44 protein-coding genes (1 of these 44 running past the window's edge) are annotated in these 57671 nt (G+C 44.0%); 14 read left to right on the top strand and 30 right to left on the bottom strand.

The window, feature by feature from the left end; all coding sequences use genetic code 11:
- A protein-coding gene (locus K7A41_RS15885) for a sensor histidine kinase (RefSeq protein ID WP_265714451.1) crosses the window boundary here: on the bottom strand, positions 1–716 show its 5' portion. Its footprint begins 160 nt before the window's first position; only the first 716 of its 876 coding nucleotides appear in the window; it begins with the start codon at positions 714–716; its stop codon lies off the left edge, out of view.
- 104 nt (positions 717–820) lie between these two features.
- Between K7A41_RS15885 and K7A41_RS15880 the strand changes: the two genes are divergently transcribed.
- Positions 821–1540 carry a YjjG family noncanonical pyrimidine nucleotidase gene (locus K7A41_RS15880; protein ID WP_232048681.1) on the top strand — a complete coding sequence of 240 codons (720 nt, stop codon included), beginning with the start codon at positions 821–823 and terminating at the stop codon, positions 1538–1540.
- A 29-nt stretch (positions 1541–1569) separates the two neighbouring features.
- Here K7A41_RS15880 and K7A41_RS15875 read toward each other — a convergent pair whose 3' ends face one another.
- From K7A41_RS15875 to K7A41_RS15865, 3 genes are all read right to left on the bottom strand, one after another.
- Positions 1570–2379, bottom strand: a complete 810-nt coding sequence (locus tag K7A41_RS15875; RefSeq protein ID WP_081817910.1) for a 3-keto-disaccharide hydrolase — start codon at positions 2377–2379, stop codon at positions 1570–1572.
- 66 nt (positions 2380–2445) lie between these two features.
- On the bottom strand, positions 2446–4896 hold the full coding sequence (locus tag K7A41_RS15870; RefSeq protein WP_265714450.1) for a TonB-dependent receptor domain-containing protein: 2451 nt from the start codon (positions 4894–4896) through the stop codon (positions 2446–2448).
- Positions 4897–4997: 101 nt separating this feature from the next.
- Positions 4998–5279, bottom strand: coding sequence for an ATP-dependent Clp protease adaptor ClpS (locus tag K7A41_RS15865; protein WP_028070608.1), 282 nt, complete (start codon positions 5277–5279; stop codon positions 4998–5000).
- A gap of 78 nt (positions 5280–5357) precedes the next feature.
- Between K7A41_RS15865 and K7A41_RS15860 the strand changes: the two genes are divergently transcribed.
- The gene (locus K7A41_RS15860) at positions 5358–6404 is read left to right on the top strand and encodes a 3-oxoacyl-ACP synthase III family protein (protein WP_265714449.1); all 1047 of its coding nucleotides are present in this window, start codon (positions 5358–5360) and stop codon (positions 6402–6404) included.
- Between the two features lie 59 nt (positions 6405–6463).
- Here the strand turns inward: K7A41_RS15860 and K7A41_RS15855 are convergent, their stop codons facing one another.
- From K7A41_RS15855 to K7A41_RS23640, 16 genes are all read right to left on the bottom strand, one after another.
- The gene (locus K7A41_RS15855; RefSeq protein WP_265714448.1) at positions 6464–8905 is read right to left on the bottom strand and encodes a glycoside hydrolase family 2 TIM barrel-domain containing protein; all 2442 of its coding nucleotides are present in this window, start codon (positions 8903–8905) and stop codon (positions 6464–6466) included.
- A 27-nt stretch (positions 8906–8932) separates the two neighbouring features.
- On the bottom strand, positions 8933–10522 hold the full coding sequence (locus tag K7A41_RS15850) for a glycoside hydrolase family 43 protein (protein WP_265714447.1): 1590 nt from the start codon (positions 10520–10522) through the stop codon (positions 8933–8935).
- Positions 10523–10565: 43 nt separating this feature from the next.
- Positions 10566–11498 (bottom strand): hypothetical protein, encoded by a 933-nt coding sequence (locus K7A41_RS15845; RefSeq protein ID WP_265714446.1) that lies wholly within the window; start codon positions 11496–11498, stop codon positions 10566–10568.
- 49 nt (positions 11499–11547) lie between these two features.
- Positions 11548–13176, bottom strand: coding sequence for a RagB/SusD family nutrient uptake outer membrane protein (locus K7A41_RS15840; protein ID WP_265714445.1), 1629 nt, complete (start codon positions 13174–13176; stop codon positions 11548–11550).
- 12 nt (positions 13177–13188) lie between these two features.
- Positions 13189–16326: a SusC/RagA family TonB-linked outer membrane protein gene (locus K7A41_RS15835; protein WP_265714444.1), complete on the bottom strand. Its 3138-nt coding sequence runs from the start codon at positions 16324–16326 to the stop codon at positions 13189–13191.
- A 27-nt stretch (positions 16327–16353) separates the two neighbouring features.
- Positions 16354–19218, bottom strand: coding sequence for a TIM-barrel domain-containing protein (locus tag K7A41_RS15830; protein WP_265714443.1), 2865 nt, complete (start codon positions 19216–19218; stop codon positions 16354–16356).
- A gap of 185 nt (positions 19219–19403) precedes the next feature.
- Positions 19404–23405, bottom strand: coding sequence for a two-component regulator propeller domain-containing protein (locus tag K7A41_RS15825; protein WP_265714442.1), 4002 nt, complete (start codon positions 23403–23405; stop codon positions 19404–19406).
- 93 nt (positions 23406–23498) lie between these two features.
- Entirely contained in the window at positions 23499–24398 is a 900-nt protein-coding gene (atpG, locus tag K7A41_RS15820) for an ATP synthase F1 subunit gamma (RefSeq protein WP_028070615.1), read from the bottom strand.
- A 91-nt stretch (positions 24399–24489) separates the two neighbouring features.
- Positions 24490–26064, bottom strand: coding sequence for a F0F1 ATP synthase subunit alpha (atpA, locus tag K7A41_RS15815; RefSeq protein ID WP_028070616.1), 1575 nt, complete (start codon positions 26062–26064; stop codon positions 24490–24492).
- 55 nt (positions 26065–26119) lie between these two features.
- Positions 26120–26662, bottom strand: coding sequence for a F0F1 ATP synthase subunit delta (locus K7A41_RS15810; protein ID WP_028070617.1), 543 nt, complete (start codon positions 26660–26662; stop codon positions 26120–26122).
- Positions 26663–26690: 28 nt separating this feature from the next.
- Positions 26691–27191 carry a F0F1 ATP synthase subunit B gene (locus K7A41_RS15805; RefSeq protein WP_265714441.1) on the bottom strand — a complete coding sequence of 167 codons (501 nt, stop codon included), beginning with the start codon at positions 27189–27191 and terminating at the stop codon, positions 26691–26693.
- Between the two features lie 110 nt (positions 27192–27301).
- Positions 27302–27490: an ATP synthase F0 subunit C gene (atpE, locus tag K7A41_RS15800; protein ID WP_028070619.1), complete on the bottom strand. Its 189-nt coding sequence runs from the start codon at positions 27488–27490 to the stop codon at positions 27302–27304.
- Between the two features lie 36 nt (positions 27491–27526).
- A complete protein-coding gene (gene atpB, locus K7A41_RS15795; protein ID WP_028070620.1) occupies positions 27527–28615 on the bottom strand; it encodes a F0F1 ATP synthase subunit A in 1089 nt (362 codons plus the stop codon).
- 93 nt (positions 28616–28708) lie between these two features.
- Entirely contained in the window at positions 28709–29107 is a 399-nt protein-coding gene (locus tag K7A41_RS15790; RefSeq protein ID WP_028070621.1) for a hypothetical protein, read from the bottom strand.
- Positions 29100–29327, bottom strand: a complete 228-nt coding sequence (locus K7A41_RS15785; protein ID WP_028070622.1) for an AtpZ/AtpI family protein — start codon at positions 29325–29327, stop codon at positions 29100–29102. The genes K7A41_RS15790 and K7A41_RS15785 overlap by 8 nt, the downstream gene beginning before the upstream one ends.
- 48 nt (positions 29328–29375) lie before the next feature.
- The gene (locus K7A41_RS23640; RefSeq protein ID WP_322784031.1) at positions 29376–31601 is read right to left on the bottom strand and encodes a helix-turn-helix domain-containing protein; all 2226 of its coding nucleotides are present in this window, start codon (positions 31599–31601) and stop codon (positions 29376–29378) included.
- 199 nt (positions 31602–31800) lie between these two features.
- Between K7A41_RS23640 and K7A41_RS15765 the strand changes: the two genes are divergently transcribed.
- From K7A41_RS15765 to purU, 3 genes are all read left to right on the top strand, one after another.
- Positions 31801–32298: a phosphoheptose isomerase gene (locus tag K7A41_RS15765; protein WP_265714440.1), complete on the top strand. Its 498-nt coding sequence runs from the start codon at positions 31801–31803 to the stop codon at positions 32296–32298.
- A 333-nt stretch (positions 32299–32631) separates the two neighbouring features.
- Positions 32632–34485: a DNA topoisomerase IV subunit B gene (locus tag K7A41_RS15760; protein WP_265714439.1), complete on the top strand. Its 1854-nt coding sequence runs from the start codon at positions 32632–32634 to the stop codon at positions 34483–34485.
- A 36-nt stretch (positions 34486–34521) separates the two neighbouring features.
- On the top strand, positions 34522–35364 hold the full coding sequence (gene purU / locus K7A41_RS15755) for a formyltetrahydrofolate deformylase (RefSeq protein WP_265714438.1): 843 nt from the start codon (positions 34522–34524) through the stop codon (positions 35362–35364).
- 87 nt (positions 35365–35451) lie between these two features.
- Here purU and K7A41_RS15750 read toward each other — a convergent pair whose 3' ends face one another.
- The 3 genes from K7A41_RS15750 to K7A41_RS15740 all read right to left on the bottom strand — a co-directional run bounded on the left by K7A41_RS15750 (position 35452) and on the right by K7A41_RS15740 (position 37966).
- Positions 35452–36357 carry a class I SAM-dependent methyltransferase gene (locus tag K7A41_RS15750; protein ID WP_265714437.1) on the bottom strand — a complete coding sequence of 302 codons (906 nt, stop codon included), beginning with the start codon at positions 36355–36357 and terminating at the stop codon, positions 35452–35454.
- A 106-nt stretch (positions 36358–36463) separates the two neighbouring features.
- Entirely contained in the window at positions 36464–37222 is a 759-nt protein-coding gene (locus K7A41_RS15745; protein ID WP_265714436.1) for an ABC transporter ATP-binding protein, read from the bottom strand.
- A 9-nt stretch (positions 37223–37231) separates the two neighbouring features.
- Entirely contained in the window at positions 37232–37966 is a 735-nt protein-coding gene (locus tag K7A41_RS15740; RefSeq protein ID WP_028070629.1) for an MlaE family ABC transporter permease, read from the bottom strand.
- Positions 37967–38208: 242 nt separating this feature from the next.
- Between K7A41_RS15740 and K7A41_RS15735 the strand changes: the two genes are divergently transcribed.
- Both K7A41_RS15735 and ispG read left to right on the top strand, forming a co-directional pair.
- On the top strand, positions 38209–39156 hold the full coding sequence (locus K7A41_RS15735; protein ID WP_028070630.1) for a LiaI-LiaF-like domain-containing protein: 948 nt from the start codon (positions 38209–38211) through the stop codon (positions 39154–39156).
- 45 nt (positions 39157–39201) lie between these two features.
- Positions 39202–41208 carry a (E)-4-hydroxy-3-methylbut-2-enyl-diphosphate synthase gene (ispG, locus tag K7A41_RS15730; protein WP_265714435.1) on the top strand — a complete coding sequence of 669 codons (2007 nt, stop codon included), beginning with the start codon at positions 39202–39204 and terminating at the stop codon, positions 41206–41208.
- A gap of 64 nt (positions 41209–41272) precedes the next feature.
- Here ispG and K7A41_RS15725 read toward each other — a convergent pair whose 3' ends face one another.
- Positions 41273–41701 carry a T9SS type A sorting domain-containing protein gene (locus K7A41_RS15725; protein ID WP_265714434.1) on the bottom strand — a complete coding sequence of 143 codons (429 nt, stop codon included), beginning with the start codon at positions 41699–41701 and terminating at the stop codon, positions 41273–41275.
- A gap of 258 nt (positions 41702–41959) precedes the next feature.
- On the opposite strand from K7A41_RS15725, the gene K7A41_RS15720 reads away from it, so the two are divergent.
- Both K7A41_RS15720 and rlmF read left to right on the top strand, forming a co-directional pair.
- Positions 41960–43906 carry a KUP/HAK/KT family potassium transporter gene (locus K7A41_RS15720; RefSeq protein WP_265714433.1) on the top strand — a complete coding sequence of 649 codons (1947 nt, stop codon included), beginning with the start codon at positions 41960–41962 and terminating at the stop codon, positions 43904–43906.
- Between the two features lie 81 nt (positions 43907–43987).
- Positions 43988–44899, top strand: coding sequence for a 23S rRNA (adenine(1618)-N(6))-methyltransferase RlmF (rlmF, locus tag K7A41_RS15715; protein ID WP_265714432.1), 912 nt, complete (start codon positions 43988–43990; stop codon positions 44897–44899).
- Between the two features lie 89 nt (positions 44900–44988).
- Here the strand turns inward: rlmF and K7A41_RS15710 are convergent, their stop codons facing one another.
- Positions 44989–46683, bottom strand: a complete 1695-nt coding sequence (locus tag K7A41_RS15710) for an amino acid permease (protein ID WP_265714431.1) — start codon at positions 46681–46683, stop codon at positions 44989–44991.
- Between the two features lie 78 nt (positions 46684–46761).
- Positions 46762–47445 carry a hypothetical protein gene (locus tag K7A41_RS15705; protein ID WP_265714430.1) on the bottom strand — a complete coding sequence of 228 codons (684 nt, stop codon included), beginning with the start codon at positions 47443–47445 and terminating at the stop codon, positions 46762–46764.
- A 103-nt stretch (positions 47446–47548) separates the two neighbouring features.
- Between K7A41_RS15705 and tyrS the strand changes: the two genes are divergently transcribed.
- On the top strand, positions 47549–48832 hold the full coding sequence (gene tyrS, locus K7A41_RS15700; protein WP_265714429.1) for a tyrosine--tRNA ligase: 1284 nt from the start codon (positions 47549–47551) through the stop codon (positions 48830–48832).
- A 92-nt stretch (positions 48833–48924) separates the two neighbouring features.
- Here the strand turns inward: tyrS and K7A41_RS15695 are convergent, their stop codons facing one another.
- Positions 48925–49434: a GNAT family N-acetyltransferase gene (locus tag K7A41_RS15695; RefSeq protein ID WP_265714428.1), complete on the bottom strand. Its 510-nt coding sequence runs from the start codon at positions 49432–49434 to the stop codon at positions 48925–48927.
- A gap of 314 nt (positions 49435–49748) precedes the next feature.
- On the opposite strand from K7A41_RS15695, the gene K7A41_RS15690 reads away from it, so the two are divergent.
- Positions 49749–52481 (top strand): FtsK/SpoIIIE family DNA translocase, encoded by a 2733-nt coding sequence (locus K7A41_RS15690; RefSeq protein ID WP_265714427.1) that lies wholly within the window; start codon positions 49749–49751, stop codon positions 52479–52481.
- Between the two features lies 1 nt (position 52482).
- Positions 52483–53136 carry a LolA family protein gene (locus K7A41_RS15685; protein ID WP_265714426.1) on the top strand — a complete coding sequence of 218 codons (654 nt, stop codon included), beginning with the start codon at positions 52483–52485 and terminating at the stop codon, positions 53134–53136.
- Positions 53137–53196: 60 nt separating this feature from the next.
- On the opposite strand, the gene K7A41_RS15680 is transcribed toward K7A41_RS15685, so the two are convergent.
- Positions 53197–54009, bottom strand: a complete 813-nt coding sequence (locus K7A41_RS15680) for a lytic transglycosylase domain-containing protein (RefSeq protein WP_265714425.1) — start codon at positions 54007–54009, stop codon at positions 53197–53199.
- A gap of 242 nt (positions 54010–54251) precedes the next feature.
- Between K7A41_RS15680 and K7A41_RS15675 the strand changes: the two genes are divergently transcribed.
- Both K7A41_RS15675 and K7A41_RS15670 read left to right on the top strand, forming a co-directional pair.
- On the top strand, positions 54252–55559 hold the full coding sequence (locus K7A41_RS15675) for a pseudouridine synthase (RefSeq protein WP_265714424.1): 1308 nt from the start codon (positions 54252–54254) through the stop codon (positions 55557–55559).
- A 293-nt stretch (positions 55560–55852) separates the two neighbouring features.
- Positions 55853–56320: a nucleoside triphosphate pyrophosphohydrolase family protein gene (locus K7A41_RS15670; protein ID WP_265714423.1), complete on the top strand. Its 468-nt coding sequence runs from the start codon at positions 55853–55855 to the stop codon at positions 56318–56320.
- A gap of 140 nt (positions 56321–56460) precedes the next feature.
- On the opposite strand, the gene K7A41_RS15665 is transcribed toward K7A41_RS15670, so the two are convergent.
- Both K7A41_RS15665 and K7A41_RS15660 read right to left on the bottom strand, forming a co-directional pair.
- Entirely contained in the window at positions 56461–57408 is a 948-nt protein-coding gene (locus tag K7A41_RS15665) for a TIGR01212 family radical SAM protein (protein ID WP_265714422.1), read from the bottom strand.
- A gap of 64 nt (positions 57409–57472) precedes the next feature.
- Positions 57473–57671, bottom strand: a 199-nt coding sequence (locus tag K7A41_RS15660) for a hypothetical protein (RefSeq protein ID WP_265714421.1), incomplete at its 5' end; no start/stop codon positions are given.

Genomic DNA, 57671 nt, shown 5'->3' with positions numbered 1-57671 from the left:
TAAAACTTATTAAAGATAAGCTTTTTCTCCTCATCACTGATACCAATGCCATGGTCAGCAACCGAAAAAATAATTTTATTGTTTTCTATATACAGCTTCACATCCACCGTAGCACAAGCAGGCGAATACTTGATTGCATTTTCGATGAGGTTGGTCACCACATTACTGATCGCAAATTTGTCAGCATGAATGATAATATCTGCTTCCAGATAGGGCTTCAATACCTGAGAACTACAAGAGTTCTTTTGTAGCCGGTCCACGATCTGCTCAACCAGAGATGTAAAATTAAAATCCTCTTTCGGCATGCTATAGTTACGGCTATCCAATTTTGTCGTCATCAATACATTCTCCACCAGATCATCCAACCGCTCGATATCTTTCAACGAGTTTCTCAAAAAAGTCCGCTGCTGTTCTTTGTCCAGATCCCTTCGCAGAATGGTCTGAATATAAAGTTTGACGGAAGCCAAAGGAGACTTAAGCTCATGCGTGATCGCCAGAAGGAAATTCTGTTGCTGCTGCAGTAATTTCTGTTCCCTCTCCACCAGGCGCTTTAAATGCCATGCACCCCACAAGAAGATAATCAGAAAGAAAACACCTTCTCCAATAATCATGTTTTTCTTGCTCGGGTCAAAGCGGATAAACATCACACCCCACCAGATCAATTGCATGACCGCATAAAACAACAGAAAGTAAAAGAGTAACAGCGCTTTCTTCATGTAACAAAAATAGCTATTCAGCAATGTATTCGGAAATATACAGCACATTATGACACAAAGAAGAAAATTTAGCCGATTCACAATAAGTTGAAAAAGGCTTAAAGATGGTATATTTGCACATGTTTAATCAAAAGAAAAGGGATATTTTCTTTGACTTGGATCACACCCTATGGGATTTTGACAAAAATGCCGAAGAAACTCTCCATGAGCTTTATTTCAAATACAAATTTGACAGTCTCTTTGACAAGGAATCTTCCACCCGTTTTATTGAAACATATACCGTCAATAATCATCGCCTATGGGGCCTTTATCACCATGGGAAAATCTCTAAACCAGAATTGAGGAAGGCACGGTTTGCAGACACCTTCACCGCCCTCGGCGTATCGCCGGAGTTATTCCCCGAAGAATTCGAACTCGAGTACCTGACGATATGCCCACAAAAGACAAATTTATTTCCTGATGCACACGAAACATTGGCTTACCTGGGCGAAAAATACAACCTCCATTTGATTTCCAATGGCTTTAAAGAAGCTTGTGAAACAAAGCTGGAAAAGAGCAACCTAAAGAAATATTTCAAGCATGTCTTTATCTCCGAGGTCATAGGTGTCAATAAGCCCGACCCCAAAATCTTCCGGTTTGCTCTGGAAACTGCGGCAGCCGGGGCGGAAGCATCTTTGATGGTTGGCGATAACCTTGATGCAGATATACGCGGTGCAATGAACGCGGGGATTGACGCCATCTTTTTCAACCCCAATGGCTACGAAAAGCCTGACGACGTCCCCCATATGGTCCTGGGACTACAAGAATTACAATCCATTTTATAGCAAAAAAGCAGCTTTTAGCTGCTTTTTTGCTATTTTAACACCTTCACAGTGATGTTTCTAAACCAAACGTCATCGCCATGGTCCTGAAGACCGATCACGCCTGACTTGCTATCTCCGCCGACATGGCTAAGCAGCTCAAAAGCCAATGGCCATTTTTCTTGGCTAAATTTACTTTTCTGTAATAAATCAATCCAGGATTTATCCCACAAGGTATATTCCACGACCTTCACACCATTTTGAAAATGTTCTACTTTACCATTGTTTACACGGATTTTGACCTTGTTCCATTCGCCGTATGGTTTGCCGTTTTGTGGCTTCGCCGGGATCATATCATACAATGATGTCGATTTACGGTTGCCGTCTACCCCCATTTTGGCATCTGGGTGGTTTTCGTTGTCCAGCACCTGACATTCAGGTGAGGAAATGTAAATGGGCTGGCCCTCAACTTCTTTCGCCAAAAAGAAAATACCCGAATTTGCACCCTTTGCAACCTTCCATTCCAGCTCCAGTTCAAAATTTTTAAAATCATGCGCGAAGATCAGATCACCGCCCTGATCCTTGCCCACATTGGCATGACTATCGTACTTGATCGCTCCTTGATCAATCACCCACTTCTTTGGAATATCAGTTTTATTATATCCTCTCCAGCCTTCCATTGAGCTGCCATCAAAAATCACATAGGCACCAGCTTTATTCTTTTTGAATTTCTTGATGTCCACACGCGGTAAATCCAAAATTTTATACGCAGGGACTTCCTTCTTTGCTTGCGCCACCGCTGTATTAAGTTGAGCCGAAAAAGCCATTACCGATACTGCGAGAACTGTCTTTAATAACTTCATTTTTCTAGTTTTAGGTTTGTTTCAAAATTAAAATTAAGCATTTAGGCTTAAAAAGTGCAATATAATTTAATATTCTTCTCCGCCGCCATTTATTTCATTTGTGTTCGTTTCCCTCTTTTTGTACTTATTTAAATCCTGACTGCCAAAGCGATATGAAAGCGACAAGGTAAACATTCTCTTCATCCAACGATGCTCAAAATTAGAACTTAACTGTGGTGTCTCTGTAAAGCCCCGCATCCGTCTGGTATTGAAAACGTCCCTCACATTAAACATAATAGAAGCCTTTTTGTTGAATACATCTTTTTTCAAGGCGATATCAACACCTTTCATCGCATTCATTTTTCCCTGCGCCATCACCCGCGACGAGTTATATTCCCCCCGCAGCTGCGCCGAAAATGTTGGCGTAAAGCGGTAATTCGCTGTTAAATTGGAATTGTAGGCGAAACCATTGGAACCTTTGATGTTATAAGCTTCGTTCGCTTTGTAATTGATATTGATCAAGTTGAGGTTAAAGGTAAAATCAAAGTTCTTCGTCGCATTCACCTTAGAAATGAATTCAAAACCCGATAGATTCCGGCTCGTCAAATTTTCCCAGCGGCTATAGGTAACGCTACTAGCGGTATCCACATAATAGACGTAAGGTTGCATCACCTGACTCGTGTGGTTAAAGTAGGCCGAAGAGATCAAGTTGACCTTCCCGAAAGTTTTAGCAAAGCTCAATTCAAAACCGTGAACATCTTCGGGCTTCAGGTTGGGATTACCTTGCCTTCTGTTCATATCGTCAGAAACATTCAAAAAGGGATTGACCTGCCAGCCTCTGGCCCGTTGTACTCTCCGCGAATAACTAAATTGCAACTTATCACCATCGTCACCAACATTATAAGTCAAAAACAATGTCGGATAGAGTCTAAAAAAATCTTGTGTAGCTCTTGTTTCCTTATCCACAACAGCCGGATCTTTAGAGAAGTAGGTCGACTTCAAATTAAACTGTTCTGCACGCAAACCCAGCTGATAACCGATCTTATCAGACAACTTGCCCTGGTAATTCGCATATAACGCATGTACAGAAGAAGTAAAATCAAAATCATTGCTGATTCCATAATCTGGCACGTAATCGTTGCCGGCCGCCAGAGTATCCGAAAACTGGGTATCAAATGACTTTCTGATCTGTGAGCGGTATCCAGCTTCAAACTTGCTGTGTTCCGAAAAGGGCAATACGTAGTCTGCCTGTATATTGATATTCTTACCGTCTTCGGAGGTCCTATTCTGTCGGCCAGTATTTGGGGCTTCGGAACTAAATATCTGATAAAAATCATTGGTTCCATCTTCCTTATCGCGGCCATAGCTGGCATTGGCCGTCAGCTCTTCTCCCTGCCGCTTAAATTGATGGCGAAAGTCCATCGTAAACTCGTATCCCAGGTCATCTTCGAGCTGCTTCGAGTTTCTTTTACTCGTTCCCGACAGTGTGGGGTGGTTAAAGTAGTTATAAGTTAAGTCCTCCACGCGATTATTATCTCGCACGCTCACGTTACCCGAAAAGCTCAATGAAGTCCGATCCGAAATATTGTAATCTACCCCTGCTTTCACCGTATGACTCGTGCCTTTCCTCGAGGATTCCGAATTGTTTGAAATCCGGCTACTGTTATTTTTGAAAATATTGTCGACAGCCCCGCTTCCCACCATATTCCGTTTGTTGAAATTATACGATCCAAAATAGTTAAACTTCTTGTCCCGATAGTTCAACGTGATTCCGGCCATATAATTATCATAAGAGCCTACCGACGTATTCACTGATCCATTGAGGCCTGTCCGGATATTTTTCTTTAAAACTATATTGATAATACCCGTCTGTCCCTCGGCATCGTATTTGGACGAGGGATTAGTAATCACCTCTACTTTCTCAATGGAATTGGCCGGAAGGCTCTGCAATAGGGAGGTCACATCATTGCCCGCCAATGCAGACTCTCTGCCATCTATTAAAATCTTGACGCTGCTCGACCCTCTGAGGCTGACGGATCCGTCCTGATCGACCTGCAACGTAGGCACATTGGCCAGAACATCTGTCGCGGTACCGCCCGCACTCACCAGGCTCTCCCCGACGTTGAAGGTCTTGCGGTCAATGCCGATCTGCATAGCCGGCACTCGCCCTTCCACCACCACTTCATCCAGTAATTCACCTGTGGAAACGAGACCCACGCGACCTAGATCTTTGGTTTTCGAAGCGACAACTTCAATCCCTTCAACCGTCTGCGTCTCATACCCTACATAGGAAATCCGGACACGATATTTACCCGGTTTGATATCTGAAAATAATAAAAACCCCTGATCTACAGACTGAGCACCTTTGATATAAGAATTGTCGCCTGCATCCAAAAGAGCTGCACTGGCAGATGAAATAGGTTTAGAAGTTTTGCTATCGATGAGAATAGCTTTGATTTGACCAGTCTGTCCAAAGACTGCCACTGGTAGAAGAAATACAAGTAATAAAAATTTAAACGATTTAGCGTTAAACAACATGAGAGCTTCAGCTTAATTTATAGTTTTGCTACAAATAAACCTAAAACTTATACACAAAGTTGACGCGTAACTATATTATTACCGTAACAAAAAGATAGCAATTATTCCACGGATACCGTCAGCCCTTCCGCTTTCAAAATCTTGCGGTATATTTCCATCTCGGTAAACGTACCTTCCAGTACCGCACATTTACCCTCGGTATGCACCTTCCAGGCGATCTTCTCCGCCTGCGGTTCGGTATACTGCAGATGGTACATCAGGCAATGGATTACATGTTCGAATGTATTCGTATCGTCATTCCATAAAATAAGGCGATTAGAGTCCTTAACAGACGCTAATATCTCTTCTAACGTAAAGGTTTCTTCAGCTGTTTGGGTACCCATGCTGCAAAAATAAAATATTTTTTTCTAAATTGACGACAATATAAAAGGGAAGAATTCAATCCATTAGACAATTTTATTATGTACCAGTCAAAAATCGCGGGAATTGGTTATTATGTCCCCAAAAACGTGTATACCAATAATGACTTAACCCGTTTTATGGATACGAGTGACGAATGGATCAAGGAACGTACCGGGATCAAGGAACGCCGCTACGCTGACCGCATCGGGGAGACCACCACCACCATGGCTGTCGAAGCCGCCAAAATAGCGATAGAACGGGCCAATATTACTACAGAAGAGGTAGACTTCGTTATATTCGCCACCTTATCACCGGACTATTATTTTCCGGGCTGCGCCGTACTGCTACAACGAGAGATGGGCATGAAAGAAATTGGAGCCCTGGATATCCGAAACCAGTGTTCGGGGTTTATATATGCCTTATCTGTCGCTGATCAATTCGTCAAAACCGGAATGTACAAAAATGTACTTGTGGTCGGATCCGAAAAGCATTCCTTTGCCTTGGACTTCTCTACCCGGGGTCGTGCCGTATCCGTGATTTTTGGTGACGGCGCCGGCGCAGTCGTACTACAGCCATCCACAGAAACAGGCAGCGGTATCTTAAGCACCCATTTGCATTCAGATGGTGCCGATGCCGAAAAATTGGCCATGTATTATCCCGGGGCATCAAGTGGTATCTGGCTGGACCAAATGCCAAACTGGCCGGAGCAGGAACTGGGAGGGCTATTGATGACAAAAGAAATGCTGGATGATGGTACCGCATTTCCATATATGGACGGACAGACGGTCTTTAAAAAAGCTGTCGTGAAATTTCCGGAAGTGATCCACGAAGCACTGGCAAAGAATGGACTGACGGCAAGTGATATCGATCTCCTCATTCCACATCAGGCCAATCTGCGTATTTCACAATTTGTGCAGAAAACCCTGGGATTAACTGATGAACAGGTATTCAATAATATTCAGAAATATGGCAATACCACCGCAGCATCCATCCCCATAGCGCTATGTGAAGCCTGGGAGGAAGGAAAGATCAAAGCAGGAGATCTCATTTGCCTGGCTGCCTTTGGCGCGGGTTTCACCTGGGGCTCCGCATTGATCAGATGGTAAGCAGCTTTTGGGAGCAATAAGAACAAATCGCTCTCCAAAAGCTGCCACAGGCTTAAGATTTATCTAGCTTGCACCTCCACCCTCCCTGGCTGAAGGCCAGGGCTTTTTGCCGTAACAACAATATTTCCGGGCTTCCCTCCCTTCACAATTGCCAGCGCCTTCCCATGAAAAGCACGGCGCGATCTGGACTGAAAACGGGAATGATCCACTGTATTCCCATTGTCCGTCGCAACAAGATTCGCTCCATCTCCTTCAACCGCAAATTCGATTTCCGGCGACGCCTCAGGAACAAGGGTACCAAACTGATCAACAATATAGGCGTGTATAAACGAAAGTTCTTTCGCATCGACGTCCAATGTTTGGCTTTCCGCAATCAATTTAATCTGATAAGGCTCGGCTGCTGTTCTTACACTGCTGCTCCGTACTTTTTGTCCGTGACGATAAGAGACGGCCTCCAGTGTCCCCGGCTCATACGCAATCCCTTTAAAAACAAGATCGTATCGATCTGCATTTTTAACCTGATCACCGATCTTTTTACCATTGAGATAGAGTTCCACCCGATCGGCTTGACTGAAGTAAACGACGACATCCACACGATCACCTTGCTGCCAGTTCCAATGAGGCAATAGATGCAAAACAGGCTCCTTGGTCCATACACTCTGATAGAGGTAATATACATCCTTCGGAAATCCGGCTAAATCGACGATGCCAAAATAGGAACTGCGCGCCGGCCAGGTATAAGGTGTAGGTTCGCCCAGATAATCAAATCCTGTCCAAACATACATGCCCGCAATATGATTATAGGTTTCCAGTAGCTTCAAGCTTGTATGGTGATCCGATCCCCAAGGCGTAAATACATGATCATAGGCCGATATGCTCTTATCGTTGTTACCGCCGTCAAATGGAATATCCCATCGCTCAGGCCACATTCTAACAGAATCATAAGGGACCAGATCATATTGCCCACGGCTTGCCAGTGCGGAGGTGCTCTCCGTTACTATAAATTTTTTTCCGGGATGATCCTGCGGAAAACTCGCCCATTTTTTGTGGTTATAGTTATAGCCTACCAAATCAACAGCTGTACTCATTAACACAGGATTGTCTTTGGACATTTCATTGTTGGCAATGGTGGTGGGTCGTGTACCGTCCAGGCTATCCACGATCGCTGCCAAGGCCATAGGGATGGTTTTTCCATCGGCTCTCTCGTGCCACTGCTCCTGTGCTTCATTGCCCAGACACCAGATAAACAGCGAAGGATGATTACGGTCACGCTTTACATGATCTGCAAAGTCGCGCCTATGCCATTGGTCCCAGTACAAATGATAATCGAAGGGATTCTTCTGGCCTTTCCACACATCAAAAGTTTCGCTCATCACGACAATCCCCAGGCTGTCACAGAGATCCAGCAGCGCGGGTGCCGCCGGATTATGCGAGGTACGGATACCGTTCGCCCCCATCTGCTTCATCAGACGGAGCTGCCGCAATGCTGCTGACCGGTTAAATGCCATACCTAAGGCCCCCAGATCACTATGTAAACATACGCCTCTGATCTTCCGCTGCTTGCCATTGAGCACAAATCCCTGCTGCTCGTCAAAGGAAAATTGGCGAAGGCCAAACTTTGTTTCCTGACGGTCCAGCACACGCCCGTTTACCAGGAGCTGTACCACAGCTTTATATTGATGAGGACTTTCGATATCCCATAACACCGGACGGTCTATGCTTATATCCTGGCTGCATGTAGTTACCCCGGCCTTCAGCTTATTCAGCCGGCTTCGCTTACTTGCGACCACTTTGCCTTGCGGGGAGATCAGCTCCGTCAGTACCGTAACATGTGCATGCCCTTTGGTATTCTCGATTTCAAGCCCCACATTGACCAGCGCACGGCTCTCATCGAGGTGCAATGTTTTAATAAATGTGCCATCTGTTGCCAAACTGACCGGATTGCGGATCACCAGTTTCACATCGCGGTAAATACCGGAGCCCGAATAAAAACGTGAGTTGGGCTGCTCCTTGTTGTTGACCTTGACGGTGAGTACATTCTCCCCGCCCGGCTTGTGGAGGAAGGAAGAAAGTTCATACTCAAATCCGATATAACCGTTGGGCCTTCTTCCCAGAAAATGCCCATTGATCCAGACTTCACTGTTTTGATAGATTCCCTCAAACGCAATGAATATACGCTGCCCCACGGCAGACGCAGGAAGGACAAAGGGCTTTTGATACCATCCGATTCCCCCGTCGAGGTATGCGGCACCGCTGCCGGCGGGGCTATGTTCCCGAAATGGCTGTTCTATGCTCCAATCGTGCGGCAGGTCCAACAAACGCCAACCATCTCCGCTTTTTTCTGTCACATATTGCCGGCTTGAATCAAGTTTAAACCACCAGCCCGTATTAAAATTAAGTTCCTGCCGCGACTGTCCGGCCACTGGTAGCACCATGGCCAGCCAAATGTACAAAGTCTTCCAGATCCGGGAATCCCGCACAATAGAAAATAGATCAAGCATACATCGAATTATTGACATAACCAAGGATCAAAGCGTTGTACGGTAATCAAACCAGTCAAAAAATGCCTGTGCGTTCGTCGGCTTGCCATTGGAACTTGTAAATAAACCGATCATCACGCCGGTAAAACCACCGGCGACCTCTGTACTGAGATAACGGGTATCCACATTTCCTACTATCGCAACTTTATCCGTAGGAGACTCTCTATACGCAAATTGATATGACGAAGCTGTACCGGAGATTTTCAGCTCTACCTTATTGCCCAATATCTTCTTTTCGGCGACGATATATTGCAGTGACCCCACATGTACCCTTAACTGTAAAAAATAATCCTTTCCTTTACGTTTGACAAAAAAATCATAATGGTGGGAATTCGTTTGGTAGAGTGTCAGTCCAGCCTCCTCATTGTCGGCGTTGGCAGCAAATTCCAACTTTGTGCTCGCCTCAAAGTCATGTTCTGTCTGTCTTCTGCCGATGAACGATGGCGAACCGATTTCGTTCAATGTGACAGGGCTGGTCGATAAGCGTAGGCTCCCCCGCCGTTCAGACAGTGAGTAATTGGCCGAATCGGGATTGCGTAGATACTGCCATGACAAGCCTAATCTGGGCTGGTCAAAATCATCCCGTACCGGTGCCGCCGCAAAGGTGACCTTAGGCAGGGTGGCAACCTTCATGTCGAGCTGTATAATCCCATTACCATTGATCTGGGGCCAGCCATCTTTGGGCCAGCTTACCGGAGCCAAAAATGTTTCTCTTCCCAGGATGTGATAATAGCTATAAGGCTGGGTCACACGAAAGCCCAGAAACACCGTCCACCATGAGCCGTCTGCAGCCTGAATGAAATCGGCATGTCCGACACCCTGGATCGGACTCCCCTGCCCTAGCCTATTGGAATGGGACAGAATCGGATTAAGGGGACAGGATTCATAAGGTCCCCATATGGAACGGCTGCGGCCTATACTGGCACTATGTGCATACTCCGTTCCGCCCTCACCCAACAACAGGTAATAATAGCCATCTTTTTTATAAATATGGGGTGCTTCAGGAAAACGCCCTCCAGTCCCCGCCCATACCAGTCGCTCGGAAGATCGCAGCTGACCGCTCTTCAGATCTATCGCCGTTACCCGGATACCTTCGTCGCCCTGGGTGACAAAATAACTCTGCCCATCGTCGTCCCAAAAGATATCAGGATCTATACTTTTTATATCCACCCAAATCGGATCGCTCCAAGGCCCAGCGGGACTTTCCGCCGTGCAGTAAAAGTTTCCTTTATCGGATACATTGGTACAGATCACATAAAACAAGCCATCGTGGTAACGGATGGACGGTGCAAATAATCCGCCTGAAGAGTGCGCATTCGCGAGCTGTAGCTGCGAGGACCGTGTCAGACAATGTCCGACCTGTTCCCAATGCACCAGATCTTTACTGTGATAAATAGGTAAGCCCGGGAAATACTCAAATGAAGAGGTTACCAGATAGAAGTCTTCTCCTACCCGGCAGATGCTCGGATCGGGATTAAATCCTCTGATAACCGGATTTTTAAATCCCGCCTGTCCAAAAGCAACAGGCAGGTAAAATAGCAGAAAAGTAACATAGATAATTGAGCTTATGTGCCTCATGTACCCCAAATTAAATATCAACATCGTTTCGCAATTCAAATCTCTATTTAGCCGAATGATCCCCATTCTGGCTTTCTTCTAAACTTTCTTTGTACTCCTTGCTGATAAAATTGAAGGTCAGCATGGCCGCGCTGTCATTGGATAATACGGGATCTCTAAGTACAGCTAACTGCATGGTATGTTCGGTTAAGGACATAATGCGGACATCACCCCAGTCGACGACGATCTTATCCTGCGGTGCGCCATGTAATGGTGCTGCTCCAGTAAGCCGTATCGTTTTCTTTTCAGTATCTATATTGAATGTACCTTTTTGTGCCTTTCCAAGCATGGCATGGTTCACATAAACATTGGCTGCACCTTTCAGGTCGAAAGTCATGCTACCATAGTCGCCCGCGGGCATGATCCAGCTGTTGCTTTTCCATTCTGCATCCCAGAGCCATGAATCACTGTTCAGGGGTTCAGCAGTCTTATTTATCGAGCCCCACCAGTCTCCGGTTCCATAAAAATACATAGGCCCCTTAAAATAGCGGGACCTGCCTGCCGCATCCAGATCCAGATACCAGGTTTTCTCGTTCCCCGCCCCACCCGATATCAAGGTCCAGGTTTCATCACTGATAAACTCGGCATACATCTCATCTATTTTAAACGTCACCGGTGCTCCATAGACAATTCCCCCACGGGTCTCAACACCAAATTTGACCGTGTACTCACCCGGAAATGGCATTTTTAAGGTTACTTTCTTCTCCTGACTATGCCCTTGGGGATGATCCCATAGCGGAGTGTACTTTGGATCCACTAAACTTGTCAGATAGACAATATTGGGATTATTGGCATCATGTTCAATTTTATATGATTTTCCCAGTTCTAACTGCGCGGAGGTCACATCAATCTGCCCAAGCGAATATTCCTCGGGCGAACAGCCTCCCAGTAGTACCACCACCGCAAAGCAGCAGATCGCATATATTATCTTTTTCATATGTTCAAAATTTAAGTTCAGCCAGCACGGAGTCTGGCGACATGATTCATTAATTCCAGCCTTCATTCTGTTTTAGTACACCATTGGACAAAGTGATCTGTTTATTTGGAATCTGCATAAACCCTCTCGTCTTCAAAAACTTGTCCTTCGTAACAGTGACTTTTTCAGAAACAGAGCCGCTCAGGACATCTTCAGACGTTTCAACGATAGCCGCAGCGTTATTTAGCCCCTGCCGCAATACATCCCAATAACGGATACCTTCAAAAGCGAACTCAAACTTTCGTTCCTTAAGAATGTTGTTTTTGGTAGCAGCAACCGCCATAAAATGCTCTTTATAGGCTCGTTTTCGCACTTCGTCGAAATATTTCTGTGCATTTGCAGAGCCTAGTTCGGCAGCCATCAGTAGCACATCTGCATAACGGATGACAAAGTAATCCTGATCCTGCGAGAGCTGCATATCCTTATCTCCCCCTGTATTGGTAGTCCCATCGGGCAGCGCCGTCGGTGCATATTTCTTCACGGCATACCCGGTATACTCACGCTGATCTTTCAGATTAAATCCGGTGATCTTTTCGCCTTCGATATCAATAATTGAGGCAGACTTTCGGGTATCGTTGTTGTCAAATTCGTTGAAAAAACTTTTGCTCACCGTACAGGCGCCCCACCCCTGACCGTAGGGAGACCAATTCTTACCGCGGAGGCCAAGAAATACCACCCAACGGTTGCCATCAACATAGCCATTGTAATTGGAAGTGTTGTTGAATTTCTGTGCAAAAACCACTTCGGAATTACCCTTTCCTGCATATTTTGAGATGTCCAGCGTATTGTCGCTGGCATTGGGAATATAACTTGCTGCCGGCCACAGATTCTTGAAATCTGCCACCAGCGCAAATTGGCCGCTGCTGACGATGTCTTCTAGCCCCGCCAGGGCTTCTGCTTTAGAAACGCCGATATCTTCACTGCCATAATATCCTGCGTAGAATAAATAGACACGGGCCAATAGTGCTTTTGCAGCAAAAGGTGTCGCCCGTCCATCATTGGTCGCGGCAGCCGACTTGGGGTAAGCGTCCGCAGGAATATTGGCAGCAGCAAACTTCAGGTCGGAAACGATCAGTTTATAGATTTCCTTTGGATCGGACTGGGGGATGTTGTCATTTGTCGGAACCGTCAGCAGAGGTACCTTTTCGAAGAGACGCACCAGATCAAAGTACATCAGTGCCCGTAAAAATTTAGTTTCGCCTTCGATCCGTGTACGCGCTGTCGTGTTCCCTGTAAAATCTGTTCCGTCCAATTTCCCCAGCAAGGTGTTACATCGGAAGATACCGGCATAGTAATCGGACCAGGTACCATCAAAAATATTGTTATCCGATTGCGACTGGGCAATATCAAAACGGTCTATCGCCTGAAATGCGCGCCCGTCTGTTGTACCCGTCCCGCCAAAGCAGTTATCGCCGGCCACTTCCGCCGTTATGTAAAAAGACTGGTTTCCATTGGAAGTGGTACGTTGGTAACCATCGTAACAGCCGACGAGGGCCATCTCAGCATCTGCCACAGTTTTATAAAAATTGTTTTCCAGGACGCTCGTCATGGGTTCGACATCCAGAAAACTGGATGAGCATGAGCCCAACAACAAGGATCCAATAAGTACTGAATGATAGATATAACTCGATTTTTTCATGATTTCTCGATTTTAGAATTTCACATTTAAGCCAAATAATACAGTTCTCGGTCTGGGATAATAACCGAGATCGATGCCCGATACCCAGCCGTCTGTCCCATAACCGATCTCCGGATCCATTCCGTCGTATTTAGTAAAGGTCAGCAGGTTCTGTCCCTGCACATAAAAACGGATCTGATTGCCATATTTCCATTTTATCAACCTGGAGAGATCATAACCCAAGGTTACGTTGCTGATCCTAAGGAAATCGCCGTCTTGAATGTACAGATCGGAAAACTGCCAGTTGACATTGGTTTCTGTAACACGAGGAATTATATTGGAAGTACCTTCTCCCGTCCAGCGATCCAGGATTCGTGTTGTATAATTCGCTTGTTTATTGGTATGGTTCCGATAAGACTGTACGATCTTATTACCTAATGAACCGTATGCATTGACCGAGAAATCAAATCCTTTATAATCCAGTCCGATGTTGAACCCATAGGTAAAATCGGGCATGCCTACCCCCAGATTGACCTTATCCGAAGCATTGATAATTCCATCATTATTCTGGTCAACATACTTGACATCGCCCGGTTTGACATCGGCTTGCAGTATCCCACGTCCAGCTGTTTTCCATGCTTCGATTTCGGCCTGATTCTGAAATAATCCATCGGTCTTATACCCCCAGAAATAACCGATGGGCAGGCCATTGGCTGCGCGGTAAAACTCTTCTGAATTATCGTACAACATGGCAGTCTGTCCATGTATTATCCCATCTTCTGTGGGAATTTGTCCGACCTTGTTCTTATTGTAGGCACCATTAACGCCAAACCGGTACTTCACTTCATTGATCTTGTCCGACCAGTTAAAGGCGAGTTCCACACCTGTATTTTTCACATCGCCACCATTGATAAAAGGAGGCAGCGTACCCGTCGTTGCCAATACAGGTGCTGTTACCAACCAATCCTTGGTTGTTTTTACATAAAAATCAGCCACGACGTCCAGTCGGTTGTGCGCAAACTTCGCATCGAATCCGATATTCGTCTGCTCCGAAGTTTCCCAGGTTAACTTAGGATTGGACAAGCGGCTGGGATAAGCCCCGGGGATATTCTTGTTGCTGGTCCCGAAAACATAATGCGCCCCAGGGTTTGACGATGTGATACCTGTTGAAGTGCTGATGGGGGCTGCATACTGGAAGTCAGCAATATCCTGATTGCCCACCTGCCCCCAGGATGCGCGAAGTTTGAAAAAGTTGATTCCGGCAAAATTCTCCCGGAAGAAGTCCTCCGAAGAGATCACCCAGCCTGCTGATACCGAAGGAAAATATCCCCAGCGGTTTGCTCTAGAAAATTTAGAAGAGGCATCAGCGCGCAGAGTAGCATTCAGCAGATACTTTTCTTTATAATTATAGCCCAACCTTCCGAAATAGGAGACTCTTCGTGTCACATTTTCCGGACGGCCCGAAACTGTACGTGTCTCAACGACGTTACCCTTCTCGTCCAGATGGGCCTGTCCTGTGGTGTTGTCCAGATAAGCATGGGCAAAATCGTTGAACTGCGACAGCAGATTCCAGTTTGATCCCGACAGATAGGTGCCCTGATAGCGCAGGGACTCCATCCCCACCATTGCCGAAAAGCGGTGGTCTGTATGAAGATCAAAATCGTAGGATGCTGTATTCGTCCAGGTCAGGGTATGCCCCTTGCTCATATTTTGTGAAGTTGTCGTATGGTCCTGATTGTAGGTGTAAATCGAGAAGCGGTACAATGGTGTAAAGCTCCTATATTCCGAGGCGTAGTAATTAAATCCCAACAAAGAGCGGACTTTCAGTCCTTTGATTGGTTCCACTTCAGCAAAGACATCGGCCAATAATTTCTGTCCGTCATTGCTATTGTTCGAATTGGTCATCATCACACCATAGGGATTGCTATCCCCATTGTACCAAGGCGAATTCGAGGTATCGTTAAAAGGGCTGCCGTAAAGACCGTTGTCCGAGTAGACGGGCGATAGCGGAGAAGTCGCAAAAGCTCCGCGCAAGGTATTGTTATATTGGTTTCCGACGCTTATCCCGCGATTTTTGATATAATTAAAGTTGAGATGCTGACCGATTTTTAGAAAATTATCGAAGAGTTTGTGCTCCGAATTGCTCCTAAAACCATAGCGTTGATAATTCGATACATCCTTACCTCCGACAATCCCCTCCTGACTGATGTAATTTAAGGATAACGCGTAGGTAGATTTTTCGGAGCCGCCTGTCAGTCCAACATTGTAATTGTCCATCTTAGCGTTGTCCTTAAACATATAATCGAGCCAATTGGTATTGGCCAGCCCCGGCATACTGTCGAAATCAATTACAGATGCACCGGAATTGAGGGACTGTTCGTTCATAATGAGTTTGTATTGCGCCGCATCCAGCAACTTGGCTTTCCGTGCCACATTCTGTATCCCCGTATACCCGTCAAAGGAAAGCATACTCTTGCCTGCAGCCCCCATCTTGGTCGTGACCAGTACCACTCCATTTGCGGCCTGCGAGCCGTAGATCGCAGCAGAGGCAGCATCTTTTAATACGTCTATCGACTGAATATCTGCCGCATTCAATACGGAGATATCTCCTCCGGGGACACCATCAATAACATACAATGGTCCAGAGTTACCGATGGTCCCCAGTCCACGGACGACAACCTTCATGTCGGCCCCGGGCTGCCCAGAGGTAGAAGCGATGGAGACCCCCGGCGCTTGTCCCTGCAGGGACTGCAAAGGATTCAGCTGATTGCGCTTCTGTAGATCCTCGCCTTCCACTTTTAAATTGGCCCCGGTATTCAGTTTCTTCTTTTGAACACCGTAGCCTATCACAACCACTTCATCAAGATCCGAAGTTGTCGGTTGAAGCCGGATAACCATGCTGGGCCCGGTGACAGTGACTTCCTCTGTTTTATACCCTACATAAGATACCGTCAAAGTAGAACCTTTTGCGGCGGTCAATGAGAACTTTCCCGATTCATCACTGCTTGTCGACACCTTCTGATTCTTTACCGTAATACTTGCTCCACCGATCGGCAGACCTGTGTCCGCAGAAACAACCGATCCTGTCAGGGACTGCGCCCAGACCAACGAGCTCATGCCAGTCATTGCCACCACGGCAATTCCCCTGCTCAACAACTGTTTGCTTATCATATGATTTGATTTAAAATTGGTTTTTACTTAGTTTAATTTGATCTGTAAAGCATCCCCCGAATAGCTGATCGTCTTCGCTTTCTTCGCCCGGGCATCGAGACCAGCAGCATGCTTGTCATGAACGAAAATCACATTGAATTTCCGCGTCTGCAACATGCCATCAAATGTCCCTGTCCGCTTCGCAAATGACAGCGTTCTGGTAGCATCCACATATTGGATATCAATACGGCTGTATTTTCCTTTTTCGTAGTTGTAATTGGTACCCTCATCTTCATAAAGTGAAAATTGACCATCGGCACCTGCATAAATGTAGAGGTCAAGAACCTCCTGCTTTTTTTCATCTGTATATTGTATCGCTGCACCGACAGGAAGTATCGTTCCAGCTTTGACAAAGACTGGTATCCGCTCATAGGGCGCCGGGACCATCAGATCCTGTCCACCCTTTGTTTTCTCTCCCCGATAGAGATCATACCAGTCCACACCTTTAGGGAAATGAACTTTTCTGCTGTTTGCTCCTTTTTCTGTTACCGGGCTGACCAACAAACTAGGCCCCCAGAGATACTGGTCATTAATATCGTAGCCACCCTTGTCTGCCGGGAAATCCATCGCCAGCGCCCGGATCATGGAATAGTCCTCGAAAAATGTCTTCGCAGCCAAACTATAATTATAGGAAAGCAATTTGTAACGTAGATTAATAGCGTAAACCATACTCTTATAAGCCGGATGTCCATCCGGTGCAATGTTAAACGGCTCGCGGAAAGGAAATTGACCGTGGGCCCTAAATAATGGCAAAAACGAGCCATATTGGTACCAGCGGCTGTTCAGCTCCCGCCATTCCTCCAGATCTGTCGCGTTCGGCTGATGGAATCTATTCTCGACAAGGAACCCCCCGGCGTCCATTGTCCAGTAGGGTGTACCGGACATCGAAAAGTTAATTCCGCCAGCGATCTGGTCCTTCATATCGTGCCATCTGGAGGCAATATCCCCGCTCCAGGCCGCCGCCGCATACCGCTGCTGTCCGGCAAAGAATGACCGGGTCAGGATAAATACCCTCTTATTGGGGTCTGTAGCGCGCTGCCCCTCATAGATGCCTTTCGCATTTTGCAGGGGAAAAGCGTTATAATAGCGTACCGAGGACCCAATGCTGGGCTGGAAGACAGACTTGCGTTCATCTAAATCGATATTCGAATGGATATCTGGTTCGCTGGCATCCATCCACCAGGCATCAATACCAATTTTGAACAAGTTGCTGTCCAGCAATCGCCAAAATGCATCCCGCGCACCTTTACTAAAGGGATCATAGAAAGTTGACGTGTATCCTTTTCCGATCCAATCTTTGCGACCGTCGTAAATATTACGGGGATAAATCCATTTGTTGTCCTTAAACTCCCGATAGACCGAGGACTCCTCGTTGATTTTTGGCCATGCCGAAATCATGATCTTAAAATGCTGGTCGTGAAGCTTACGCACCATCGCCGCTGCATCAGGGAAACGTTCCACATCGAACTTCTGGCTACCCCAGTCATTTTCGGCCCAGTATGACCAGTCCTGTACAATGTTGTCGACCGGAATCCTGCGCTTCCGGAACTCTGCCGCAACAGCTTCTACTTCAGTTTGAGTTTTATATCGCTCTCTGCTCTGCCAGAATCCAAAGCTCCAAAGCGGCATGATGGGAGCCTTACCCGACAACAACCGGTACCCCGAAATAACCTCATCCATGGATTTGCCTTGGATAAAATAATAATCTATTGCATCACCAGCTTCGGAATTAAAGGAAAACAGATTTTTACGTGTATCCGGAACCGGGCTTTGCCAATTCAGCGTAAAATAAGATTCACCGCCGTCGGGAATCCATTCCATCCGGATTTTATGCTGCTCGCCTTTGGCCATTTCCTTTTCAACTTCAAATGTACCTGCATTCCAGGACTGACGCCAGCGATCGGCCATCAGCTCACCATCAATCCAGACCTTCATATAGCCCGAGTATTTAAAATGCAGAATGTGCTTGCCAGAGTAGGGAGATGATAAGCTTCCCTCGTAGATAACTTTGCTCGCAGCCAGTTTGATGTCTTTCGGAAATTTATGCTGATCAGTCAGATAACCGTAGTCAATGATCGATTCGGGGCGGGATAAAAAGACTTTATCCGAATCATTACGGTCCACATAAGTCGCCGTCAGCCAGCCCTGCTCCCCTTCCTTTGAAAAAAGCTTAAAGGCGTTCAATGGTAATAAAGGACGTACGTCCCCAGCCTTCGTAATAGAATAGTTATGCCATAGCACACCATAATTGTTCGTCGACACAAAAAACGGGATGCCGATTTCGGTATTATACTGCAGCAAGGTAACCTGCTTACCCCGATTATAGTTCATGACTGCATTTTGATGCTGCCCAAGACCATAAATACCTTCATCCGGGTGGACGATAAAGTCCTGATTGATCCGGTAAAATGAATCTCCATTATAGCTATCTGCTGTAAAGGAGCCCGAATTTCTTTTGGCTTCCTTAAAGATTGGCCGGCCATTTAAATCCAGAAACTCGACGTTTCCGTTCAGTCGGGAGACAACAGCCTGTAAACTGGAGGTCAGCACGTTTACAGTCGAGTCCGTGGGTCTGACCGCCAATGATCGGACCTGACGGCGTAAAGAATCCACTATGGTCAGGCTCGACTGAGCTGGATAGGCGGCACCGCCGGGAACGGCAGTCACGCGAACAATCTTGTCAGTGATAACATCTACATAAACGTCCTGATCAATGGACGTGGCGGAATTTTTGAAGCTTACTTTAATACCGGTCGCCGTCTTTTCATAACTGGATCTGTTGACCTGGGCCGATCCCTGCTGTGCAATTACGAACAGCATCAGACCACTTAAAGCATACGTGAGTTTGCGCATATAATAAGATTTATTTGGTTATAATGTTCCCTTGGTTATTTCTATCCTTTGCCACCAAAGGATAATTCAAAGGTAGTGTGCAACCGGTTGTTTATAGGTTATGATTTGTTAACAATTAGGGGCTGATTTGTTAACTTCTTCATCGCTACCGGCGAAAACAATAGAATTAAATCACTGTATACAAACTATTTGCGATAATAAGACGGTAAATTACCGAAAGCAGATTTAAAGTATTTACTGAACTGTTTAGGATTGCCAAATCCCACGGCGTAAGCAATTTCGGCAATGGATAACTTCGAATTCTGAACTAGATGCATAGCGCGTTTCAAACGGATATGCCGCACATATTCGGTAGGAGAATAACCGGTAATGGCAAGCACTTTTTTGTACAGTCCGACACGGGTAATATTCATCCTCTTCGCCAGCAATTCTACGGACAGCGCAGAATCGCTCAGATCTTTTTCGATTTCCGTAATCAATGCCCGGATGAACTGTTCGTCCGCAGACTCGATCTCAGGTTGTACGAGGTCTACTTTGATCTGTTTCTGATAACGCCTGACGAGGTTTTGCTGCTGACCAAGGATCTGTGCAAGCTTTGATTGTAATAGTTCAATATGGAAGGGTTTGTGAATATAATCAGTCGCCCCAGCTCGTAGCGCCTCTACCTCAGTCCGCTGGTTGACCACGGCAGTTACGATCAAAACAGGAATATGGTCCAGTTTGCCCTGGCCTCTTACATAACGGCACAAGTCCAGCCCACTTTCTCCGGGGAGATTCAAGTCTGCGATGATTAAATCGATCGGCTGTCGACTGAGCTGCTCTTTCGCTAGGCCGACCGTTTGCGAACGAATGATGACATAGTTCGGACGCAAACATCTTTCCATATAGTGAAGGAAATCGGCATCATCTTCCACCAACAAAATACGAGGGTTCCCAGCCGGTAGATTTGGTTTCTGTTCCACCTCAGGTTCAGCTGCCTGTATGGGCAGCTCCACATAAAATCGCGTCCAGTCCGAATCACTCGAAACCTCAATTTTCCCGTTCAAAAACTCCACATATTCTTTGACGATAGACAGCCCAATGCCTGTGCCCTGATTCAATTTACCATTGGGAACTTCCAGCTGAAAATATCGTTCAAAAATACGCTGCTGAAGTCTATCGGGAATTGGTACGCCCTGATTTTTCACTTCGATATAGACGCTTTTTCCAAGATTAGTACCGCCAATGCCGGCCTGAACACATACAGTTCCCATTGTTGGGCTAAACTTGATCGCATTGGAAACTAAATTAAAAACAATACTCTCCAGCTTGTTTTTGTCAAACCAGGCCGAAAAAGAGCTTGGGACGAGATCCAGGTCCAGCCTGACCTGACTGGTTTCCGCTAATGCTGAAAAGGCCTGTACCTGTTCATGGATGAATCCCATGATATCTCCATACTCGGCGCGTAATTCCAGTTGACTGCGTTCCAGCTTTCTGAAATCCAGCAGTTGGTTAACGAGCTTGAGAAGACGATCGGCATTTTTTTTGATCAGGCTCAGATCGGCTTTTTTATGCTCATCCTCTTCTTGACTCAGCAACTGCTGCGTAGGCGTTAGGATCAAACTGATCGGCGTCCTAAATTCATGGCTGACATTCGTAAAGAAGCGTGTTTTCAATGCATCGAGCTCCTTAGCCTGCAGTGCCTGCTCCTTCGCGAGGTACAGCTGATTGCGTGTTCTGGCCCGTAATTTGGTCAGATAATAGAATATCCATAAAAGGCTGAACAATACACCGGCGTAAAGTGCAAAAGCCCAAGTGGACCGCCAGAATGGGGGCTGTATATCAATCGTCAATAATAGCACTTTTTCAGACCAATGGTGTGTGTCCAGTGCATGCCGGATATAGAAACGGTAAGCCTTTGCATCCAGATTGGTAAAGTTGGCACGTAGAGTCCCCGGCTCAAAATCAAACCACTCGTCACTCAGCCCGATAAGCTGATACTGGTAAAGGCCGCTGTTTTGCTGCAGATAGTCAAATGTTGATAGTTCCAGGGAGAGCGCGTTCAGGTTATAAGGCAGCTTAAGTTCTTTCAGGTTGTGCAATGACTGATCGTAGATCACCCGCCCAGCAAAAGCTTCGCCGACGGCCACCCGTTTATTGAATAGGTAGATGTTAGATAAAACCGGCGTAGGCATCCCCTGTTCACTGACAATGGCCTCGGGATCAATAAAGTTGAATCCTTTAGGACCACCAAAAACGAGCCGCCCATCGCGTAGCTTTAATGCAGCATTTTCATTAAAAACATTACCCTGCAATCCCAGCTCCTGCTTAAAATTCCGGACAATGAACTTGCCCGGGTCTCCTGAAGCCACAATTTCCGAAAGCCCCTTATTGCTCGATGCCCAGAGGTTGCCCTTATTGTCCACCAAAAGTGCCAATAGGGCATCATCGCTCAGTCCGTCCTTCTGTGTGAGGTAACTGATGTGCCCGTCCTCGATGACGTGTAGGCCATCCTGGGTAGCAGCCCAGATCCGCCCCCGCCGATCCTCCTTGATATCATAGATCAGGTTATTCGACAACCTTGGTGAACTATTGGTATTGAAATACTTGATTTGGCCATCAGAACCTAAACGTGCCATCCCAGTAGCTGTGCCTATCCATAGCTGTTTTTTGGAATCTTCAAACAATACGGAGATATAATTGCTCGTTAGGGTATCTCGCCGCTGGTTGATCGCCTTGGAAAATACCTCCGTCTTCCGGTCAAACAAATATAGTCCGCCGCCGAGTGTGCCAACCCAAAATCTGCCGGAGCTATCTTCATAAACTTCCCAGACGCTGTCATCATTTAATTGCCCCGCTCCCGCGCCACGGACGAACGTCCGGAAGTTTTTACCGTCAAAACTGCACAAACCACCTCTATAGGTGCCTATCCAAAGGAGACCATCGCGATCTAGGTGCAAAGAAACGATCACGTTGCTGCTCAAGCTATTGGCCTGTCCAGGGTGATGCATATATTGGGTAAACGTTTTTTTGGAAATATCATAATAAAGAAGTCCCCCACCATTTGTTCCGATCCACAGATTCCCCTTCCGGTCTTCCACAAACTTATTGACATCGTCAAAGGGCAGTGATCTCGGTAACCCCGGGTAGTTTTTAATCAACGGGAACAACAGTAGGTTGGGGTGATAATAGCTAATACCGCCTTTATATGTGCCTACCCATATAATCCCCGACTGGTCCCTGTACAATGCCGTTATGCTGTTGTAAGGTAAGCTTCTGAGATCATATCGATCATTACGAATGATTTCGATTTTTCCATTTTGCTTATTAAATGCATTGATCCCACCGTGGTCGGTGCCCAGCCAGATTAAGCCTTGGGTATCTTCCACAACATTCCCCACAAACGGATTCGACAATTCGGACTGTAGATGTCTAACCCTACCAGTCTGTGGATGCAGCCAGTAGGCCCCCACTGGTTTGTCTTTGGCATATACCCATAGATCTCCATCCCTATCTTCAAATATATTCAGATTAACCTGCTTATGTGCCAAGGCTAGCTGGGCAACTTTGTGGCTCTGAAAGGACCGCAAGTCTGTCCGACTGAGCAAACCGTCTTCATAAATAATCCAGATAGACTGCTCACGTCCGCGGATGACGTCAGAGATCTGGCTCTGCTGATACCATGGAGATATGCTACGAAAGTTTCCCTTCGCGGCATCATATACGACTAGCGAACGGTCAGCATACAATAAGGCAAATTTCCCACTACCAAGAGGACGTATAGTGTATACATCCTTGGCTGGCAATCCTCTACCGGCCAACACGGAGTCCACCCGCTGAATGATAGTCCCTGTCCGCTGGTCAAAAATATTCATTTTATTGCTGGTACGTATCCATACATCTCCTTCGGGACCTTCGAATAAACCGGATATAACGTTACTGCTGAGTCCCTGCTCCTTATTACCGGAATAGCGGAAATTGGTAAACTGCATACCATCAAATCGGCTCAGGCCCGATTCCGTGCCAAACCAGAGATAATTGTATTGATCTCTTAGCGCGCAATTGATGTGGTTGTGGATCAGCCCCTGATCGGAGGTCAAGGTCCGAAACGGATACATGTTGGTCTGGGCGAAAACAGCTGACTTCCCGAATAGAATTAAAATACAGAGAAGTATACGGTATGCTAAAGATGATTTTTTCTGCCTCATTGGTTATGCTTCTCCAATGATACAAAAATTGATTTATAAAAAAAAGGCGATATGTTTTGCATATCGCCTTTTGTATCATGTCGAATAATGGAATTATCCGTTTGACAAAGCTGCAGCGCCAGATACGATCTCGGTCAGCTCGGTTGTGATCGCTGCCTGACGCGCCTGGTTGTAAGATAATTTGAGTGATCTCAACAGGTCACCCGCATTTTCTGTTGCTTTATCCATCGCTGTCATACGTGCACCATGCTCGGAAGCATTGGAATCCAACACAGCTTTATATAATTGAATCTTGATGGCTTTGGGAATTAGTTCTTCGATGATCTTCTCTTTGGAAGGTTCGATGATATAATCCACTTCAGCTTCTATTTTTGCTTTATGCGTATGTTGCGTTTTATCTTCTGCAGGTAATAACGGTAAAATCTGCTCCGTTGTCAGCTCCTGAACAGCTGCATTTTTGAATTGGTTATACACCACTTCAACACGGTCAAAATTACCTTCCTTGAATTGTTCCATGATAAATTCTGTCACCATCGAAACAGATCCAAAATTCAAATCCGAAAACAAATCCGAGTGGTTGGCGATCATATTGAAGTTACGCTTTGCATAAAAGTCGTAACCCTTTTTTCCAATACCAATGATACTTAAATTACCTTTTGCATGTTGCTCAGCATACTTATTAAAAATCAAGTTATTGGTTGCTTTGATTACATTCGCATTGAATGCTCCAGCCAGCCCTCTGTTAGAAGAAACAACAACGATCAACACCTTATTTGGCTCACGGTCTATGGTGAACGGAGAATTGTTTCCTTCCACACTTGCAGAAACGTCTGCCAAAATATCTCTTAGTTTATTCGCATATGGTCGCAATTGTAAGATAGCGTTAGTAGCGCGCTTCAATTTAGCAGCCGAAACCATTTTCATAGCTTTCGTGATCTGCTGTGTTGATGTTACGGAGGTGATCCGGTTTCTTACTTCTTTTAAATTTGCCATATCTAAGATTGGAGATAGGAGATCTGAGATAGGAGATTTAAGAAATCTTTCAAAGACATCTCAAATCTCAAATCTATCATCTCACATCTGATTAATATTTTGATGCTAAATCTTTAGCTACTGTTTCTAATACTGCAGTCAACTCATCTGTAAATTTACCAGCTTTGAAAGCCGCCAAAACTTCTGGATGACGTTGCTCCAATTGTGTTAAGAATTCTTCTTCAAATTCTCTTACCTTGTTGACAGGAACATTACGCAACAAACCTTTTGTTCCGGCATAGATGATCGCTACTTGCTTCTCTACTGACACAGGAGAATATTGTCCTTGTTTTAGGATCTCCACGTTACGGACCCCTTTGTCCAATACAGCTTTGGTAGCCGCATCAAGGTCTGAACCGAATTTTGCAAAAGCTTCCAGTTCACGGTACTGCGCCTGATCTAGCTTCAAGGTACCCGATACTTTCTTCATCGATTTGATCTGAGCATTACCACCCACACGGGATACGGAGATACCCACGTTGATCGCAGGACGGATACCGGCATTGAATAAGTTGGACTCCAAGAAAATCTGACCATCTGTGATGGAAATTACGTTGGTTGGGATGTATGCCGAAACGTCACCTGCCTGCGTCTCAATAATCGGAAGGGCTGTCAATGAACCACCACCTTTCACCAAATGTTTGATAGACTCCGGAAGATCGTTCATGTTACGTGCGATATCGTCTGATGAGTTGATTTTCGCAGCACGTTCCAACAAACGGCTATGCAAATAAAACACGTCACCAGGATATGCCTCACGACCCGGTGGACGACGCAACAACAAAGATACCTCACGGTAAGCCACAGCTTGTTTAGACAAATCGTCATAAACGATCAATGCTGGACGGCCTGTATCGCGGAAAAACTCGCCGATAGCAGCACCCGCCATTGGCGCGTAAAACTGAAGCGGAGCAGGATCAGCAGCAGAAGCAGCAACCACAACGGTATAGGCCATAGCACCACGCTCCTCTAATGTACGCACGATATTTGCCACTGTAGAGTTCTTCTGACCAACAGCAACATAGATACAAAATACAGGCTGACCTGCATCGTAGAATTCTTTCTGGTTTAAGATCGTATCGATACAAACCGCAGTCTTACCTGTCTGACGGTCACCGATAACCAACTCACGCTGACCACGGCCTACCGGAATCATCGCATCAATCGCTTTGATACCTGTTTGCAATGGCTCTGTTACAGGCTGACGGTAGATAACACCAGGAGCTTTACGCTCGATCGGCATTTCATACAATTCACCTTGAATAGGCCCTTTGCCATCGATTGGCTGACCCAATGTATTCACCACACGTCCCAACAATCCTTCTCCAACTTTGATGGATGCAATACGGTTGGTACGTTTAATCGTATCACCTTCTTTGATTTCATCCGAAGGACCCAAAAGAACGACACCGACGTTGTCTTCTTCTAAGTTTAATACAATACCTTGTAATCCGTTATCAAATTCAACCAACTCACCGGACTGAACTTTAGTTAAGCCGTAAATACGAGCAATACCGTCACCCACAGCAAGTACGGTACCCACTTCCTCTAGTTCGGCTTCTGATTTAAAGCCCGACAATTGTTCTCTTAAAATTGCCGATACTTCATCTGGTCTTACCTCTATCATTTTAATTATTATAAGGGGTTTTTTGATTTATTTTACTTTGCAGGATCAGAGCTTATTAATTTCCCTGATTCAAATATCTTTCTAACTTATTCAATTTACCAGCAATACTTGCATCAATTTGGCGGTCGCCAATATTGACCACAAATCCGCCAATCAGGCGGCTATCAACCTTATTGGTCAAAATCACCTGTGCGTTGGTCTCTTTTGCAAGTACGTCTTTCATCGCTGTTAAATTAGCTTCCGAAAGCGGTGCCGCGGACGTTACTGTCGCTTTTACAATACCTTTTACCTCATTGTACTCACGGATAAATTCCTGAGCAGTAGCATACACGATGACACCACGACCTTTGTTGATCATGATCTTAAAAAAGGCTAAGATAGTCGGATTGATCTTATCTTTAAATAAAGCATCCAATACACTTTTCTTCTTGTCCAATGGCACAATAGGATTGGCTAAAATAGCCTGCAATTCTGAACTGGATTTCAACACAGCGATAAACGACTCCATATCCGTTTTGATAGTCTCCAGTGAGCCTTGCTCGCTAGCCAAATCAAGTAAAGATTTTGCGTATCTCGATGCAACTTTAAATACTGACATATTCTCTTTCGTAATTTAAGTGACCGGATTAGTTCAATTTAACATCATTAAGCAAATCTGCTACTAAAGCTTCCTGCTTACCTTGGTCCTCAAATTCTTTTGTTAACACTTTGCGAGCGATATCCAAAGACAAAGACGAAACTTGTGATTTCACTTCAGCCAAAGCCTTATTCTTTTGTTCATCGATTTCTGCTTTTGCCTGCGCAATCATCCTTGAACCCTCAGCTTGCGCCTGAGTTTTAGCTTCAGCAACGATTTTCTCTTTTAGCTCTTTTGCTTCTTTAAGGATAACATCACGTTCTGCACGAGCTTCTTTCAGTAATTGTTCGTTTTCATTGGTCAAACGAGCCATCTCCAATTTAGCTTTCTCCGCAGCTTCCAAAGCAGTAGCAATTCCTTGCTCACGCTCATCCAAAGCATTTACGATAGGTTTCCAGGCAAACTTGCCTAACAAAAAGATCACAACCAATAAAATGATTAGTTGCCAAAAGAACAAACCGTACGAGAACTGATTAATTAATGCTTCCATTTATATACAATTGTAAATTATAATTTTCTTTTGTCTGTATTTTTTTGTTTAAATACAGTCTGCAACCAACCGTTGCAAACTGTATCTAGTAAACTTTTAATCAGCTTGGATTATTTACCTAAGATTAAAGCACCGAATGCTAAACCTTCAACTAAGGCACCAATGATGATCATCGCAGTTTGAATTTTAGATGCTGCTTCTGGTTGGCGAGCGATAGCTTCCATAGCTGAACCACCGATTTTACCTAAACCTAAACCTGCACCGATTACGATTAAACCTGCTCCAATTAAGTTGTACATAATAATTATTTTATAAAATTTAACAAAAAAATTCAATTAGTGATGTGCGTGCTCTTCAACAGCCATACCGATAAATAGGGATGACAACATCGTGAAGATAAAGGCTTGTAAAAACGCAACCAGTAACTCCAGGAAGAACAACACCAAAGTCAACAACATAGACACACCGATACTACCGGGAACCGTCAATTGTTGTTGGAATAAATAGACGATTGCTATCAAGCCCATTACTACAGAGTGACCTGCTGTAATATTCGCAAATAAACGCAACATCAACGAGAAAGGTTTTGTAAACATCCCCAAGACCTCGATAGGTGCCAAAATAAATTTAAACGGCACAGGTACCCCCGGCATCCAAAAGATGTGCTTCCAGTAATCTTTATTTGCTTTAATATTGGTGATAACAAAAGTGAATAAAGCCAGACATAAGGTTACTGTGATATTTCCGGTAACGTTAAATCCTAGCGGCGTCAATCCCAATAGGTTTAACACAAAAATCAGGAAAAATACAGACAGTAAGTACGGCATAAACTCTTTGTAACGATGCCCGATATTTGGCACGGCCATTTCGTCACGAACATATAAAACTAAGGGTTCTAACACGCGACCTACACCTTTTGGCAAGTTGTTGACACCTTTTTTATAGGTCTTCGCCAAACTTGTAAAGCCCCAGAACAACAAGAAAGCCGCCAATAATAAACCTACTACGTTCTTTGTAATAGAGAAGTCTAAAGGTTTTGCATTTGTTGGATGATGCTGTTCATCGTAGTTAATCGTGCCAGCAGCATCTGTCTTATAGATTTTGCCATGATATAGCGCATAGTATTGACCATTTTTCTCAACAACAGACTCACCATGATGAAATTCACCCGAAGAGAAAACAACCAATCCATTATCAATAAGAATTACTGGCAATGGAAAACCATAATGTTTTCCTGCTTTTTTATCGGTGAACAAAGAAAAATAATGATCATCTTGCAAGTGATGTTGACTATACTCTTTGATCTCCTCAGCTTGGGTTTTAGGCGCATCCCCGTGCGCTTCTTCAGCTGCTTTTAAGGTAAAAGGATTGACAGCAAGAAAAATTACTGCAAATAATAAAAGTGCTCTCTTAAGATTCACCATTTCAGATTACTATTGAATAATAAAAAATTTTGCGCAAAAATACAATTTTATTTGGCATTCTCAGCATTTGTTCAAACTTTTTCCAAAAATAGTTTAGACCTTTTTATCTGCTTGATTTAAAGCATTAAAAGCGATGTATACATCGACAAACAACGAGATAAAAAATACGACCAAAAAGTTATATTCGATAAAGTCATTCTCAAAGGTATTTAGCCCATCTTTGATATAGATAAAAGCTGCAACTGCCTTTAATAATACCAGACCCAAAAAAAGAACGCCCAACTTTTCGGGCATGGACCAGCTGGCAAAAAACACCAACACTGCAACGAGCAACGAGGAGCACAAACCAAAGCCATACATTCCCAGTAGGCTGTAGGAAGTTTGTGACCAATACAGGCCCAGCTGCATACCCGACAACACTAAATAATGCGCCATGAAACTAGCCACAAAAACGATCAGCAGCAGTAGCACGCTTTTCAGATAACTATTCATTCTTATTAATTTGATTTGCTTGCTTGATGAACTGGTACAAAGATACAATCACGCCTAAAAGCGTCAGGCCCTTCATACCCCATTCACCTGCAATCGCATATTTTTCGTCCAACCAACTGCCGACCCAGTAAAATAAATAAATGGTAATCCCCATCTGTATCGGCATGGAGGTAAACACGATCCACTTGTTAATCTTCTTATTGGTTTTTTCCTCTTTCAATTAGCTTATAATAAAGGTTGACAAATATACATCATAATTCGTTATACCTTACAACCCTAAAACTTTTTGTCCAATTTTAATATCTGGATAATCTACATCTGCTCCCAGAAGCATTTTAAGTTCAGATGATGACTTGTCGGGATGAGTCCGGATAACTTCTACGATGCGGTCCAGCTTGTCCTGGCTGATCAGCTCGGTAGCTTCCACTTCCGTGCCAACAAAATTGATCAGATGCCCATAGATTGTGCCCGCAACCATACCCCGTTTGCTTGCAATTTCCGGAATACTCATACCGTCTTTAAACATTTCTAAAGAGATATCCTTTGTATCGAGCTTTTTGCTTCCTTCTTCATCTGCACCCTGCACCGCTAGCTCCTGTTTTTCTTTTGTTTTGACACGTTCGGCAACGTCAAGCATGGCCGTCTGAAAGTCTTCCCGTTTAGACAACGTTTCGGCAATGATCAGACAGTGCTGCAACTGCTCACGTTTGCGCTTATAATCCAGTAACAGCGCCTTTAGTTCGTCAATGTATTTCTTGGTTCGTTTTCTGATCTGATACTCTTCGATATGCTCGGTCAGCGCTTTGATCAGATCAGTATCCATCCGCGGCAAAAACCAGTTGACGGCGGCTGTCGACCGTTCGCAGATCAGGTCGTAATCAATCGCGTCTTTATCCCGAAGTAGATCATATAACAGCACAATAAACTTGTGTGCCACCTTTTCCTGTGTCTGCAGCTGACCCACCAGTTGCTGAAAGACCTCTACGGCTTTTTCCTTCCCATCAATATTCCGATCGTCCAGCGACTTTAGCAATTCAGAAGTTTCGGTCAACAGCCCATCCCAACGGAAACCATTCATCAAGATCTGCCCCAGATAGCTTCGCTGACATTGCTCCAGGATCTCCTGGATATTGGTTTGAGACTGTGCCCGCTGTGCAAATTCGACCACCTGATAGTCTGTCCGGATAGCATAAGGAGGAATGATGGATTTAAGCACCAGCCCCTCTAAACTCGTCAGCCGGCTTAAAGCCACATAAACCTGCCCAGCCGCAAACGATGTCCCCGCATCGATTATGGCTTTGTCAAATGTCAGTCCCTGGCTCTTATGAATAGTGATCGCCCAGGCCAGACGTAACGGAAATTGCGAGAACGTACCCAACACCTCTTCCTTGATCTGATCCTGTCCTTTGTCATAATTGTAGCGGATATTTTCCCAGGTTTCCCGTTTCACTGTTACCGGATCCGAGCCATCCGGAAAAGCCACTGTGACAGTACCATGAACGGTATCAATGTCCTTCACTGTACCTATTTTGCCATTATAATACTTTCGCTCATCACCCGAATCGTTTCGGATAAACATCACCTGTGCCCCCAATTTCAGTGAAAGGGTCTCCTCCGCCGGGTAAGCCCCCTGGGCAAAGTCGTCCTTCACCACCGCCTTCAAATTGAGCATCCTGCCCGGCAACGATGCCAGCTTCGCGCTGTTGATCTCATCGGCAATCCGGTTGTGGGAAGTTAAGGTAATATACTGTTCGTCGTCCTTCGGAACAAAATCTTGTTGATAATAGCTGTTTAAGGTCGTCAGCATATCACTTGTACATTGATTGTTACGGATAGCATTCAAAATCGAAATAAACCCCTCATCCTGTTGCCGGTAAATCTTATTAAGTTCGAGCATGACCAGCGGATTATCGCGCAGCACCTTTGCATTGAAAAAGAAAACCGAAGAATAATGATCACGCAGTACAGTCCATTCCGTGTCTTTCACTACCGGCGGCAACTGGTATAAATCACCTATAAACAACACCTGAAGACCACCAAAAGGCCGCATATCCCGCCGTACCGACTGCAATATCACATTGATGGCGTCCAATGTGTCTGCCCGCACCATGGAGACCTCATCAATTACCAGCAGTTCGAGTTCCTGCAGAATGGCACGGCGTTGCTTTGTAAGCTTAATGGTGCTGAATAAACGGGACTTATTATAAATATGACTATCCTGCTCATCCCAGCGCAGTTCATAATCTTCGACAAAAGTGCCAAAGGGAAGCCAAAACAAAGAATGTAGCGTGGTTCCCCCCGCATTCATTGCCGCTACTCCCGTGGGTGCCGTGATTGCCATTTTCTTATAGCTGTGTTCACGGATATATTTCAAGAAAGTCGTTTTTCCGGTACCTGCCTTCCCCGTGATAAATAGGTTCTGATTGGTCTGGTTGACAAATGCAACAGCCTGCATAAATGCGGTATTCTCCCGATCGACTTGAAAATTTGACATATTTTGAAATTAGATGATCACAAAACTAAGGATTTCATTTCGAAATCGCAGGCTTCCTTTTATTTGAAAAGTGGCGGCAAAACACATTAATTTTAATGATTTTCATATAGCTAAAACGGTTAACTAAAAAATATTAATGATTTTTTTCCTATATTTAGCTGCTGAATAAATGATCATAAATTTTTAGAAGTTTTATAACATGGCTATAGATAAAACCGCATTATTTGAAAAAGTGCAGGAAATGTTGACATCCAAAGGATTCAACATCGAGAAGTCGGATGCTACCCGTCCTTGGGGCGGCTTTTTTGTCATTGACGAATCACAGGCGCAGGAGTTTGCGAACGAATATTTCGGAGGACTGGATGTGCAGGAATTAAAAATCTCCGGAAAATTAAGTCCAAAAATTCTGATCGTTGCGCCAGATAAACGACTTTCCTGGCAGTATCATCACCGCCGTGCTGAAATCTGGCGCGTTATCCAGGGAAATGTGGGCGTTATGGTGTCGGATACCGATGAGGAATCGGTTGTTTCAACCTTACGTGAAGGCGAAACTATCCGTCTGCGTCAAGGACAGCGTCACCGCCTGATCGGATTGGACGGATTCGGTATTTTGGCCGAGATATGGCAGCATACCGATGCTGACAACCCTTCCGATGAAGACGATATTGTACGCGTTCAGGACGATTTTGGCCGATAAGAATTTCTATTTATCGCCGACAAAAGGGTGTCCGGAATAACCGGATACCCTCTACGCTCTTTTAATCTCAACCTGCCGCAGACTGATAAGATAGACATGGTGTCAAACCAGCATTCATGCCCTCTCTTGCTCGATAACCTGCACTCCCATTTATCAAATGACCTCATCATTTTTCTCTTTGTGATTACTCACATTACGTGTAAACGTTTTCTGGCAAATGAACAATTATTCAAATTCGACAAAAAACAGTCAATATCTAAAAAATTTAGTCTTTTCAGCTACCGATCATGGTTTATTTTTTATACTTTTGTTAGCTAAGTTCAACATAAATTTATGAGTACATACAACGAAGACAGCATTAGGTCCCTGGATTGGAAAGAGCATATCCGCCTTCGTCCGGGAATGTACATTGGAAAGTTGGGGGACGGTTCGGCCTATGATGACGGCATCTATGTTTTATTGAAAGAAGTCGTCGACAATTCGATTGACGAATTTGTGATGGGTGCCGGAAAGACGATCGACATTACTGTAAACGAAAATAAAGTTTCGGTACGGGATTATGGTCGGGGTATTCCAATTGGCTCTGTGGTCGATGTTGTTTCTAAAATCAATACCGGTGGGAAGTACGATAGCAAGGCATTCCAGAAGTCTGTTGGCTTGAATGGTGTCGGCACCAAAGCGGTAAATGCACTATCCAGCCAATTTACTGTACAGTCCTACCGCCAAAATATCACGCGCATTGCTCAGTTCTCCAAAGGTGAACTGATTAGTGACGAACAAAAAGAGACAACACAGCGTAACGGTACGGCGGTGACCTTTTATCCGGACGATACGATTTTCAGAAATTACAAATACAGACTTGAATTTGTTGAAAACATGATCTGGAATTATGTTTTTCTGAATGCAGGTCTGACCATTAATTTTAATAACAGAAAGTTCGTTTCCGAACATGGTCTCAAAGATCTATTGGAGCGCAATATCGACGCTGAGTCCATGCGGTATCCGATTATCCACCTACGTGGGGATGATATTGAAATTGCCATGACCCACGGTCAGCAGTATGGTGAAGAATATTATTCCTTCGTAAATGGGCAGCATACTACACAGGGGGGTACGCACCAGGCTGCCTTCCGTGAAGCTATCGTTAAGACAGTCCGCGAATTCTATAGAAAAGAATTTGATGCCTCTGATATACGGTCGTCTATCATTGGAGCAATTGCTATCAAAGTGCAGGAACCTGTTTTCGAATCGCAGACAAAAACGAAGTTAGGATCACAAAGTGTAGGGCCCGAAGGTCCAACTGTGCGCACATTTATCAACGACTTCGTCAAAAAAGCACTCGATGACTACCTCCATAAAAATCCGGCCACAGCTGATGCCCTTCAAAAACGCATCCTTCAGTCAGAACGGGAGCGGAAAGATATCGCCGGCATCAAAAAGCTGGCAAACGAACGTGCAAAAAAAGCATCTTTACACAACCGCAAACTGCGGGATTGCAAAGTCCACTTCAACGATAAAAACGAACGTAATCAGGAAACCACACTATTTATCACGGAGGGAGATTCAGCTTCCGGATCGATTACAAAATCGCGGGATGTACAGACCCAGGCTGTTTTCAGTTTGAAAGGAAAGCCGCTGAACTCCTACGGGATGTCCAAAAAAATCGTATACGAGAATGAGGAGTTCAACCTGCTACAACACGCACTTAATATTGAAGATGGCCTCGACGGTCTACGCTACAATAATATCGTAATCGCCACCGATGCCGATGTAGATGGCATGCATATCCGGTTGCTGCTGTTGACTTTTTTCCTACAGTTTTTCCCGGATCTCGTAAAAGCGGGACATGTGTCTATCCTACAGACCCCCTTATTTAGGGTGCGAAACAAAAAGGAGACCATCTACTGTTATTCCGACGAGGAAAGACAACGGGCCATCAGCAAACTTGGCGGCAAACCCGAAATCACGCGCTTTAAAGGGCTTGGTGAGATTTCTCCGTCCGAATTTGGCCTGTTTATCGGAAAAGACATGCGCCTAGATCCGGTTATCCTGTCAAAAGACAATAAGATTCAACAATTATTAGAATATTATATGGGCAAAAATACACCGGATCGACAAAAACACATTGTTGAAAATCTCCGCGTGGAAGTTGACCTTGAAGAAGAACTCACAAAAAAAGCGGGCTAATTTAAACCCGCTTTTTATCAACCGACAACCTATTTCATGCACAACCAAACCTTAATTCTGATCCAATGTCAAGATGCCGTTGGATTGGTTGCCAATATTTCAAATACGCTGGCCAAATATCAGCTCAACATCGTTACCATGCGCGAATATGTGGATGAGGAAGCCAACAAATTCTTTGTTCGCGTAGTATGCAATGGTTTATTCGCCGAACAGTCCCAGCTTGCACACTCTCTGGCGGAAGTACTCCCGCCCTCGGCACAGATTCAGATCAACCCCAGTAACCGCAAAAAAATTGTTGTCCTTGTCACCAAAGAACATCATTGCCTTGCGGATATCCTGGTTAGACAGCATTTCGAAACCTGGGGAGCCGAAGTACAGGCCGTCATCGGCAATTACGACAGCTTACGTTCCTTTACCGAGAAATTTGAAATTCCGTTCCACCACATCTCCCATGAGAATCTATCCAAGGACGAGTTTGAAACAAAGCTGATCGAGCAGATCAACCAATATAGTTTCGATTATATCATTTTGGCTAAATTCATGCGTATTCTTTCTCCAAACTTTGTCACGGCTTTTGAAAACAGGCTGGTCAACATCCACCATTCTTTTCTGCCGGCCTTTATCGGCGCCAATCCATACAAACAAGCGCATGCCCGCGGGGTTAAAATTATCGGCGCAACAGCCCACTTTGTAACTGACCAGCTCGATGAAGGCCCCATTATCGTCCAGGACGTCCGACATGTTAATCACACGTATACCGTAAAAGATATGGTGACTGCAGGAAAAGAAATTGAAAAAGCAGTATTGAGCAGGGCTATTCGTCTACTCAGCGAAGATCGGGTCATGCTCAACGACTATAAGACGATCGTCTTTGAATAAAGATGATCAGATAAATCTCTAAATAGACGAGCGGGACGCTTACCCAACGTCCCGCTCGTCTATTTTTCTATATGTTGGTCCAGCAAATTATTCCACCAGCTTGCGGAACTTACCGAAAACACCCAACGGTAATTTTGGTCCGGCCGTAGCCTGCAAAAATAGCTCACCAATTTCCAGATTTTCAACCGCAGGGAAAGCCGTTTTGATTAAATTTTCAACAATTACCGACGAAAAGCCCAGAGAATAGGTATTTAGAATCAGGAAATGTTCCTTTGGATCCAATAATTGAACAACTTCGGTCATCATTTCCATAATGTGATCTTCCAGCTTCCACTTCTCCCCCTTCGGTCCATGTCCGTATGCCGGTGGGTCTAGAATGATTCCATTGTACCGGTTGCCACGTTTTAGCTCACGTTTCACAAATTTCAACGCATCTTCCACTACCCAGCGGATATTATCCAGATTGGAAATCTCCATATTTTCATTGGCCCAGGTCACTACCTGTTTGATCGAATCCACATGAGTTGTATCTGCTCCCGCAGCCTTTGCAATCAGCGATGCACCCCCCGTATAAGCAAATAGATTAAGTACTTTGGGATTTTCCGTTTTAAATGAGCGTACAGACTCTGAAATATAGTCCCAGTTGACAGCCTGTTCCGGAAAAATGCCCACATGTTTAAATGAAGTAAGTCCCAGTCTAAATTTGATGGCCACATCATTATTTTTATACTGGATATGCCAGCGGTCCTGGATTTTCGGATTTTTCTTTAGCCAGTCACCCGAAGTCGCCGATCGTCCCCTGAATTTAATATGGTACCTTTTGTTCCATTCCGTATCACCCAGCGCCTTCGGCCATACCGCCTGAGGTTCTGGCCGAATCAAAATAAGGTCGCCAAAACGTTCCAATTTTTCAAAATCACCACAGTCAATAAGTTCATAGTCCTTCCAATGCTGTGGCGTCAATAGTTGTATATCTGTTGTTGCCAAAATCAAATTTTTCCGACAAAACTAAGCTAAATTTCTTTGATATTGAAATTTCACCGCAGTCCCTACTTTTAAATAGGTCTTACAGCGGCTATCGGGAACACCATCCTTCGCCTTATTCACCTAAAGAAGCTTTTGCGCTCTTCATTAAAGGACTCGCAAAAACAAAATTATTCAGCTCCTCTACATCAGACCGCATCATATCCTTATTGGATCCTTCCCAGAACTTTTGTCCTTTATATAAGAACAAAATATACTCCCCAATACCCATTACCGAATTCATGTCATGCGTCACCACGACCGTCGTACAATTAAGTTCCTGGGTAATTTTTAGTACCAGCTCGTCAATGACGATAGACGTCTCGGGGTCTAATCCTGAGTTGGGCTCATCACAAAAAAGATATTTGGGGTTCATGCTGATGGCGCGGGCAATACCGACACGCTTTTTCATTCCTCCTGAAAGCTCTGCCGGGTACAGCTTATTACGTCCTTCCAGGTTCACTTGTTCCAGACAATGATTCGCCCGGTCCAATTTTTCCGATTTGGACATATCTGTAAACATGTCCAGAGAAAACATGATATTCTGTTCGACAGTCATCGAATCAAAAAGCGCTGAATTTTGGAAAAGCATACCAATTTCCTTACGGATGGGGACACGCTCTTCAAAATTCATGCGAGTAAAATCCTGACCATCGAAAAGGACCCTGCCTTTTTCCGGATGATGTAAGCCAACGATGCACTTTAGCAAAGTACTTTTGCCGGATCCGGATCCGCCGATAATCAGGCTCACCTTTCCGGGTTCAAAATTTGCACTGATTCCCTTCAGAACGTGATTATCGCCAAATGACTTATAAATATCTTCTATTTGAATCATATACTCTTTTTAAAGCATTAATGCTGTAATCACATAATCTGCTGCCAAAATAGTAATACAGCCCACCACAACAGCCTCGGTGCTGGCCTGCCCCACCTCCAGCGCGCCCCCCTTCACTTTATATCCCTTATAAGCCGACACAGACGTAATGATAAATCCAAAAACGACAGCCTTAACCAATGCTACCGTTACTGTAAAGCCGTTAAAACTATCTTGGATACCCAAGATATAATCTGCAGGCGTTACCGCCCCCGAAAGGGACCCACCGACCAGTCCGCCGACCAGAGCACACACAATCGCTATAATAACCAGCATGGGTATCATTGTTACACCAGCCAAAATTTTGGGCAATATCAGATAGCCCGGCGCGTTGATCCCCATGATCTCCAAAGCATCTATCTGCTCGGTAACCCGCATGGAGCCGATCTGCGAGGAAATCGATGAGCCGATCTTTCCCATCAAAACCAGTCCCGAAATCGTCGGCCCCAGTTCTAAAATGTTGGAATCTCTATTGATAGACCCAATGATGGAGTTCGGAATAAGGTCCGACACCATCTGAAAAGCAATCTGCATAGTCATTACAGCTCCGATAAAGGTCGAGATGATCACGATAAGTCCTAAAGAACCAATACCGATGTCGGTCATGGCCAGTACAGTCTCTTTCCAGTAGATACGCCCTTTCTCCGGCTTTTTAAACACCGATTTTAGTAATATCAGATATGCGCCAATGTGATGAAAAATCATAGTAACCAGTTAATTCGCGTTAATACCCATAATCGTATTATCCGTATTCAATGTATTTATTAAAGGTAATTAATTCCAGCAAATATATAAACAAGCAAAAAGCCAAAAAGTCGGAGAAAAACAAATTTACTTACCGATCAATTAGCGACATTTACCGAATTTTTATGTATAATAGCCTAATCTTTGGTACAGTATCCGCATAGGCAGCGTACTTTTGGGCTATATAACAAACGGAATTAGTCATGAATACACAACGTATAACAACCGGAATCACGATTCTTTTTATAGGAGTGATCTTATTATTGTCGCAGCTCAACAGTATTTCATTCAACTGGGTGGGCATTTTTAAGTATTGGCCACTGTTTATTGTGCTTGCCGGTATCCGTATGCTCGTCCCCAAAGATCAGCAGATAGGTCAGTTTATTGCCATTGGTGCTACAGTAGTCATTCTGGGCTTCTTGACTTTCGTCGGCCTTTCTACTCCCAAGGAGCCCCTGTTGACGCACTTGTTAAAAAATAAAGGTGTCAATATCAATGTGGACGACCCCAACGACAAAACGAACTATACGACACAAAAACTCGAGGTACCACTAGACACCAAAATTCAACGTGCAAAATTGAACATTGATCTCGGAGCGACTGCCTTGAAAAACGACAGCAGCACGACAACTGCACTTTTTACGGCTTACAACACCTCCAAGGAATACCTTTTGGGTATGACAACACAAGGAGACTCTCCTGATAAAATGAATATTACTTTAAAAGGCAAATTCAGAGACAAGGATTTTAACGGCAAAAACAACAATACATACATTGCGCTCAATTCCAATATCATTTGGAACCTGAATTTTGATATTGGCGCGATCGATGCCAAACTGGATCTTTCCCCATACAAAATAGAGGCGATAGACATCGACGCCGGAGCCACTAGCCTAAAACTTAAACTGGGACAGCCCATGGCGACCACCAAAGTTTCCATGGATACCGGAGCATCATCCGTCGAAATTGCCATCCCTAAGGACGCTGCATGCCGCATCACCAGCGACAATGCGCTCTCCTCAACGGATTATGAAGGTGACTTCTTAAAAAGTGACGGCTTTGTCAAAACCACCAATTACGATACGGCCACACATAAATTTGATTTTGACATCAATGGCGGCATAACATCGATAAAAATCAGAAGATATTAATTGCCGAAGGATATTTAGTCAAGAAAGCCTAACTTTGTGTTATATATGAACACAAGTAATATGTTGACTTTACCGGGAATCTACTGCAATTCCAAGGTAGATTATTCAAGATGGAAGACCAGGGAGATCCAGATTGGTGATGTCCCTATGGGCGGAGACAACCCTATCCGTATCCAAAGTATGACTACAGTGGACACGATGGACACCCTGGGATCTGTAGAGCAGACCATCCGGATGGTTGAAGCCGGCTGTGAATATGTTCGTATCACTGCGCCAAGCATCAAAGAAGCACAAAATTTAGCCAACATCAAAAATGAGCTCCGCAAGCGGGGGTATAAGGTGCCGTTGGTTGCCGATATCCATTTTACCCCGAATGCAGCTGAGGTAGCGGCACGTATCGTCGAAAAAGTACGTGTCAACCCAGGCAACTATGCCGATAAAAAGAGGTTTGATCAACTCTCTTATACAGAAGAGGCCTATAAACTCGAACTAGAACGTATCTATACCAAATTTGCACCTTTAGTCAAGATCTGTAAAGAAAATGGTACTGCAATGCGTATCGGAACCAACCACGGTTCGTTATCAGACAGGATCATGAGTCATTATGGCGACACCCCTGAGGGGATGGTGGAATCTGCCATGGAATTCATACGGATGTGTGAAGACCTCAGTTTCTATAACCTCTGTATTTCGATGAAATCGTCCAATCCCCAGGTCATGGTTAAGGCCTACCGCCTGCTCGTTGAAAAGATGGTTTCTGAGAACATGAATTATCCATTACACCTGGGCGTGACCGAAGCGGGTGATGGTGAGGATGGTCGTATAAAATCGGCTGTCGGTATCGGAACCTTATTGGAGGATGGTCTGGGCGATACCGTGCGGGTGTCTTTGACCGAAGAACCCGAGCGCGAGGCTCCGGTAGCTATTGCATTAGTCAATAGATATAGTAAACGCAAAAAGCAACTGGCCGAGCAGCGGCAGCCGGAAATTATTCAGTTCTCACCGGATAGTTCTGCACAACCTTATCTGAGCCAGGAGGTAAATACTTTTATCGGAGGCTCGCTGGTACCACGCATCGTTATCGACATTTCCGATGAAAATCTAAAAGATGCCCAAATTCTCGCTAAGGTAGGCTATCGCTACGATATGCTCCTGGATAAATATCACATGGGCGAACAGTCGGTAGACTTCGTCTATCTGGGTGACAATTTGCCCTCATTTACTATGCCGGCAAATTTAAAGCAGGTTTATAATTTTACCACCTGGTCTACACTCAAGGATATAACAAATATACATCCCCTTTATACGCTGCATGAGTTTGTGCATGCAACACGAAAAGACCGGGTGCTCAACATGGTCAAGATCAGCAATGCGGATTTGGCAACAGCTGTATTTGAGTCTTTGCAGCTGGATAATACGGTTGTATTTATTGTCGAAACCGACCATATTCACGGAATGGCTGATCAACGGCAATTTTTCAGAAACCTACAAGATATTGGAATCGACAATCCTGTCATTATCAAAAGGACCTATCCCAAGGAAGAGTTCTCGGGACCTGTCGGTGATTTTATGAATCCTGAAGAGCCGATCTCCAAGATACAGCTCTATGCGTCTACGGATATGGGTGCACTACTGATTGACGGCCTGGGTTCAGGGATTTGGATCGATTCACCCGCTACAGCGCTGGAGAATATCGCCTCGCTATCCTTCGGAATACTGCAGGCGACCCGTTCTAGAATATCAAAAACGGAATATATATCCTGTCCCAGCTGCGGCCGTACACTGTTCGACCTCCAAGAGACCACCCAAATGATCCGAAGCAGGACCAACCATCTAAAAGGACTGAAAATAGGGATCATGGGCTGTATTGTAAATGGGCCGGGCGAAATGGCAGATGCAGATTACGGTTATGTCGGTGCGGGGCCGGACAAAGTCACATTATATCGTGGCCAGCAAGTCGTCAAAAAAAATGTCAGCTCTGCACAGGCCTTGGATGAACTGATCAAAATTATTAAAGATGACGGATTATGGGTAGATGAAGTACAGGAATAGGAATAAAAAAAACGGGAGTCCTTGGATTCCCGTTTTTTATCTAAAATTATAATAATCTACTTTCTTAACGTACTGAAAATCGTTTCACCACAGTTTCTGAACCAGCGACCACCCGAACAAAATAAAACCCAGTAGTCAGTTTTCCACCATGTTCAAAAGACAAATTCTGAATACCCCCCTCTAGATTCCCGTTCATTAGTTGTAAAATTTCGTTACCCAATGCGTCCATCACCTTAATCGATACACTGGAAGACTTCGCTAATTTAAAAGACAAACTAATCTGTTCGGCAATAGGATTATAGAATACCTTCACATTATTAATGATCTTCTCATTATCCTTGCTGTTATTGTCGCCAAATGCCTCACTTTCCCAGGTCTGCTTCGAAAACGTATGGTCATAAGGAGATTTGGCATACACATGAACCACCCCGCTGCACCATGTCAGTGCGGTCAAAAGTGTTAAATAAGCTGCTTTAAGTAGATTTCTCCCCATAGTGTTAAATTAGACTTCAAATACTGGTTACGGTTTAATCAAATATAACGCTAACTATTTGAATTATCAACAACAAAGTTAGTATTTTGTTTAAAAGTTTTTCAGCGTAACGGGCCATGTCCGGATTCTTTTAACAAATTTTAACAGCTATTGCGCATGTCAAAGGAAATGCTAAAATTTGGCGCAGAAAATGTACCACATTAAAGTACAGGCAAAAAGTTTATTTTTGCAAAATATTGTGAAACAAAATAACACATAATGACAGATAATAGTCATCACAACAGTATCAACAAACTTAGCTTTGCAGGTTTGTTGATCAGCTTAGGAATCGTCTTTGGAGATATCGGAACTTCACCCTTATATGTCTTCAAGGCAATCATGGGACAAGGTGCCATTCACAAAGATCTTGTTCTGGGCGGACTCTCCTGTGTCTTCTGGACACTAACCTTACAAACGACAGTAAAATATGTCTGGATCACCTTACGCGCTGACAACAAAGGCGAAGGTGGGATTCTTTCCCTTTACTCCTTGGTCCGCAAGAGAGCGCCTTGGTTAATATTTCCGGCCATGATCGGCGCGGCAACACTATTAGCCGATGGTATGATTACGCCGGCCATCACCATTTCGTCTGCAATAGAAGGTCTTGATATTAAGTTTCCCGGGCTGCCTACTGTTCCTATTGTAGTGACAATCATCTCCTTGCTTTTTATTATTCAACGATTCGGCACTTCGGTGGTCGGAAAAGTTTTTGGTCCCTTGATGACCATCTGGTTTACCATCATTGGCGTTCTTGGTTTATCCCATATTCATCTGGCACCGGAAGTCATGAAGGCCATCAATCCATACTATGCATTTCATATTCTGATTACTTATCCACACTCCTTACTTTTAATCGGTGCAGTGTTCCTTTGTACCACGGGGGCGGAGGCCTTGTATTCTGATATGGGACACTGTGGCAAAGCCAATATCCGCATCAGCTGGATTTATGTTAAAATTACGCTGATCTTAAATTATTTTGGTCAGGGAGCCTGGTTACTGACCCAAGAAGGCCGTGTACTGGGCGGAGCCAATCCATTTTACTCCATTATGCCCGACTGGTTTATCGGGTATGGTATCGCCATCGCTACCATAGCTGCCATCATCGCGAGCCAAGCCATGATTTCGGGATCCTATACCTTGATTTCGGAAGCCGTGCGGCTTAACATTTGGCCGAAGGTGGCTATCCGTTACCCAAGCGAACATAAAGGTCAATTATATGTACCTTCCATTAATTTGATCCTTTGGATAGGATGTATGATTGTCATCTGGGTGTTTGAGGAATCCAGCAAAATGGATGCGGCATATGGGCTGGCGATCAACCTAACAGTGCTGATGACAACCATATTAATGGGCTATTTTTTAGCAATGAAAAAGGTAAATCGCGTACTAATTGGCATATTCCTGTTCGCCTACTTTGTCATCGAACTCACCTTCCTTGTCGGTAACGGCGTCAAGATTGCGCACGGCGGCTGGCTGACTTTGCTGCTTGCTATTGCCCTTTTCGGAACCATGTATTGTTGGTATACTGCACGCAAAATTAAGAATCGATTCGTCAATTTTATCAACATCAATAAATATTATCCCATTATCTCCGAATTAAGTGAAGATAAATCGGTACCTCCATTCGCCTCCCACTTAGTATACCTGACCAGTGCAAACTTTAAGTCTGAGATCGAAGCCAAAATTATCTATTCGATCATTAACAAAAAACCTAAGCGCGCCGATGTATATTGGCTTGTGCACGTAGATGTTATGGACCATCCGCATACAAGAGAGTACTCCATTGATCAGCTGATCCCCGGAAAGCTGATACGCATCGATTTCAAATTGGGTTTTAGAGAAGAACAGCGCATCAGTCTGCTTTTTAGAAAAGTAGTGGAAGATATGGTAAAAAAAGGTGAAATTGATATTACCAGCCAGTACAATACTTTACGCAAGCACAATATTCCGGGCGACTTTAAATTTGTCGTACTGGAAAAGGTTCTATCCAAGACCAACCAGCTGACCTGGATAGAAAAAGTCATCATGGATATCTATGGCTATCTAAAAAAAATGAGTCTGTCAGAAGAAAAAGGCTTTGGCCTGGACTCGAGTTTTGTAACTGTGGAACGGGTTCCGTTAAATTTTCCACAGACTTCTGAAGTGCATCTCACACGGAAAGATTAATTTGATCAAAAGGTGATGCCGAGGCATCACCTTTTTTATTCGGTAGAATTCCGTTACTTTTGTTTCCAAATAAGATACATAATGGCAGACGCTAACCCCAAAAAGAAATTACATCCTCGAAATAGACATCTCGACAACTACAACTTTGATGAACTCAGCAAAGTCGAACCTTCCTTAAAAGATTTTGTCACATTAAATGCTTACAAAGTAAAAACAATCGACTTTAATAATCCCGAAGCGGTGAAAGCCTTAAATCAGGCACTTTTAAAAAAGTACTACAACATTCAGCACTGGGATATCCCTAAGGAAAACCTTTGTCCTCCCATTCCGGGGAGGGCCGATTACATCCACTACGCTGCGGACATTCTCGCCAGGGACAACAACGGCGAAATCCCAAAGGGCGGAAAAGTGCGCATCTTGGATATCGGTGTGGGCGCCAACTGCATCTATCCCATCATCGGCCACCAGGAGTACGGATGGAGTTTTGTAGGCTCCGAAATTATTAAAAAAGCTTACTCAAACGCAATTGAAATTACCCGGACCAATATGAGCTTGAAAAAGAGCATACAAATACGGCTGCAGAATAATCCAAAAGCCATCTTTAAGGACATTATTCTTCCCGACGAAAAATTTGATATGGTCATCTGCAACCCGCCTTTTTTCAGCTCGCAGACAGAAGCATTGCAACAGTCAATCCGCAAGACGACGGGTATTAAAGAGGCCAAGGTGGGCGAAAACCCAGTCATACAGACGTTTGCCGGACAAGGCAGCGAACTTTGGTGCGACGGAGGCGAGAAAGCATTCCTCACGCGCATGATATTTGAAAGCCAATTTCATAAAGATCAGGTGAAATGGTTTTCAACATTGGTCGCACACCGTGAAGATGTCAGATTTTTACTGCATAAACTAAAGAAAATCAATGTAAAAGAATCTGAAGTCATCCGTATGGAACAGGGCAATAAAGTAAGCCGGATCCTCTTGTGGAGATTTTAAACCATAAAACGGCTTATACATAATAAGACGGGCTGCTCAATCATTGCGCAGCCCGTTTGCTTATCAAAACAGATCCAAAAGTCCAATCGTTAGATCACAACCGATTTATTGAGTTTTGAATGTTTATAACCATACATAAAATACACCCCTAATCCGATTACCAGCCAGATCACAAAAATTATCCAGTTACTTGCTCCTAACTCAGTCATTAAATAAAGATTGATCAATATACCGATAACCGGAAGAAGTGAAAAATTCATCTTAAAGCTATATACGCTCAAGACAAGCCAAGTCAGCCAAAAAATAATAACGAGCATTTTGTGTTCCACAATCTCTACCCAGGATAGCCGCTCCCATTCGACAAGGATGTCCTTCCCGTAGAGGTAGAGGCACACAACAGCTATCAGTAGACCTGCTCCGACAAGATACTTTCCATTCACGTAGGGAACTTTAAATTTGGATTTAGCCGATAGGCCTGAGTAATCCATATATAAGACACCTGCACAAACTAAGATAAAGGCGAAAAATGTACCTACACTTGTCAGGTCCACAAAAAAATCCATTTTGAAAAACAGCGATGGAATCGCTACGACCAGCCCTGTCACGATGGTGGCAAAGGAAGGTGTCTTGTATTTAGGGTGGATGGTTGCAAATTTCTTCCAAAGAAGACCGTCCCGGCTCATGGTCATCCAAATACGGGGCTGTGCCAGCTGATAAACCAAAAGAGCACTGGTAATGGCTATGACAGAGGTCACCGATATAATGCCGGCCATGTGGTCAAAACCCACATATTTAAATACAAAGGCCAGAGGGTCTTTCACATTGAGTTCGGTATAGTTGACCATCCCCGTCAACACCAGCGTAATGGCCACATATAATACTGTACAGATTAGCAAGCAATAAATCATGGCTTTAGGTAGATCCTTCTGCGGATTTTTACATTCCTCGGCCGTCGTCGAGATCGAATCAAAACCTATAAATGCAAAAAATACAGCTGCTACACTTCCGAGTACGCCCTGTAGCCCGTTGGGCGCGAAAGGGGTCCAGTTTTCAGGCTTTACATAGAATATACCTCCGAAGATGACCGCCAGTATAATCCCAACCTTGATCATGACCATGATCATACTCGCTTTTTGTGATTCTTTAATCCCAATATATACAAGCCAAGTCACCAAAAAGGTGATCACTCCAGCCGGCAAATCAAAAATAATAGGCATCCCCGCGACCCGTGGAGCGTTATTGAAAGCATCCAGACCGTGCTGATCTATCGCTGTAAGGCTGGCCATTCCATGTTGGTTCAGTTTGTCCACAGCATCGAAAGCATAACCCGGAGCCATGGAAAGCCAAGCAGGAATATGGATACCAAATCCCTCCAGCATAGACACAAAGTACTGCGACCAAGAAATTGCAATTACGGTATTGGATACAGCATACTCCAGAACCAAGGCCCAGCCGATAATCCAGGCAAACAGTTCACCAAATGCCACATAAGCATAAGTATACGCCGAACCGGATACCGGTACCGTGCTGGCGAACTGAGCATAAGCCAAGGCCGTAAAGACGCAGGCGAAAGCTGTAAAAATAAATAGAAGAGAAACAGCGGGCCCACCTTCGTAACTCGCCAGCCCAATCGTACTAAAAATCCCTGCTCCGACAATCGCGGCTATACCTAAGGAAACCAAATCCGTTACTCCCAATACTTTTGCTAAGCCAGTCCCCCCTTCTTTCTGCGTGTCGTGTAAGATCTGGTCAACACTTTTCTTTCGAAAAAGTCTATGTGACATGTAAATTAGTTTTATCCGTAAAATTTATGCGAAAATAAATATTTTCAAGGTCTTATACTATTGGTATTTTTTCGGCGCCTATTTAAAACCTACCAGTTCATAATGAATATAGTGATAAATGTCCTGATAATCGCTCATATGCTCGCGGAGGTAGGAAATAAGCTGTTCCGTCAATCGCTGCCGATGGGATTCCTGAACTTCAAACTGCCACAAACGTTTACAGATATTAAATAGCGCCCCGGCAATTTTTTCGATGTGTGCATAATCGTAAATGTATTTCCATTCGATAAACTGCTGATAAAACCGTTGAAATTTGGGAATATCGCTCAATTGATTTATTTGCAGAAACCTGCGGACGGCATTAGCATCTACCTGAATCAATGCTGTGTAAAACTTATCAATGGACACGGCATGCTGCTGGGTCAGAATATGGTCCAACAATAGTTCCAGAGCGATGTGCGCCATAAAGGACGGACGTATTGGCAGCCCTTGCAAGCTACCTTGAATATGAAGTTTCAGCAGATGCGTATGACGAAAAAAGTAAGCCGAATTATGGAAAAGGCGATCGACCTCTATATGGCGGTTCCAACCGATATAGAGCTGCTCAAGCAACGGATGATCCATCAGTTCCACCTCGTACTGTCTGGGTTTCAAAACGAAAGATTTATCCGCATTTTTTACTAAGTCGGGCAACAGCCCCCCCACAATTCGCTCAGGGGTGGTCGCAAACCGTTCAAAATAAAAATGTGATAAAAAATTCATACTAGCTTATTAGCGTGTGCTTTTATCCGGAATTATTCGCTCAATATACGCTTAATCTCCTATCTTTGCATCTTGTAAATTAAAAAATTAAATCCATTTAACAATGAGCTTTGTAGAAGAATTACGTTGGAGAGGCATGCTACAAGATATTATGCCTGGAACTGAAGACTTACTGAATAAAGAAAAAGTCGCTGGCTATATCGGTTTTGACCCCACGGGAGACTCTCTGCACGTAGGACATCTAACTCAGATCATGACCCTGATCCATTTTCAGAATGCCGGCCACAAACCAGTCGCGTTGGTCGGTGGTGCAACAGGAATGATCGGAGACCCTTCTTTCAAATCTGCAGAGCGTAACTTATTGGACGAAGCAACCCTACAACACAATGTTGCTTGTCTAAAAAAACAGTTAGGCAAATTTCTTGAATTTGGAGAAGGTGAAAATGATGCCAAAATGGTCAATAACTACGATTGGTTCAAAGATTTTAAATTCTTGGACTTCATTCGCGACATCGGTAAAATGATCACCGTCAACTATATGATGGCCAAAGACTCCGTCAAGAAGCGTCTCGAAGGTGACAATGGTCTTTCGTTCACGGAATTTACCTATCAGCTGATTCAAGGCTATGACTTCTATTACCTTTGGAAACACCACAACTGCAAGGTGCAAATGGGCGGCTCGGACCAGTGGGGCAATATTGTAACCGGTAGTGAGATGATCCGTCGTCAGGATCAGGGTACTGCCTACGCCATTACCACACAACTGATCAAAAAAGCAGATGGTCAAAAATTCGGAAAAACTGAATCCGGTGCGGTATGGCTCGATCCAAAGAAAACATCACCATACAAATACTATCAGTTCTGGCTGAACACCTCGGATGACGATGCAAAAAACTGGATTAAGATTTTTACGCTTAAAACGCAGCAAGAGATCGAAGCCATCATTGCCGAGCATGATGCAGCACCGCACTTACGTATTGTTCAAAAAGCCTTGGCAAAAGATATCACAATCCGCACACATTCCGAAGAAGCTTATGAAACAGCCATCAAAACCTCGGAATTCCTTTTCGGTAACGGTTCTTTAGATTTCTTGAATAACCTGGATCATGAGGCTGTGCTCGAAGTTTTCGAAGGCATCCCGCAATTCAGCGTACCAAGAAATGAATTAACAACCGGTATGAACATCCTGGACCTGCTGGCTGTACATACACAGGTATTTCCATCAAAAGGGGAAGCACGTAAAATGCTTCAAGGTGGTGGCGTTTCCATTAACCGCCAAAAAGCAACGGACACCGAGCAGGTGATCAGTGAAAACCACTTGGTCAACAATAGATATATCATTGCACAACGCGGTAAGAAAAACTATTATCTGATCATTATTGATTAATTATTGGTATCCTTGATTAACGTCGCAAGATCTCATAAAAAATCCCTTTTAACAAATTAAAAGGGATTTTTTTATGAGACCTGTATTCTCATTTATTTTAGCAATTTTTCAAAAGCCCTGCGGGCAGCTCCTCTGAAATACACCTCCCCACAATATTGATAGCCCAGCTTGTCAAATACATGCAGCATTCCGGCATTGTCAAAATTCGTATCCACTTTAATACTGTAGACTTCATGGCCTACAGCAATCTCCTCCACGGCTTTCATAATTGCGGTACCCACTCCTTTTATGTGTGGATCCTGAGCCGACGCTAGCCGATGTATCCCCACATATTTTCCATCACTGAGCCATTGACCTTCGATCGCAGTATAGGCCGGTTCTATATCAAAAATAATAGCGACATAGCCTACGATCTTTGTTCCCATCTCAACCACATATCCATATCCCCTATCAATGTCCGACTGTACGACCTCTTCATTGGGGTACCCATCCTGCCATTGTCGGCTTCCTTGCTCCTTTCGGAGCGCGATCGCCTGCTGGATGATTTCCCATATTCGACCTTTATCCTGTTGCGTCGCCTTCCGTATTTCAAACTTGTTCATATCGCCTTTATTATATTTGTAAAACTACATAATTTAGTGCAGCGGGAAAAGACAGGTTTCATCGTCCTGCTGTCTTGAGCCCCTCATTGTTGTCCCCTACGCGTCCACAGGGCATAGTATTTGCTTGCTGTAATTACTACTAAATCTTAATAGTCAATACTAAAATTAATCGTTTATGCTACTGCCTGTCCGCATCGGCCAATAATAAGAAATGGTGGTATAAAAAACCACAAACTTAAAATAATGATAGCGATGATCTTCAAAATACTATCAAAATAACTAAGTTTGTAAGCAGTATAATTGTGAGCTTTTCAATGTCAAATAAAGGAAATACATTTAGGCAGACCGGAAATTCAGTTTCTGGCAAGCGTGCCCCGCAAAGAGAATCAGCGACGTCCAAAAAAGAAAAAAGTCAGAAAAATAGCATCCCTCGAGATTATTCGGATGCGCAACAAAAGACGGTTAAAATTTTAGGGATCCTATTGATTTTGCTTTCGTTGGCCTTCGCCACAGCTTTTGTTTCCTATCTGTTCACATGGCAGGACGACCAAAGTTATATCGCCAAAACGAATGGAGGCTGGGCGACTCTTTTTAGTTCGTCCGAAGAGATCCATGATGAAGCAGTAGAACTCCCTGTTGTGGACAATAAACTGGGCAAATTCGGCGCGTTGCTAGCCAATCAGTTTATGTATGAGTGGTTTGGCGTAGCCTCTTTCCTCTTTATCCCGGTTCTATTTATTTTGGGATACCGTTTATTATTTAAAAAGTCACTTCTGCCACTATACCGGACTGTAGTATACTCTTTTGTCGCCATTGTATTTATTTCTGTAACCTTGGGATTTCTTCATGGTTTTATGGCCGACACGCCACATATGTTAGAAGGTAAATTTGGTTTCTGGACAAATAAGCTGCTGGAAGCACAAGTCGGCGTTGTCGGAGTAGGCTGTATCCTGGCATTCGCCTATTTGACGACCTTGATTCTGCTGTATAATCTCGATTTCAAATTCTTATTGTTCAGCAACCGTAGATCCAGACTGTCGGATGATTCCGATGATGAAGAGGAGGACGAAGCCTATGCAGCCACCCAGCTGCGGAACAAATTGCATATCGAAGATGATTCCATTCAATCGGTCCGTGAGTCTTTTCAACGACCGGCATCTATCAATGAAAGGTTTCAGGCCAACAGGGAGAAGGAGCAGCGCGAAGATTTCGAACGGCCAGCATTTACACATCACCCTATTCCAGACGTTGAGATAGATCCTAAAGAAAAGGTGGTACTTGCGTTTGATGATAGCCCGATGGAACGCACCGAAACGACCCCTTCTATTAGTTTTACCATCGACCAGCCTGAAGAGGACAACGAAGAGCATTATGCCCTAAACGTAGCCGAGCAACCGGTCTCCAAACCTGCACATGAGCCTGTCCCAGCTGACGAACCGCCATTAGAGGTCGAAGTCCCCGGCCTGGTCGTAGAAGATATCAAAGAAGAAAAAGAAATTACAGCCAGCGACCTTGTGGCCCAATTTGGACAATATGATCCAAAATTGGATCTTTCCGGCTACCAGCATCCGACTTTAGACCTGTTGAAAGACTATGGTACCGGCAAGATTACAATCAATCAAAATGAGCTCGAGGCCAATAAAAATCGGATTGTTGATACACTGCGGAATTACAGCATAGAGATCGAAAGTATTAAAGCCACTATCGGTCCAACCGTAACCCTGTATGAGATCATACCAAAACCGGGGGTACGGATTTCAAAAATCAAAAACCTGGAAGATGATATCGCCTTGAGTCTGGCAGCACTCGGTATCCGGATTATTGCGCCAATGCCCGGAAAAGGTACCATTGGTATTGAAGTTCCAAATTCAAGTCCAGAAATGGTATCCATGCGGTCAGTTCTCGCCACGGAGAAGTTCCAAAAAACGGATATGGACCTTCCTATAGCGTTGGGAAAAACAATTTCCAACGAGGTCTATATCGCCGATCTGGCAAAAATGCCTCACTTATTGGTGGCCGGTGCCACCGGTCAGGGTAAGTCGGTCGGTATCAATGCCATTTTAACCTCATTGCTTTATAAAAAACATCCTGCAGAGTTAAAATTTGTACTTGTGGATCCTAAGAAGGTAGAGCTCTCCCTATTCAAGAAAGTTGAACGCCACTTTTTGGCCAAACTTCCCGACGAAGAGGAAGCGATCATCACCGATACAAAGAAAGTAATCAATACTTTGAATTCACTCTGTATCGAAATGGACCAACGTTATGACCTATTGAAAAATGCGCAGGTACGTAATCTAAAAGAATATAATGCAAAATTTATCAATCGCAGATTAAACCCTGAGGAGGGTCACCGATTCTTACCATATATCGTTCTTATTGTTGATGAGTTTGCCGACCTGATGATGACAGCAGGAAAAGAAGTCGAAACCCCGATTGCAAGGCTTGCCCAGCTCGCCCGTGCGGTGGGAATTCACCTGGTCATTGCGACACAACGTCCTTCTGTTAACATCATTACCGGTACAATCAAGGCCAACTTCCCAGCGCGTCTGGCTTTCCGCGTGCTATCCAAAGTGGATTCACGTACCATCCTGGATACTGGGGGCGCCGATCAGCTGATCGGCCGGGGAGACATGCTTCTTGCCACGGGAAGCGACTTGATCCGTATTCAGTGTGCGTTTGTCGATACACCGGAAGTTGAACAGATCTCCGATTATATTGGAGCGCAACGCGGTTATCCTTCGGCATTTATGCTTCCGGAATACATCGACGAAAATGGGGAGGGCTCTGGCAGCGTAGATTTTGATCCAAAAGACCGTGATCAATTATTTGAAGAAGCTGCACGCCTGATTGTCATGCATCAACAAGGTTCTACTTCGTTAATCCAACGCAAATTGAAACTGGGTTACAATAGAGCTGGACGTATCATCGATCAATTGGAAGCTGCAGGCATTGTGGGTCCATTTGAAGGAAGTAAAGCGCGCGAAGTGCTTTACCCAGATGAATATTCATTGGAACAGTATTTGGAGACATTAAGAAAGGACAATTAAAATGAAAAAACACGGATGGTTATTACTACTGAGCTTTTTGCTATTCCTATCTGGGCAGCAAGGCTACGCTCAAAACGATGGGGCAAAAGCGTTGCTCAACAAGGTAAGCCAAAAATATAACAGCTATAAAACGATCCAGGCAAGCTTCACCTTGACTGTAAAGCAAGCCAACGGAGGTTCGCATGCAGACGCCGGAACGCTATATCTCGATAAAGCAAATAATAAGTATCAGGTTAGCACAAAAAATCAGGTTTTGATTTCAGATTCCAAAACTCAATGGAATATTATGAAAGCTGAACAGGAAGTGGAGGTGTCAGAGGCCAGTAATTCGACTACTGAAATTAACCCGACTAACATCTTTACGTTCTATACTTCGGGGTTTAAATACGCGCTCGCTGGCACCGAGAAAGTGAAAGGTATGAATTTGAGTGTCATTGAGCTTAGTCCCGTTGACAGCAAACGGAACTACACAAAGATTAAGCTCCGGATCAACAAGACCAACAATCAGATTTACGATACCACTGTCTTTGACAAAAGTGGCAATCGATATACATACACGTTGACTTCACAGGAAGGAAATAAATCACTACCTTCCAGCCTTTTCACTTTTAACAAAAACAATTACAAAGGATTTGATATCGTTGATTTAAGATAATTTGTGATTGGATACATATCAAAATAAAAAAGGATTTCTACTTAGAAATCCTTTTTTATTTTAAAACATATTGGCATCACGTTCCAGCGTCTCTGTTTCTTTATCCGCGTAACGGAAATAACCATGTTTCTGCGGGTGCTCAATAATTTCCTTCATCGAGACTAGCTTATACACATACGATGCCGTTTCGTTATTCAGCTTCAATGCGAAATAATCATCCTTTTTCTGTCTTCTGATTGAAGCTCTTAGGCTGCCATCGCCAACATTATAAGCGGCGGCCACCAAAGTCCAATTGCCAAACTGCTTGTAAAGGTACTTTAAATAACGGGCTGCAGCATGCGTGGATTTTATCAAGTCCTTGCGGTCATCCACGGCACCATTGACCCGTAAGCCGTACAAGCGTGCCGTTGCAGGCATAAATTGCCAATAACCGCCTGCCCCTTTGGTCGAAACAACAGCCTTACTCAGGCCACTCTCCACCAATGGAATGTATTTAAAATCCTCTGGAATACCATGTGATCTTAGGATCTTAGCGATCGTAGGCAAATAGGTTTGTGCCTTTTTATGCATATCGTATGACCCTGTTTTTTTAAATGAAAATCTCCTGAAGAACTTGCGTAATTTGCTTTCCACCAGCGGACGATCCGTCGGTAGGGAATCTTCAGCAAATGTCAATGAACTTAGGTAAGATTCAAAAGAATTACTTTTTTCTTTTTTCTCTTCGTCATCTCCAGAATGGGCTGGAACTGCGACTAACTTCGTTGCAGCGATCCTATCGCCGTCAGAAGTACTACTGTGTGGGGTTGAGTATAATTTTGACAGCAATAATGCAAACAAAATCAGACTACTACATAAAACTTTCTTTCTTATCATTCACTCCCTTACTGCTATCCTATCCACGATTAAAATCGATCAAAAATAGCTTGGTTCAAATTCAAGGGAACAAAGATAAACAGTATTTATTTAAAAAACAAATAGTTACCTTCTGCGTCATTTAAAGCCGCATTTTTAGACCGGCAGGGATGACAAAAAGTGGAAAAGATAAAAAGATAAGGATTTTTTCACAAAACCCAAAATTATACCTAACTTTGCGGTTCACATTTTAGCAAAATACAATGCCATTCAGCAACAAAAGGAACAGTCGTGATGACAACTCCAGAAAATCACGAGGCAACTCAGACAGCTTCAAATCCAGAAGCGAGCAGAACAGTAGTTTCGGCAAAAAATCGTCATACGGCAACAAGGATCAATCAAGCAGGGATTCTTACCGAAAAGATGATGATCGTGAGAGCAAATCATTTGGCTCTAAAAAATTATCAGACAAAACATCTTTTAGAGGAGATAATAGTTCCTTCCGTTCAAAAGACAATTCGGACAGGACGTTCAACAAAGGAGGGCGTTCATTTGTTAAAAATGATGCTTCTCGGCCATATGACAAAAGAGACCATTTCAGACGTACAGACAAAAATGATTCCAGATCATTTGATAAAAAAGAGGGTGGTTTTGAAAAAAGAGATTCCTACAAACGTTATGAAAAAACTGACCGGTCGTCAAATGGCCGGGGTAAGGGCTTTGATAAGCCCTTTAAATCTTCATACCGCAAATTTGATGATGAAAGGGGTAGAAACTTTGATGACAACAAAAGTTTCAATGATAAAAAATATATAAAACGGCCTAAAAAACAGCCTGATATTCCTGCAGAAGACGATGGCCTAATCCGTTTAAATCGTTACATTGCCAATGCAGGAATTTGTTCACGACGTAAGGCAGACGAGCTAATAACTGCTGGTGTTATCTGGGTCAATGGAGTTCCGGTAACCGAACTGGGGACCAAAGTTGATCCTGCTAAGGATGAAATCCGTTATAACAATGAACGGTTAAAACGTGAAAAGATGGTTTATGTCTTGCTCAATAAACCGAAAGATTATATTACCACCACCGATGACCCGCAGGAGCGTCATACCGTCATGGAACTGGTATCCAAAGCAACAAAAGAGCGAATTTATCCGGTCGGTCGCCTCGACAGGAATACGACAGGTTTACTCTTATTGACAAATGATGGTAATCTTGCAGAGAAACTTTCTCATCCACGTAATAGCATTAGCAAGATCTATAACGTTGAGCTCAATAAAAGCCTGACGCAAGGGGACTTTAACAAAATCGCATTCGGTATAGAATTGGAGGATGGTTTCATTAAACCCGATGATTTGAGCTACGTACAAGGGGGTACTAAAAGAGAAATAGGCATTCAGATCCATTCAGGCAAAAATCGCATTGTACGTCGTATTTTTGAGTCGTTGGGCTACGAAGTTGTTAAATTAGATCGCGTAGTTTATGCAAATCTCACTAAAAAAGACTTACCACGCGGGCGTTGGAGATATTTAGAGGAACGAGAAATTATTCAACTAAAACATTTGATCTAGTCGAATCCAATAAAGGTCAAAATGGGCGGTCATTCAAATTCACCGCCCTTTTACTTTTTTTACCATATGAGGTATATAAGTAGAAGAAAACGACAATTGGGCTGCGATCACCGCGATTGCGTATACAGTATGAACAGTCGCCTGCAGTTAATATTTTCAGTTGAAACGCACATCCAGCATATAGGCTTTCACCATAATATGGCGCGACTCGAAGGCTGAAATAAACACTTGTGAAAAAAAATCAATTTATCTAAGTTTGCCCTTAGAAGAATAGCATAAAAAAACAATAAGACATGACTGATCCAAAAACCCTTTCATCCGTTGCAGAATTCCATAAGACATTCCAACATCCTATTCTGGACAAACCAATGATTCCTTCCGAACAACGATGTGCATTACGTGTATCCCTCATCGCAGAGGAGCTCAAGGAGCTGGAAGAAGCTATACAGGACAAAAATATCGTTGAGATTGCAGATGCCCTTTGTGACATTCAGTATGTATTGGCTGGAGCTGTTCTTGAATTCGGTTTAAAAGACAAATTTTCAGCACTTTTTGACGAAGTACAGCGCTCTAACATGAGCAAGGCCTGTAAAGATGAGGCCGAGGCCATCGCCACACGGGAACATTATAAATTGAAGGGGGTAGACTCCTATTATAAAGAAGTTGATGGTAAATTCTTAGTTTTTAGAACTGCGGATAACAAGACATTAAAATCAATCAACTATTCACCAGCAGACTTAAAGACAATTGTTGAAGGTTAATTAGCCGGGGCTCTACGGCAAAGTGAACTCATAAACAAGACGGGTTTCCCAAAGGAAGCCCGTCTTGTTTATGGTTATATTTTAAATGATTATGACACGCACTCAAAGCTCAGTAACCAAGCGGCGGCGTCAGTAATTCTTCACGATTGGCATAAGCTACCTTGTACCACTCCCCGTGCTTCCAGTCCCTTATCGATATAAGTTTGAATTCCGGACTTCCCCAATCCCCAATTGGGCGCTATTAATAACTCTCTGTCTGCAAGCCCGAAAACTCGTTGAATGATCAGGTCTGAGCGTAACCGTGGAATAAATTTTGCCAAGAAGGCTGTATAACCTTCCAAGGAGAAGAGCTCGAAAGGCTCTCTTTTATACTTCACTCCCATAATCGAACCCTCAACGATATGAAGATGGTGCAGTTTAACGAACTTAATCTGTGGGAATCTATTGATCTCATCGGCATATTTAAGCATCATTTCCTCCGTCTCCCAAGGAAAACCAAAGATAGTATGCACACAGAGATCCAAAGGCGTATTTTGCAGCATTTCCATAGTCTTAACAAATTCGTCGTGCGAACAGCCCCTATTGATTCGCTCCAAAGTATCGTTATACATAGACTCCATTCCCATTTCCAGATCAACGTCATAACGATCAGTATACGACTCTAACAATGCGATCTTTTCAAAGTCCAGACAATCCGGACGTGTCCCCACAGAAAGCCCGAGGGTATTCTCAGGGTCGATACTTAAGGCTTCATCGTACATCATTTTTAGAAGATGCGTAGGCGCGTAAGTATTTGTATTGGGCTGAAAGTAGATGATAAACTTTTCTGCCCCATAACTATTACGGGCACGTGCGATACCAGATTCTACCTGTTCCCGTATAGAAGGAATTTTGCGTGCAGTATCCGGGGTAAAGGAGTCCACATTGCAGTAGGTACATCCTCCATAACCTTTACTACCGTCTCGATTGGGACAGGTAAAATTACCATCCACAATTACTTTAAATACCCGTTGCCCGTTGTATTTTTGCTTTAAATAAGCTCCGTAATGATTATACGGCTTAATTCCGTTATCCAATAATGTACCCATTGCGCTGCAAAGTTACTTAATAAAAATCAGAAATGGACACTTAGCTAAGATTAATAGGTCATACTTATTCCATTTCCAGATCCGCTGTCTCACCCAATAAACATATATACTTTAGATCCATCTTATTGGTCTGCCCTTGGGTACGCTGGGGCGGTGTACCGCTGTAAACGAAAGAAGCCCTTGACTGTTTCCAGCAAGGGCTTCCGTGTAAAAAAAGGCACCGACCTACTCTCCCACCTGTTACGGCAATACCATCGGCTCTG

The organism is Sphingobacterium sp. InxBP1 (assembly GCF_026191775.1).
Lineage (GTDB): Bacteria > Bacteroidota > Bacteroidia > Sphingobacteriales > Sphingobacteriaceae > Sphingobacterium > Sphingobacterium thalpophilum.
Note: the sequence above shows the minus strand (reverse complement) of the source record. Positions and strands in the feature narration are given on the sequence as shown.

Excerpts from the sequence above, each read along its gene's own strand:
- K7A41_RS15880 (WP_232048681.1), top strand. The coding sequence starts at position 821 with ATGGTATATTTGCACATGTTTAATCAAAAGAAAAGGGATATTTTCTTT.
- K7A41_RS15875 (WP_081817910.1), bottom strand. The coding sequence starts at position 2,379 with ATGAAGTTATTAAAGACAGTTCTCGCAGTATCGGTAATGGCTTTTTCG.
- K7A41_RS15870 (WP_265714450.1), bottom strand. The coding sequence starts at position 4,896 with ATGTTGTTTAACGCTAAATCGTTTAAATTTTTATTACTTGTATTTCTT.
- K7A41_RS15865 (WP_028070608.1), bottom strand. The coding sequence starts at position 5,279 with ATGGGTACCCAAACAGCTGAAGAAACCTTTACGTTAGAAGAGATATTA.
- K7A41_RS15860 (WP_265714449.1), top strand. The coding sequence starts at position 5,358 with ATGTACCAGTCAAAAATCGCGGGAATTGGTTATTATGTCCCCAAAAAC.
- K7A41_RS15855 (WP_265714448.1), bottom strand. The coding sequence starts at position 8,905 with ATGCTTGATCTATTTTCTATTGTGCGGGATTCCCGGATCTGGAAGACT.
- K7A41_RS15850 (WP_265714447.1), bottom strand. The coding sequence starts at position 10,522 with ATGAGGCACATAAGCTCAATTATCTATGTTACTTTTCTGCTATTTTAC.
- K7A41_RS15845 (WP_265714446.1), bottom strand. The coding sequence starts at position 11,498 with ATGAAAAAGATAATATATGCGATCTGCTGCTTTGCGGTGGTGGTACTA.
- K7A41_RS15840 (WP_265714445.1), bottom strand. The coding sequence starts at position 13,176 with ATGAAAAAATCGAGTTATATCTATCATTCAGTACTTATTGGATCCTTG.
- K7A41_RS15835 (WP_265714444.1), bottom strand. The coding sequence starts at position 16,326 with ATGATAAGCAAACAGTTGTTGAGCAGGGGAATTGCCGTGGTGGCAATG.
- K7A41_RS15830 (WP_265714443.1), bottom strand. The coding sequence starts at position 19,218 with ATGCGCAAACTCACGTATGCTTTAAGTGGTCTGATGCTGTTCGTAATT.
- K7A41_RS15825 (WP_265714442.1), bottom strand. The coding sequence starts at position 23,405 with ATGAGGCAGAAAAAATCATCTTTAGCATACCGTATACTTCTCTGTATT.
- atpG (WP_028070615.1), bottom strand. The coding sequence starts at position 24,398 with ATGGCAAATTTAAAAGAAGTAAGAAACCGGATCACCTCCGTAACATCA.
- atpA (WP_028070616.1), bottom strand. The coding sequence starts at position 26,064 with ATGATAGAGGTAAGACCAGATGAAGTATCGGCAATTTTAAGAGAACAA.
- K7A41_RS15810 (WP_028070617.1), bottom strand. The coding sequence starts at position 26,662 with ATGTCAGTATTTAAAGTTGCATCGAGATACGCAAAATCTTTACTTGAT.
- K7A41_RS15805 (WP_265714441.1), bottom strand. The coding sequence starts at position 27,191 with ATGGAAGCATTAATTAATCAGTTCTCGTACGGTTTGTTCTTTTGGCAA.
- atpE (WP_028070619.1), bottom strand. The coding sequence starts at position 27,490 with ATGTACAACTTAATTGGAGCAGGTTTAATCGTAATCGGTGCAGGTTTA.
- atpB (WP_028070620.1), bottom strand. The coding sequence starts at position 28,615 with ATGGTGAATCTTAAGAGAGCACTTTTATTATTTGCAGTAATTTTTCTT.
- K7A41_RS15790 (WP_028070621.1), bottom strand. The coding sequence starts at position 29,107 with ATGAATAGTTATCTGAAAAGCGTGCTACTGCTGCTGATCGTTTTTGTG.
- K7A41_RS23640 (WP_322784031.1), bottom strand. The coding sequence starts at position 31,601 with ATGTCAAATTTTCAAGTCGATCGGGAGAATACCGCATTTATGCAGGCT.
- K7A41_RS15765 (WP_265714440.1), top strand. The coding sequence starts at position 31,801 with ATGGCTATAGATAAAACCGCATTATTTGAAAAAGTGCAGGAAATGTTG.
- K7A41_RS15760 (WP_265714439.1), top strand. The coding sequence starts at position 32,632 with ATGAGTACATACAACGAAGACAGCATTAGGTCCCTGGATTGGAAAGAG.
- purU (WP_265714438.1), top strand. The coding sequence starts at position 34,522 with ATGCACAACCAAACCTTAATTCTGATCCAATGTCAAGATGCCGTTGGA.
- K7A41_RS15745 (WP_265714436.1), bottom strand. The coding sequence starts at position 37,222 with ATGATTCAAATAGAAGATATTTATAAGTCATTTGGCGATAATCACGTT.
- K7A41_RS15740 (WP_028070629.1), bottom strand. The coding sequence starts at position 37,966 with ATGATTTTTCATCACATTGGCGCATATCTGATATTACTAAAATCGGTG.
- K7A41_RS15735 (WP_028070630.1), top strand. The coding sequence starts at position 38,209 with ATGAATACACAACGTATAACAACCGGAATCACGATTCTTTTTATAGGA.
- ispG (WP_265714435.1), top strand. The coding sequence starts at position 39,202 with ATGAACACAAGTAATATGTTGACTTTACCGGGAATCTACTGCAATTCC.
- K7A41_RS15725 (WP_265714434.1), bottom strand. The coding sequence starts at position 41,701 with ATGGGGAGAAATCTACTTAAAGCAGCTTATTTAACACTTTTGACCGCA.
- K7A41_RS15720 (WP_265714433.1), top strand. The coding sequence starts at position 41,960 with ATGACAGATAATAGTCATCACAACAGTATCAACAAACTTAGCTTTGCA.
- rlmF (WP_265714432.1), top strand. The coding sequence starts at position 43,988 with ATGGCAGACGCTAACCCCAAAAAGAAATTACATCCTCGAAATAGACAT.
- K7A41_RS15710 (WP_265714431.1), bottom strand. The coding sequence starts at position 46,683 with ATGTCACATAGACTTTTTCGAAAGAAAAGTGTTGACCAGATCTTACAC.
- K7A41_RS15705 (WP_265714430.1), bottom strand. The coding sequence starts at position 47,445 with ATGAATTTTTTATCACATTTTTATTTTGAACGGTTTGCGACCACCCCT.
- tyrS (WP_265714429.1), top strand. The coding sequence starts at position 47,549 with ATGAGCTTTGTAGAAGAATTACGTTGGAGAGGCATGCTACAAGATATT.
- K7A41_RS15695 (WP_265714428.1), bottom strand. The coding sequence starts at position 49,434 with ATGAACAAGTTTGAAATACGGAAGGCGACGCAACAGGATAAAGGTCGA.
- K7A41_RS15690 (WP_265714427.1), top strand. The coding sequence starts at position 49,749 with ATGTCAAATAAAGGAAATACATTTAGGCAGACCGGAAATTCAGTTTCT.
- K7A41_RS15685 (WP_265714426.1), top strand. The coding sequence starts at position 52,483 with ATGAAAAAACACGGATGGTTATTACTACTGAGCTTTTTGCTATTCCTA.
- K7A41_RS15680 (WP_265714425.1), bottom strand. The coding sequence starts at position 54,009 with ATGATAAGAAAGAAAGTTTTATGTAGTAGTCTGATTTTGTTTGCATTA.
- K7A41_RS15675 (WP_265714424.1), top strand. The coding sequence starts at position 54,252 with ATGCCATTCAGCAACAAAAGGAACAGTCGTGATGACAACTCCAGAAAA.
- K7A41_RS15670 (WP_265714423.1), top strand. The coding sequence starts at position 55,853 with ATGACTGATCCAAAAACCCTTTCATCCGTTGCAGAATTCCATAAGACA.
- K7A41_RS15665 (WP_265714422.1), bottom strand. The coding sequence starts at position 57,408 with ATGGGTACATTATTGGATAACGGAATTAAGCCGTATAATCATTACGGA.